At 61.5% G+C, this 55,769-nt stretch carries 56 protein-coding genes, 5 tRNA genes and 1 other RNA gene (2 of these 62 only partly in view); 36 read left to right on the top strand and 26 right to left on the bottom strand.

What is annotated here, in order from left to right; all coding sequences use genetic code 11:
* The 5 genes from LDN82_RS13570 to LDN82_RS13550 all read left to right on the top strand — a co-directional run.
* Positions 1-175, top strand: the end of a protein-coding gene (locus tag LDN82_RS13570) for a YraN family protein (protein ID WP_224164577.1). 191 nt of this gene lie to the left of the window's left edge; the window shows 175 of its 366 coding nt (coding positions 192-366); the start codon falls outside the window, past its left edge; it ends in the stop codon at positions 173-175.
* Positions 175-1,716, top strand: coding sequence for a YifB family Mg chelatase-like AAA ATPase (locus LDN82_RS13565; protein WP_224164576.1), 1,542 nt, complete (start codon positions 175-177; stop codon positions 1,714-1,716). Before LDN82_RS13570 ends, LDN82_RS13565 begins: the two co-directional genes overlap by 1 nt.
* Positions 1,713-2,960, top strand: a complete 1,248-nt coding sequence (dprA, locus tag LDN82_RS13560) for a DNA-processing protein DprA (RefSeq protein WP_224164575.1) — start codon at positions 1,713-1,715, stop codon at positions 2,958-2,960. Before LDN82_RS13565 ends, dprA begins: the two co-directional genes overlap by 4 nt.
* 65 nt (positions 2,961-3,025) lie before the next feature.
* Positions 3,026-3,952 carry a tyrosine recombinase XerC gene (locus LDN82_RS13555; protein ID WP_224164574.1) on the top strand — a complete coding sequence of 309 codons (927 nt, stop codon included), beginning with the start codon at positions 3,026-3,028 and terminating at the stop codon, positions 3,950-3,952.
* 233 nt (positions 3,953-4,185) lie between these two features.
* On the top strand, positions 4,186-4,689 hold the full coding sequence (locus LDN82_RS13550) for a DUF3145 domain-containing protein (RefSeq protein ID WP_224164573.1): 504 nt from the start codon (positions 4,186-4,188) through the stop codon (positions 4,687-4,689).
* 106 nt (positions 4,690-4,795) lie between these two features.
* Here LDN82_RS13550 and LDN82_RS13545 read toward each other — a convergent pair whose 3' ends face one another.
* From LDN82_RS13545 to aceE, 6 genes are all read right to left on the bottom strand, one after another.
* Positions 4,796-6,031 carry a beta-ketoacyl-[acyl-carrier-protein] synthase II gene (locus LDN82_RS13545; protein ID WP_224164572.1) on the bottom strand — a complete coding sequence of 412 codons (1,236 nt, stop codon included), beginning with the start codon at positions 6,029-6,031 and terminating at the stop codon, positions 4,796-4,798.
* 133 nt (positions 6,032-6,164) lie between these two features.
* On the bottom strand, positions 6,165-6,410 hold the full coding sequence (locus tag LDN82_RS13540) for an acyl carrier protein (RefSeq protein ID WP_011692310.1): 246 nt from the start codon (positions 6,408-6,410) through the stop codon (positions 6,165-6,167).
* 114 nt (positions 6,411-6,524) lie between these two features.
* Positions 6,525-7,586, bottom strand: a complete 1,062-nt coding sequence (locus tag LDN82_RS13535; protein ID WP_224164571.1) for a beta-ketoacyl-ACP synthase III — start codon at positions 7,584-7,586, stop codon at positions 6,525-6,527.
* On the bottom strand, positions 7,583-8,512 hold the full coding sequence (locus LDN82_RS13530; protein ID WP_224090757.1) for an ACP S-malonyltransferase: 930 nt from the start codon (positions 8,510-8,512) through the stop codon (positions 7,583-7,585). Before LDN82_RS13530 ends, LDN82_RS13535 begins: the two co-directional genes overlap by 4 nt.
* A gap of 88 nt (positions 8,513-8,600) precedes the next feature.
* Positions 8,601-9,845 carry a PucR family transcriptional regulator gene (locus tag LDN82_RS13525; RefSeq protein WP_224090756.1) on the bottom strand — a complete coding sequence of 415 codons (1,245 nt, stop codon included), beginning with the start codon at positions 9,843-9,845 and terminating at the stop codon, positions 8,601-8,603.
* A gap of 205 nt (positions 9,846-10,050) precedes the next feature.
* The gene (aceE, locus tag LDN82_RS13520) at positions 10,051-12,864 is read right to left on the bottom strand and encodes a pyruvate dehydrogenase (acetyl-transferring), homodimeric type (RefSeq protein ID WP_224164570.1); all 2,814 of its coding nucleotides are present in this window, start codon (positions 12,862-12,864) and stop codon (positions 10,051-10,053) included.
* Between the two features lie 381 nt (positions 12,865-13,245).
* Between aceE and LDN82_RS13515 the strand changes: the two genes are divergently transcribed.
* The 7 genes from LDN82_RS13515 to LDN82_RS13485 all read left to right on the top strand — a co-directional run bounded on the left by LDN82_RS13515 (position 13,246) and on the right by LDN82_RS13485 (position 18,205).
* Positions 13,246-13,665, top strand: a complete 420-nt coding sequence (locus LDN82_RS13515; protein ID WP_216925434.1) for a DUF3052 domain-containing protein — start codon at positions 13,246-13,248, stop codon at positions 13,663-13,665.
* Positions 13,662-14,165, top strand: a complete 504-nt coding sequence (locus LDN82_RS13510) for a peroxiredoxin (protein WP_224090755.1) — start codon at positions 13,662-13,664, stop codon at positions 14,163-14,165. Before LDN82_RS13515 ends, LDN82_RS13510 begins: the two co-directional genes overlap by 4 nt.
* Positions 14,162-15,118, top strand: a complete 957-nt coding sequence (locus LDN82_RS13505) for an NAD-dependent protein deacetylase (RefSeq protein WP_224164569.1) — start codon at positions 14,162-14,164, stop codon at positions 15,116-15,118. Before LDN82_RS13510 ends, LDN82_RS13505 begins: the two co-directional genes overlap by 4 nt.
* A 55-nt stretch (positions 15,119-15,173) precedes the next feature.
* A tRNA-Val gene (locus LDN82_RS13500) sits at positions 15,174-15,249 on the top strand.
* A gap of 80 nt (positions 15,250-15,329) precedes the next feature.
* Positions 15,330-15,644 carry a hypothetical protein gene (locus LDN82_RS13495; RefSeq protein ID WP_224164568.1) on the top strand — a complete coding sequence of 105 codons (315 nt, stop codon included), beginning with the start codon at positions 15,330-15,332 and terminating at the stop codon, positions 15,642-15,644.
* 249 nt (positions 15,645-15,893) lie between these two features.
* Complete coding sequence (locus LDN82_RS13490) at positions 15,894-16,688, top strand: IclR family transcriptional regulator (protein WP_224164567.1); 795 nt, start codon at positions 15,894-15,896, stop codon at positions 16,686-16,688.
* A gap of 158 nt (positions 16,689-16,846) precedes the next feature.
* The gene (locus LDN82_RS13485; protein WP_224164566.1) at positions 16,847-18,205 is read left to right on the top strand and encodes an MFS transporter; all 1,359 of its coding nucleotides are present in this window, start codon (positions 16,847-16,849) and stop codon (positions 18,203-18,205) included.
* Between the two features lie 84 nt (positions 18,206-18,289).
* Here LDN82_RS13485 and LDN82_RS13480 read toward each other — a convergent pair whose 3' ends face one another.
* A complete protein-coding gene (locus LDN82_RS13480; protein ID WP_224164565.1) occupies positions 18,290-19,357 on the bottom strand; it encodes a D-2-hydroxyacid dehydrogenase in 1,068 nt (355 codons plus the stop codon).
* 70 nt (positions 19,358-19,427) lie between these two features.
* On the opposite strand from LDN82_RS13480, the gene LDN82_RS13475 reads away from it, so the two are divergent.
* Genes LDN82_RS13475 through LDN82_RS13465 form a run of 3 tightly spaced genes read left to right on the top strand, consistent with a single transcriptional unit; the run spans position 19,428 to position 22,200 of the window.
* Positions 19,428-20,327 carry an NAD(P)-dependent oxidoreductase gene (locus tag LDN82_RS13475; protein ID WP_224164564.1) on the top strand — a complete coding sequence of 300 codons (900 nt, stop codon included), beginning with the start codon at positions 19,428-19,430 and terminating at the stop codon, positions 20,325-20,327.
* 53 nt (positions 20,328-20,380) lie between these two features.
* Entirely contained in the window at positions 20,381-21,151 is a 771-nt protein-coding gene (locus LDN82_RS13470; RefSeq protein ID WP_224090748.1) for an SDR family oxidoreductase, read from the top strand.
* Positions 21,151-22,200, top strand: coding sequence for an L-idonate 5-dehydrogenase (locus LDN82_RS13465; RefSeq protein ID WP_224090747.1), 1,050 nt, complete (start codon positions 21,151-21,153; stop codon positions 22,198-22,200). Before LDN82_RS13470 ends, LDN82_RS13465 begins: the two co-directional genes overlap by 1 nt.
* Here LDN82_RS13465 and LDN82_RS13460 read toward each other — a convergent pair.
* Entirely contained in the window at positions 22,197-22,925 is a 729-nt protein-coding gene (locus tag LDN82_RS13460; protein ID WP_224090746.1) for an FCD domain-containing protein, read from the bottom strand. The genes LDN82_RS13465 and LDN82_RS13460 overlap by 4 nt on opposite strands.
* Before the next feature lie 229 nt (positions 22,926-23,154).
* On the opposite strand from LDN82_RS13460, the gene gndA reads away from it, so the two are divergent.
* A complete protein-coding gene (gene gndA, locus LDN82_RS13455; RefSeq protein ID WP_224164563.1) occupies positions 23,155-24,591 on the top strand; it encodes an NADP-dependent phosphogluconate dehydrogenase in 1,437 nt (478 codons plus the stop codon).
* Positions 24,592-24,705: 114 nt separating this feature from the next.
* Positions 24,706-25,539 carry an oxidoreductase gene (locus tag LDN82_RS13450; RefSeq protein ID WP_224090744.1) on the top strand — a complete coding sequence of 278 codons (834 nt, stop codon included), beginning with the start codon at positions 24,706-24,708 and terminating at the stop codon, positions 25,537-25,539.
* Positions 25,540-25,545: 6 nt separating this feature from the next.
* Here LDN82_RS13450 and epsC read toward each other — a convergent pair whose 3' ends face one another.
* The 3 genes from epsC to msrA all read right to left on the bottom strand — a co-directional run bounded on the left by epsC (position 25,546) and on the right by msrA (position 27,698).
* Positions 25,546-26,130: a serine O-acetyltransferase EpsC gene (gene epsC / locus LDN82_RS13445; RefSeq protein WP_223933212.1), complete on the bottom strand. Its 585-nt coding sequence runs from the start codon at positions 26,128-26,130 to the stop codon at positions 25,546-25,548.
* Between the two features lie 41 nt (positions 26,131-26,171).
* Positions 26,172-27,107, bottom strand: coding sequence for a cysteine synthase A (cysK, locus tag LDN82_RS13440; protein ID WP_224090742.1), 936 nt, complete (start codon positions 27,105-27,107; stop codon positions 26,172-26,174).
* 66 nt (positions 27,108-27,173) lie between these two features.
* Entirely contained in the window at positions 27,174-27,698 is a 525-nt protein-coding gene (gene msrA / locus LDN82_RS13435; protein ID WP_224090740.1) for a peptide-methionine (S)-S-oxide reductase MsrA, read from the bottom strand.
* Positions 27,699-27,858: 160 nt separating this feature from the next.
* Between msrA and LDN82_RS13430 the strand changes: the two genes are divergently transcribed.
* On the top strand, positions 27,859-28,770 hold the full coding sequence (locus LDN82_RS13430; protein WP_224164562.1) for a Nif3-like dinuclear metal center hexameric protein: 912 nt from the start codon (positions 27,859-27,861) through the stop codon (positions 28,768-28,770).
* 89 nt (positions 28,771-28,859) lie between these two features.
* Positions 28,860-29,597, top strand: a complete 738-nt coding sequence (locus LDN82_RS13425) for a C4-type zinc ribbon domain-containing protein (RefSeq protein ID WP_224164561.1) — start codon at positions 28,860-28,862, stop codon at positions 29,595-29,597.
* 20 nt (positions 29,598-29,617) lie between these two features.
* Here the strand turns inward: LDN82_RS13425 and LDN82_RS13420 are convergent, their stop codons facing one another.
* Positions 29,618-30,382, bottom strand: coding sequence for a peroxide stress protein YaaA (locus LDN82_RS13420; RefSeq protein WP_224164560.1), 765 nt, complete (start codon positions 30,380-30,382; stop codon positions 29,618-29,620).
* Between the two features lie 57 nt (positions 30,383-30,439).
* Between LDN82_RS13420 and rnpB the strand changes: the two genes are divergently transcribed.
* The 4 genes from rnpB to LDN82_RS13400 all read left to right on the top strand — a co-directional run bounded on the left by rnpB (position 30,440) and on the right by LDN82_RS13400 (position 33,809).
* Positions 30,440-30,831: RNase P RNA component class A (gene rnpB / locus LDN82_RS13415), an RNA gene on the top strand.
* Between the two features lie 322 nt (positions 30,832-31,153).
* On the top strand, positions 31,154-32,605 hold the full coding sequence (locus tag LDN82_RS13410) for a glyceraldehyde-3-phosphate dehydrogenase (RefSeq protein ID WP_263422307.1): 1,452 nt from the start codon (positions 31,154-31,156) through the stop codon (positions 32,603-32,605).
* Positions 32,606-32,676: 71 nt separating this feature from the next.
* A complete protein-coding gene (locus LDN82_RS13405) occupies positions 32,677-32,886 on the top strand; it encodes a hypothetical protein (protein WP_224090731.1) in 210 nt (69 codons plus the stop codon).
* Positions 32,887-33,008: 122 nt separating this feature from the next.
* Positions 33,009-33,809, top strand: a complete 801-nt coding sequence (locus LDN82_RS13400) for an HNH endonuclease family protein (RefSeq protein ID WP_224164559.1) — start codon at positions 33,009-33,011, stop codon at positions 33,807-33,809.
* Here LDN82_RS13400 and LDN82_RS13395 read toward each other — a convergent pair.
* The 4 genes from LDN82_RS13395 to orn all read right to left on the bottom strand — a co-directional run bounded on the left by LDN82_RS13395 (position 33,794) and on the right by orn (position 36,200).
* Entirely contained in the window at positions 33,794-34,648 is an 855-nt protein-coding gene (locus tag LDN82_RS13395; protein WP_224164558.1) for an acyltransferase domain-containing protein, read from the bottom strand. The genes LDN82_RS13400 and LDN82_RS13395 overlap by 16 nt on opposite strands.
* Positions 34,649-34,652: 4 nt before the next feature.
* Positions 34,653-35,222, bottom strand: coding sequence for a peptide deformylase (gene def / locus LDN82_RS13390; RefSeq protein ID WP_224164557.1), 570 nt, complete (start codon positions 35,220-35,222; stop codon positions 34,653-34,655).
* Between the two features lie 137 nt (positions 35,223-35,359).
* A tRNA-His gene (locus LDN82_RS13385) sits at positions 35,360-35,432 on the bottom strand.
* A gap of 132 nt (positions 35,433-35,564) precedes the next feature.
* Complete coding sequence (orn, locus tag LDN82_RS13380) at positions 35,565-36,200, bottom strand: oligoribonuclease (protein WP_224090726.1); 636 nt, start codon at positions 36,198-36,200, stop codon at positions 35,565-35,567.
* A 149-nt stretch (positions 36,201-36,349) separates the two neighbouring features.
* Here orn and mptB point away from each other — a divergent pair, with 149 nt between their 5' ends.
* Positions 36,350-37,906: a polyprenol phosphomannose-dependent alpha 1,6 mannosyltransferase MptB gene (gene mptB, locus LDN82_RS13375; protein ID WP_224164556.1), complete on the top strand. Its 1,557-nt coding sequence runs from the start codon at positions 36,350-36,352 to the stop codon at positions 37,904-37,906.
* A 13-nt stretch (positions 37,907-37,919) separates the two neighbouring features.
* On the opposite strand, the gene LDN82_RS13370 is transcribed toward mptB, so the two are convergent.
* Entirely contained in the window at positions 37,920-38,606 is a 687-nt protein-coding gene (locus LDN82_RS13370; protein ID WP_224164555.1) for a DNA alkylation repair protein, read from the bottom strand.
* A gap of 170 nt (positions 38,607-38,776) precedes the next feature.
* Between LDN82_RS13370 and map the strand changes: the two genes are divergently transcribed.
* Positions 38,777-39,544 (top strand): type I methionyl aminopeptidase, encoded by a 768-nt coding sequence (gene map / locus LDN82_RS13365; protein WP_224164554.1) that lies wholly within the window; start codon positions 38,777-38,779, stop codon positions 39,542-39,544.
* A 19-nt stretch (positions 39,545-39,563) separates the two neighbouring features.
* Here the strand turns inward: map and LDN82_RS13360 are convergent, their stop codons facing one another.
* A complete protein-coding gene (locus LDN82_RS13360; RefSeq protein ID WP_224164553.1) occupies positions 39,564-40,163 on the bottom strand; it encodes a GNAT family N-acetyltransferase in 600 nt (199 codons plus the stop codon).
* 66 nt (positions 40,164-40,229) lie between these two features.
* Positions 40,230-40,787, bottom strand: coding sequence for a single-stranded DNA-binding protein (locus LDN82_RS13355; protein ID WP_224164552.1), 558 nt, complete (start codon positions 40,785-40,787; stop codon positions 40,230-40,232).
* Positions 40,788-41,007: 220 nt separating this feature from the next.
* Here LDN82_RS13355 and LDN82_RS13350 point away from each other — a divergent pair.
* Positions 41,008-41,080, top strand: a tRNA-Arg gene (locus LDN82_RS13350).
* Positions 41,081-41,124: 44 nt separating this feature from the next.
* Here the strand turns inward: LDN82_RS13350 and LDN82_RS13345 are convergent.
* Positions 41,125-41,577 carry an SRPBCC domain-containing protein gene (locus tag LDN82_RS13345; RefSeq protein WP_224164551.1) on the bottom strand — a complete coding sequence of 151 codons (453 nt, stop codon included), beginning with the start codon at positions 41,575-41,577 and terminating at the stop codon, positions 41,125-41,127.
* 97 nt (positions 41,578-41,674) lie between these two features.
* On the opposite strand from LDN82_RS13345, the gene LDN82_RS13340 reads away from it, so the two are divergent.
* Positions 41,675-42,172, top strand: coding sequence for a hypothetical protein (locus LDN82_RS13340; RefSeq protein ID WP_224164550.1), 498 nt, complete (start codon positions 41,675-41,677; stop codon positions 42,170-42,172).
* Positions 42,173-42,251: 79 nt separating this feature from the next.
* Positions 42,252-43,934, top strand: a complete 1,683-nt coding sequence (gene ettA, locus LDN82_RS13335) for an energy-dependent translational throttle protein EttA (RefSeq protein ID WP_224164549.1) — start codon at positions 42,252-42,254, stop codon at positions 43,932-43,934.
* 54 nt (positions 43,935-43,988) lie between these two features.
* Here the strand turns inward: ettA and LDN82_RS13330 are convergent, their stop codons facing one another.
* Positions 43,989-44,894 (bottom strand): acyl-CoA thioesterase II, encoded by a 906-nt coding sequence (locus LDN82_RS13330; protein ID WP_224164548.1) that lies wholly within the window; start codon positions 44,892-44,894, stop codon positions 43,989-43,991.
* A gap of 63 nt (positions 44,895-44,957) precedes the next feature.
* Here LDN82_RS13330 and LDN82_RS13325 point away from each other — a divergent pair, with 63 nt between their 5' ends.
* A complete protein-coding gene (locus LDN82_RS13325; protein WP_224164547.1) occupies positions 44,958-45,629 on the top strand; it encodes a hypothetical protein in 672 nt (223 codons plus the stop codon).
* Between the two features lie 12 nt (positions 45,630-45,641).
* Here the strand turns inward: LDN82_RS13325 and LDN82_RS13320 are convergent, their stop codons facing one another.
* Together LDN82_RS13320 and LDN82_RS13315 are read right to left on the bottom strand one after the other, a co-directional pair.
* Positions 45,642-46,055: a globin gene (locus LDN82_RS13320; protein WP_223949302.1), complete on the bottom strand. Its 414-nt coding sequence runs from the start codon at positions 46,053-46,055 to the stop codon at positions 45,642-45,644.
* 34 nt (positions 46,056-46,089) lie between these two features.
* Complete coding sequence (locus tag LDN82_RS13315; RefSeq protein ID WP_224090714.1) at positions 46,090-46,752, bottom strand: mechanosensitive ion channel domain-containing protein; 663 nt, start codon at positions 46,750-46,752, stop codon at positions 46,090-46,092.
* A gap of 87 nt (positions 46,753-46,839) precedes the next feature.
* Between LDN82_RS13315 and LDN82_RS13310 the strand changes: the two genes are divergently transcribed.
* Positions 46,840-47,871 carry an NAD-dependent epimerase/dehydratase family protein gene (locus tag LDN82_RS13310; RefSeq protein WP_224164546.1) on the top strand — a complete coding sequence of 344 codons (1,032 nt, stop codon included), beginning with the start codon at positions 46,840-46,842 and terminating at the stop codon, positions 47,869-47,871.
* 14 nt (positions 47,872-47,885) lie between these two features.
* Here LDN82_RS13310 and LDN82_RS13305 read toward each other — a convergent pair whose 3' ends face one another.
* The gene (locus LDN82_RS13305) at positions 47,886-48,365 is read right to left on the bottom strand and encodes an OsmC family protein (RefSeq protein ID WP_224164545.1); all 480 of its coding nucleotides are present in this window, start codon (positions 48,363-48,365) and stop codon (positions 47,886-47,888) included.
* Positions 48,366-48,419: 54 nt separating this feature from the next.
* A complete protein-coding gene (pepN, locus tag LDN82_RS13300; RefSeq protein WP_224164544.1) occupies positions 48,420-50,993 on the bottom strand; it encodes an aminopeptidase N in 2,574 nt (857 codons plus the stop codon).
* A gap of 132 nt (positions 50,994-51,125) precedes the next feature.
* Here pepN and LDN82_RS13295 point away from each other — a divergent pair, with 132 nt between their 5' ends.
* The 3 genes from LDN82_RS13295 to LDN82_RS13285 all read left to right on the top strand — a co-directional run bounded on the left by LDN82_RS13295 (position 51,126) and on the right by LDN82_RS13285 (position 53,596).
* Positions 51,126-52,136 carry a hypothetical protein gene (locus tag LDN82_RS13295; RefSeq protein ID WP_224164543.1) on the top strand — a complete coding sequence of 337 codons (1,011 nt, stop codon included), beginning with the start codon at positions 51,126-51,128 and terminating at the stop codon, positions 52,134-52,136.
* Between the two features lie 114 nt (positions 52,137-52,250).
* Positions 52,251-52,691 (top strand): ribose-5-phosphate isomerase, encoded by a 441-nt coding sequence (locus tag LDN82_RS13290; RefSeq protein ID WP_263422306.1) that lies wholly within the window; start codon positions 52,251-52,253, stop codon positions 52,689-52,691.
* Positions 52,691-53,596, top strand: a complete 906-nt coding sequence (locus LDN82_RS13285) for a DNA-formamidopyrimidine glycosylase family protein (RefSeq protein WP_224164541.1) — start codon at positions 52,691-52,693, stop codon at positions 53,594-53,596. Before LDN82_RS13290 ends, LDN82_RS13285 begins: the two co-directional genes overlap by 1 nt.
* 79 nt (positions 53,597-53,675) lie before the next feature.
* Here LDN82_RS13285 and LDN82_RS13280 read toward each other — a convergent pair.
* Positions 53,676-53,749, bottom strand: a tRNA-Gly gene (locus LDN82_RS13280).
* 150 nt (positions 53,750-53,899) lie between these two features.
* Between LDN82_RS13280 and LDN82_RS13275 the strand changes: the two genes are divergently transcribed.
* The 3 genes from LDN82_RS13275 to LDN82_RS13265 all read left to right on the top strand — a co-directional run.
* Positions 53,900-53,974: transfer RNA gene (locus LDN82_RS13275), tRNA-Pro, on the top strand.
* Positions 53,975-54,044: 70 nt separating this feature from the next.
* Positions 54,045-55,427: a trigger factor gene (gene tig / locus LDN82_RS13270; RefSeq protein WP_224090703.1), complete on the top strand. Its 1,383-nt coding sequence runs from the start codon at positions 54,045-54,047 to the stop codon at positions 55,425-55,427.
* A 254-nt stretch (positions 55,428-55,681) separates the two neighbouring features.
* Positions 55,682-55,769, top strand: the 5' end (the start) of a protein-coding gene (locus tag LDN82_RS13265; RefSeq protein ID WP_275964122.1) for an ATP-dependent Clp protease proteolytic subunit. It continues 536 nt past the right edge of the window; 88 of the gene's 624 nt are visible here — the first part of the coding sequence; it begins with the start codon at positions 55,682-55,684; its stop codon lies off the right edge, out of view.

Below are 55,769 nucleotides of genomic sequence, written 5' to 3'. Positions count from 1 at the left end.
CGGACATCCGTTTGAAGCCGTGGGTCCAGCCAAGCTGGCACGCCTGCACCGGCTCGCGTCATCGTGGTGTCGGGAACATGAACTGAATGCTCCGCAAAGACGTGTGGACGTGGTGTCGGTCATCCATGACGGCATTGGAGACCCCCAGGTGGAACACCTGAGGGGTGTTGGCTGATGGGGGTCGGACGCAGCTACTGCATTGCCCTGGTTGGCCTCAACGGCTACATCGTCGAGGTAGAAGCCGACATCGGCCAGACGCTTCCCGCTTTCGTGATCCTGGGCCTCCCGGATGCCGCATTAAACGAAGCCAAAGAACGAATACGCTCCGCGGCACAGAACTCGGGAATTCCTCTGAGCCGGAGGAAGATCACCGCCAATCTCATTCCAGCATCCTTGCCCAAACGTGGTTCGGGCTTTGACCTTGCCATCACCATGGCTGTTCTCCGTGCTGCGGAGGACATTCGTTCGATCGATGGAACAGTCTTCATTGCCGAGCTCGGTTTGGACGGCCGGCTTCGGCCGGTGAGGGGCATCCTCCCGGCCGTGATGGCTGCCGTCCAGGCGGGGTATCCGGAGATTGTCGTAGCAGAAGCAAACGTCGCGGAGGCAACATTGGTGCCGGGGGCTCGCGTCAGGGGATACCGGACTCTTGCCCGGCTGGCCTACGACTTCGGTGCGGACCCCAAAGAACTCGCCCTGGACTACGACCCGCCCGGTGCTGATCCCGGGGATGAAAATGATGACGCAGAGGGCATCGTGCCCGATCTTTCCGACGTTTCGGGGCAATCTGAGGCCCGGCGCGCCCTGGAAGTCGCAGCGGCAGGTAGCCACCATATGCTCCTGACCGGTCCACCGGGTGCCGGTAAAACGATGCTCGCAGAGCGTTTGCCAGGACTCTTGCCGGACCTGGCGGACAAGGCGGCAATGGAGGTTACTGCCATCCACTCCCTGGCGGCGGTCCGCTCATCAACCGGAACATTGCTCCGGAGGCCGCCGTTTGAGAATCCCCACCATAGTGCTACTTCAGCTGCCATCATCGGCGGAGGCTCGGGGCTTCCCCGTCCGGGCGCTGCCTCGAGGGCACACCGTGGGGTCCTCTTCCTGGACGAGGCTCCCGAGTATGAACGACGCGTCCTGGATGCCCTGCGGCAACCCTTGGAGAGCGGCGAGCTGGTCATTCACCGTTCGGCGGGAACGGCAGCTTACCCCGCTCGGTTTCAACTGGTACTGGCAGCCAATCCTTGCCCATGCGGCAAAGCCTCGGGCAAGGGGATGGACTGTACCTGCACCGCAATAATGCGGCGGCGGTACTTCGGCCGAATATCTGGTCCTCTCCTGGACCGCGTCGACATACAACTCCAAGTGGAACGTGTGTCCCTTGCCGATTTTGGACAAGCAGGTACCGAAGAGCGAACGGACGCCGTTGCAGGACGGGTACTGGCTGCGAGGCTGAGGCAGGCCGAGCGCCTGGGGGCGTTCGGCATTGAGACCAATTCCCAAGTGCCGGGACGCACCCTTCGTGGGGAACTGAGGCTGGCACAGGGCACCACCCGCATCCTGGACACGGCCTTGGAGCGAGGCATTCTCACTGCCCGGGGATACGACCGCGTCCTTCGCTTGGCGTGGACGCTGGCAGACCTGGACCATAGCAGGGTTCCCACTGCAGACCACATCGGACAAGCTCTCGGCCTCCGGCAAGCAACGGCGACGACATGAAGGACAACGTGACGAAGGACGAAGTGACAACGGAAGGCACAAGCGCAGCCGTGTTGGGGAAACAGGAAAAGGAAAGGCTTGCACGGGCAGCACTGGCGCGTCTGATGGAACCACAGGATTCCGTGGGGCTCGCCTTGGTTCATGCTGTTGGAGCTGTTGACGCACTGGGTATCGCGACCGGAGAACTTGCTGTCGGCCCACGCCTGGAACAGGAAATTTCCACCCTACTGACCGAAAGCGGAGGCCCGGCTTCCTGGCCGGGGCTCACGGCCAGCAAGCGACGGTGGGCTCCACGTGTTCCGGACCTCGCACCGGACCGCGACCTGGAGACGATGAAGAGGCTCGGTGGCCGCCTGATCGTTCCCGGCGACGAGCTATGGCCAGGGCAATTGTCTGACCTCGGCCTCCAGGAGCCTTTGTGCCTGTGGTGGCGTGGACACGAGCAGCCCCTTCCCTCAACGCGTCAGACCATCGCGCTGGTGGGGTCCAGGGACAGCACGAGCTACGGAGCATCTGTGACGGGGGACCTTGCCTACGGCTTGGCCCAACGTGGATACTGCGTAGTTTCCGGTGGAGCCTATGGCATTGACGCCCACGCCCACCGTGGGGCCCTTCGTGGCGGGGTGTCGAACGTACCGACCATTGCAGTCATGGCTGGGGGAGTGGACCGCTTCTATCCCTCCGGGAACGAGGATCTGCTTCGTGCTGTGGCCAACCAAGGAGCGGTGATTTCCGAGGTGCCACCCGGATCTGCCCCTACAAGGTACCGGTTCCTGCAGCGAAACCGCCTCATCGCTGCGCTGGCGGCTGTCACGGTGGTAGTGGAAGCACGATGGCGCTCAGGCGCACTGAACACGGCCCATCACGCCGAGAGCATAGGGCGGGTAGTGGCAACTGTCCCGGGATCCATTCACAGCGCGAATTCGGCTGGGTGCCACAGGCTGCTCCGCGATGGCGGGGCGATCTGTGTGACGGACGTCGGAGAAATTGCTGAGTTGGCCGGTCGAAATGGCGAGGTGATCGGCTCCGAGAAGGACTCGCCGGCCGCGCCTCATGATGGCCTGTCCTTGGAAGACCTGATTCTCCTGGACGCCTTACCGCTTCGATCGGCAAGTTCCGTGGAGAAACTCACAGTAGTTGCCGGCCTCAGCCCGGACACTGTTCGCGCGGGCTTGGGGCGATTGGGACTGCTGGGACTCGCGTCCTCGGAACGGGGGGCCTGGAAGCGCACCAAGAATGCGTAGGGCGGACAAGTAGCGAAGCATGTTGATACGCAGCGACGGTCCAAGTTGCTGGCAAACTTGGAAGGGTGGACGCAGAATTATTGCCAGCATCGCTCAAGAGCGCAGCGGAGGGATTCGAACGCTACCTACGCGGTGAACGCGCGAGGTCGGCACATACTGTCCGCGCCTATCTGGCAGATGTGCACAGCCTTCTCGGATTCGCGGTCCAGGAGGGAATACGCGATCTCGACGAATTGGAATTGGGTTCTCTGCGCCGGTGGTTGGGCGCACAAAGCGAAGCCGGCATGGCCCGGTCCACCCTCGCCCGCCGGGCTGCCACGGCGAGGTCGTTCACTAAGTGGGCTTTGAGGGAGGAACTCATCGCCACGGATCCAGCCATTCGGCTGCAGGCTCCTAAACGCGTGAAATCGTTGCCTGGAGTCCTGCAGCAGCAGCAAATTCTCAGGGTCGTGGATAGCCTTGACGCTGCCGCGGCGGATGGAAGTCCTCTGGCCATCCGGGATCGAGCGATGGTGGAGTTGCTGTACGCAACTGGCGTGCGGGTTGGGGAGCTTGCCGGGCTGGACATCGATGACATGGATCCGGATAGACGGACCCTCCGCGTCATTGGCAAGGGAAACAAGGAGCGTACCGTTCCTTTCGGAGTTCCAGCTGCCCTTGCCATCGACGACTGGCTTCGCCGTGGACGCCCGGCGCTGGTAACTGCCACGAGCGGGCCGGCTCTGTTCCTGGGCGTGAGAGGAAACCGCGTTGACCCACGCCAGGTCCGTGCGGTTGTAGCCGTCCTGCTGGAGGCACTTGGCGACACGGCTGCAACGGGGCCCCACGCCTTGAGGCATAGTGCCGCGACCCATCTGCTGGATGGTGGGGCGGATCTTCGCGCCGTGCAGGAAATTCTTGGTCACAGTAGCCTCGCCACTACCCAGATATACACCCACGTTTCCGTGGACAGGCTTCGGAAGAGCTACCAGCAGGCACATCCCCGGGCCTGAACATAACGCCCAAAGAGTCGCACTGGCGGAAAAGCGAAGGGTACGGCAAAATGAAAGCACCACCGCCGAACCTTCAATTTAGGGTTGAGGGTTCGTTTCGTGTCACAATCTAAGAGTCTTAGCTAATTGAATAGCCTGCAGGGTCCATAAGAATGACAGGGCCGGGCAGCAACAGAAAGACATCCGCTGCAGAGGTCGTTGGGGAAGACGTACCTACAGCTATGGAGGATGGAATGTCTGTTGCAACAACCCGCGGTGTCCTTTTCGTGCACTCGGCCCCTACGGCGTTGTGCCCGCACGTTGAGTGGGCCATCGGATCGGTCGTGGACAAGCGGACCGATCTTGAGTGGACCCCTCAGCCAGCTGCGCCCGGGATGTTCCGTGCCGAACTGTCCTGGACAGGTGCGCCCGGCACGGGCGCCCAGTTGGCGTCTGCTCTTCGGGGCTGGGCACATCTGCGGTACGAGGTGACTGAAGAACCGAGCCAAGGCGTGGACGGGGCCCGCTGGTCGCACACTCCGGAATTGGGGATCTTCCATGCTGTCACGGATGTGCACGGCAACATCATGGTCAGTGAGGATCGCATCCGCTATGCCTATGAGTCAGGAGCGGGAGACCCGTCGGCCGTTTACCATGAGTTGTCGTTGGCCCTCGGCGAAGCCTGGGACGAGGAACTGGAGCCCTTCCGCCACGCCGCTGAGGGCGCCCCGGTCCGGTGGCTGCACCTGGTCGGGTAGCAGCGACGCCTGACCGCCACAACATTCCCATAGCAACAGAGAAGGGCCCACCTGATGGTGGGCCCTTCTCGTTAATTCACCTCACGGCATCCGGCGGACGCAGCTCCTAGACGTTGCGGACGGCGATGACAGCGTTGTGTCCGCCAAATCCGAACGAGTTGCTCAGCGCGACGATGTCGCCCGAAGGCAGGTCACGGGCGGAGGTTACGACGTCGAGGGGGATCTCGGGATCCTGGTTCTCAAGGTTGATGGTGACAGGTGCCTTGCGCTCATAGACGGCCAGCACAGTGAGGACAGCCTCCACAGCCCCGGAGGCGCCCAGGAGGTGCCCCATCTGGGATTTGGTGGCAGAGACCGCCACGTTGTCCACGTGGGTCCCCAAGGCGGCACGGAGGGCCGTGTACTCGGGCTTGTCGCCAACCGGTGTGGAGGTGGCGTGGGCATTGACGTGGACTACGTCTTCAGCCTGGATCCTGCCGTCAAACATTGCGGCCTTGAGTGCGCGGGTGGCGCCGAGACCTTCGGGGTCAGGAGCTGTGATGTGGTAGGCGTCAGCTGTGACCGAGGTTCCGGCAAGCTCAGCATAGATGCGGGCGCCGCGGGCGATCGCGTGCTCTTCTGCTTCAAGTACCAGGGCACCGGCACCCTCACCCATGACAAAGCCGTCACGGTCGACGTCGTACGGACGGGAGGCGCGCTCGGGATCGTCATTGCGGCGTGAGAGTGCCTGCATGGACGAGAAAGCCGCCAAGGGCATGGGGTGAATGGCGGCTTCCGCCCCACCGCACATGACCACATCGGCCTTGCCCGAGCGGATCAGGTCCAAGCCAAGGTGCAGGGCCTCGGTACCGGATGCGCAAGCCGAAACTGGAGTGTGGGCTCCGGCGCGGGCGCCGAGGTCAAGGCTGACGGCAGCGGCTACGCCGTTGGGCATAAGCATGGGAACGGTCATTGGCAGGACCCTACGGGGGCCCTTGTCCCTGAGGGTGTCCCATGCATCAAGGAGCGTCCATACGCCGCCGATACCCGTGGCAAAGGCCACCGCCAGGCGGTCGTGGTCGATGTCTTCGATGCCAGCGTCAGCCCATGCCTCCCGGGCAGCGATGACACCAAACTGCGTGGATGGGTCCATGCGCTTGGCTTCCACCCGGCTCAGGACTTCCAGGGCCGGCGTCGAGCACCGGGCAGCAAAGTGGACGGGGAGGTCGTACTTGGCCACCCACTCGTCTTCGAGCGTGCGGGCACCTGAGACCCCTTTCAGCGCGTTCTGCCACATTGTGGGGACGTCGCCGCCGATGGGAGTGGTGGCCCCCAGACCGGTTATGACTACTTTGCGTGCCATGCGATCACTCTCTGTCGGATCAGCCATCCCGTCTGCGGTTTTTGCAGGGGACGGCAGGAAAAACTTTGGGCGTTACTGCGGCTGTGCCGGGCACAGGGTCAACCACCCCGGCCCGGCACAGCAGGTACCAGGCTTAGGCCTGGGCGTTTGCGATGAAGCTGACGGCGTCGCCGACGGTCTTGAGGTTCTTGACCTCTTCGTCCGGGATGCGTACGCCGAACTTCTCTTCGGCGTTCACGACGATGGTCATCATGGAGATGGAGTCGATGTCCAGGTCCTCGGTGAAGGACTTGTCCAGCTCGACGGCTTCGGTAGCCAGGCCCGTTTCTTCGTTGACGATTTCAGCCAGGCCGGCCAGGATTTCTTCGTTGCTAGCCATTGTTGGCTCCTTTTCTTGTTGTGCCGGCTATGCCGGAAAGGGGGCAAACCGCGGTTACGGTTTGGGTTTGTAAGTCATATTCAGTTGGCTGGAGGCCGCGGGGCCTGTCCAGGTCTATGGCAGGACGACTACCTGGGCACCGAATACCAATCCAGCGCCGAAGCCGATCTGCAATGCCAATCCACCGCTGAGTCCAGGGTTCTCCTGAAGCAGGCGGTGCGTGGCCAGCGGGATGGAAGCGGCTGACGTATTGCCGGCTTGGGCGATGTCGCGGCCAATGAGGACTGTCTCGGGAAGCTTCAGCTTCTTCACCATCTCATCGATGATGCGCATGTTCGCCTGGTGGGGAACAAACGCGGCGAGGTCGCTGGCTTCGATCCCGGCAGCGTCCAACGCTTGCTGGGCCACCTTGGCCATCTCCCACACGGCCCAACGGAAAACAGTCTGGCCGTCCTGACGCAGCGTAGGCCAAACATCCTGCGTTGCAGAGATGATTGCGAGGTCATCTGTTTCGTCCGAGTGGCGGGCGGATTCACCCAGCTTCTTGACGTCTTCCAAAGAGTGGGTCATTCCGATCGCGTCCCACTTGCTGCCATCCGAGCCCCATACTGAAGGCCCGATGCCGGTAGTGTCGGAGGGGCCCACCACTACTGCGCCGGCACCGTCGCCGAGCAGGAATGAGATGGTGCGTTCGTGGTTGTCGATGACGTCAGAGAGTTTCTCGGCGCCAACCACCAGAACATATTCGGCAGAACCGGAGCGCACCAGCGCGTCCGCCTGGGCAACGCCGTAGCAGTACCCTGCACAGGCGGCGGAGATGTCGAAGGCGGGTGCCGGCGTCGCGCCCAAACGCTCCGTAAGGGCAGCAGCGGCTGACGGTGTTGCGTAAGGATGCGTCACGGTGGAGACGATGACTGCACCCAGCTGGGATGGTTCGATCCCGGCCTGTTTTATGGCCTCGCGGGCGGCACCTTCGGCCATGTCGATGACGCTGACATCGGCAGCTGCGCGGTGGCGGGTGATGATGCCGGTGCGCTGACGGATCCATTCATCCGAGGAATCGATCCACTGGCAGACGTCGTCGTTGGTGACGATGACATCGGGACGGTATGCGCCGATGCCCAGGATGCGGGCGTTCTCGTTGACCGTAGCTTTCTTGAGTACGGGAGTGCTCACGCCTGTCCCTCCAGTTCAGCGAAAAGTGCCAGCGCCGCAGACAAATCGTCCGGGGTTTTGACAGCAACTGTCTTGACTCCGGGCATTCCACGCTTGGCCAAACCAGCAAGGGTCCCGGCGGGAGCGAGTTCGATCACACCGGTGACTCCGCGGGCGGAGAGGTTCTCCATGCACTGGTCCCATCGGACGGGCCGGGACACTTGTGCAATCATGCTGTCGACGGCGGCAGTACCCGCCGTTACTTCCTTGCCGTCGTAGTTGGACAGAAGGGGGACCGTCGGATCCTGCGGGGACAAGGAAGGCTTGAGGGCTTCCAGCGCGCTGACGGCGGGAGCCATGTGCGAGGTGTGGAAGGCGCCGGCAACCTTCAGGGGAATGACGCGTGCCTTGGCCGGCGGGTTGTCAGCCAAAGCCTTGAGCTGCTCGAAAGTTCCTGCGGCCACTGTCTGGCCGGCTCCGTTCACATTGGCGGGAGTGGCGCCCGACGCCTCGATGGCGGCGAGGACCTCCGCGGGGTCACCACCGACCACTGCACTCATGCCCGTGGGGGTTACCGCTGCTGCGGCAGCCATACTGTTGGCCCGCTCGCGGACGAAAGTCATGGCTTCCTTCTCAGTGAGGACGCCGGCAAGGGCTGAAGCCGTGATTTCACCGACGGAGTGCCCTGCAAGCACAACGGGAAGTGTGTTGAGTTCGACGTCGAACAAAGACCTGGCTGCCACCAAGCCCGCGGCCACGATCAGGGGTTGGGCCACTGCGGTGTCTTTGATGGTTTCTTCATCGGACGTCGTTCCGTGGGCCTTGAGGTCGATGCCTGCGATCTCGCTCAGGGTGGCCAATTGGCCTTCGACGGAGGGGAGTTCCAGCCAAGGGGCCAAAAATCCAGGGGTCTGGGAGCCCTGTCCAGGGCAGACGATTGCAAGCACGTATCCAGCTTTCCAAATTGCCACGTGATCCACTGGTGTTTTCGTACACCAAGCTCACTGGGTCAGTTTGTAGGAAGTCTACAACGGTTCAGTTCTGTGAACGCGATGCGTGACGCTCGGGGGCGGCTTTGGGCTGGGCCGAAAGCCGGCCCACCACCAGGGCAGTTTGAAGTACGAAAGCTTCCCTTGGGAGGAGCGGATCCCAGCCTGTCACATCGCAGACACGCTTCAAACGGTAGCGCACAGTGTTGGCATGGACGAACAATTCACGCGCTGTGGCCTCCAATGAATGTCCCAGCTCGAGGTAGGTTCCCAAGGTTTCCACCAAGCCGTTCGAGGCTGCCAGCAGCGGGCGGTAAATATTCTTGATGAGGGACCGCCGGGCCGCATCATCCCCGGAAACAACGCGTTCCGGGAGGAGATCGTCCGCTGCGACAGGTCGAGGCGCCGAGGGCCAGGCGCGGGCTGCGGTAAGGCCGGCGAAGGCGGCCTGGGCGGACGTGCTAGCCTCCAGCAACGAGCCGGCCTCGGGCCCGTACACAACGGCGCCCGGCGCAAACAGTTCACTTAGCTTCAAGTACGCCGTATCGCGGTCCTGGACCCCGCCGAGGATGAGGATGAGGCGGTCACCCTGGATTCCTACGAGCGCGTCTTCTGCGAAACGGCCGGCAGTCCGGCGTAAATCGCTGACGTAGCTGGCGCTGGGCTCCGATGGCGAGTTGCCCACCATGACGGTGAAGCGCTCCTGCGCCTTCCAACCCAGGGCGGCGATCCTTGACCGCAATGCATCTGTGTTCTCGCCCCGCAGGATTGCGTCCACAATCAGCGCCTCAAGCCGGGTATCCCAGGATCCCCGTGATTCCGCCGCGCGGGCGTAGACATCCGCGGCCGCGAACGCCACTTCCCGGGAGTAGCGGAGCACCGCCTCGCGGAGCGAAGGCTGGTCCGATTCAGGAGCGATCACAGGAACCTGGTCCTCGACGACCTCCACTACGATCCGGATCAACTGCAGGGCCTTCTGCAGGCTGATGGAGCGGGTCAGTTCCGTGGGTGCATTGCCGAAGACGTCGGTCAGGATCCACGACGGCGAACTGGGGCGCTCGTACCAGGTCACGAAAGCGGCAATGCCATTTTGGGCCACGAGCCCCAAAGCGGAGCGTTCATCAGAGCTCAGCCGACTGTACCAAGGCAGTGATTTCTCAAGCTGCCGCATGGTGCTGGTGGACAATTGCCCCACATTTGCACGGAGCTGCCGCAGGGTCTCCGCCTTTTCCGGCGACAATGCCTGGGTTGCTGCTTTGCGCTTTGTAGTGATTTTGCTGGGCTCTGCCATGGAACGAGCATACGGTGCATCTCAGGCAAGCTCCATTTGTGCGAAGGCTACAACTTATGTTGTCGCTGGTCACGTCATGTTGAGCGCTGAAAAGCCTTTGTTAAACGCCCGACGGCGGCCCCCACCTTCCGATGGAAGCCGCCGTCGCGGTTACTGCCTGAGTTCGTACAACCTGGACTGGTGCCCTGGTTTTCCGGGTTCCTTCTTAGGCGTCGCCGCCTGCTCCGCCGGTGGTGCCGGCGTTCACATCCAGGAGCCGGTACTTATCGATCGCCTTTTCCAGGGCACCTTCTTCGACTTCTCCCTTGGCGGCGAGGAGTTGGAGGGTTTTGGCGACGATGGAGTGGGTGTCGTTTTTGAAGTAGCGGCGGGCGGCTTGGCGGGTGTCGGAGAAGCCGAAGCCGTCTGCTCCGAGGGAGGCGAAGTCGTTGGGGATGAATTGGCGGATTTGGTCGGGGACGGCTTTCATGTAGTCGGACACGGCGATGACGGGTCCGGTGGTGCCGGCGAGTTGTTCGGTGATGAAGGGGGTGCGGGCGGGTTGGCCGGGGTTGAGGAAGGCGTGTTCTTCGGCGGCGAGTCCGTCGCGTCGGAGTTCGTTCCAGGATGTCACGGACCAGACTTCGGCGGCGACGCCCCAGTCCTGGGCGAGGATCCGGGCGGCTTCCAGGGCCCAGGGTACGGACACGCCGGAGGCGAGGATGTTCGCGGTGGGCCGGTTGGTGTTCCCGGTGGTGTTTTCCGGGGCGGGGGCGAGGCGGTAGATGCCCTTGATCAGCCCGTTGATGTCCAGGTTTTCCGGTTCGGCGGGTTGGGTGATGGGTTCGTTGTAGACGGTGAGGTAGTACATCACGTTTTTGTCGGATGCTGTGCCGGTGCCGGTGCGGTCTGTACTGTCCTCGCCGTACATTTCTTCGAGGCCGTGGCGGATGATGTGGCCGATTTCGTAGCCGTAGGCGGGGTCGTAGGTTTTCACGGCGGGGTTGGTGGAGGCCAGGAGGGGGGAGTGCCCGTCGGCGTGTTGGAGTCCTTCGCCGGTGAGGGTGGTTCGTCCTGCGGTGGCGCCGATGATGAAGCCGCGGGTCATTTGGTCCGCGGCGGCCCAGAAGGAATCTCCGGTGCGTTGGAAGCCGAACATGGAGTAGAAGACGTAGATCGGGACCAGGGGTTCGCCGTGGGTGGCGTACGCGGTGCCGGCGGCGGTGAACGCTGCGACGGCGCCGGCTTCGTTGATGCCGGGGTGGATCAGTTGCCCGGCGGGGGATTCCTTGTAGGCCAGGACGAGGTCCCGGTCCACGGAGAGGTAGTTCTGGCCCTTGGGGTTGTAGATTTTCGCGGTCGGGAAGAACGCGTCCATGCCGAAGGTGCGTGATTCGTCCGGGACGACGGGCACGAACCGGGCACCGAAGTTCTTGTCCCGCATGAGGTCTTTCAGGAGCCGGACGAAGGCCATGGTGGTCGCGGCTTGTTGTTTGCCGGAGCCGCGTTTGGCGACCTCGTAGGATTTGGCTTCGGGCAGGGTCACGGGGGTGTGGGTGCGGCGGCGTTCGGGGACGAAGCCGCCCAGTTCTGCCCGGCGTTCCATGAGGTATTTGATTTCCGGGGCGTCCATGCCGGGGTGGTAGTACGGGGGCCGGTAGAGGTCCGCGTCGAGCTGGTCATCGCTGATGGGGATGCGCAGGTGGTCACGGAAGGCCTTGAGGTCTTCCATGGTCAGCTTTTTCATCTGGTGGGTGGCGTTGCGGCCTTCGAAGTGCGGGCCCAGGCCGTAGCCCTTGACGGTTTTGGCCAGGATCACGGTGGGTTTGCCCTTGAATTCGGTCGCTGCCTTATAGGCGGCGTAGACCTTGCGGTAATCGTGCCCGCCGCGTTTGAGGCCCCAGATCTGGTCATCGGTCAGGTCAGCGACCAGGTCCTTGGTCTGCGGGGACTTGCCGAAGAAGTGGTCCCGGACGAACCCGCCGGACTCGGCCTTGTAGGTCTGGTAGTCACCATCGGGGGTTTCGTTCATGATTTTCACCAACGCCCCGTCCTGGTCCGCTTCCAGCAGCGAGTCCCATTCCCGGCCCCAGACGACCTTGATCACGTTCCAGCCCGCACCGCGGAAGAACGCCTCCAACTCCTGCATGATCTTCCCGTTGCCGCGGACGGGGCCGTCCAGGCGCTGGAGGTTGCAGTTGATCACGAAGTTCAGGTTGTCCAGGTTCTCGTTCGCCGCGAGCTGGAGCAGGCCGCGGGATTCGGGCTCGTCCATTTCCCCGTCGCCCAGGAACGCCCAGACCTGCTGATCACTGGTGTCCTTGATGCCGCGGTTGTGCAGGTACCGGTTGGACTGGGCCTGGTAGATCGCGTTCATCGGACCGATACCCATCGACACGGTCGGGAATTCCCAGAAGTCCGGCATCAGGCGCGGGTGCGGGTACGAGGACAGGGCATGGCCCTCCCGGGACTTTTCCTGGCGGAACCCGTCCAGGTCCTCCTCCGAGAGCCGGCCTTCCATGAACGCCCTGGCGTACATGCCCGGGGACGCGTGTCCCTGGAAGAACACCTGGTCCCCGCCCGAGGGGTGGTCCTTGCCGCGGAAGAAATGGTTGAACCCGACCTCGTACAGGGTCGCCGCGCCGGCATAGGTGGAAATATGCCCGCCCACCCCGATATCGGCCCGCTGCGCACGATGGACCATGACCGCGGCGTTCCAGCGCATGTACGCACGGTACCGGCGCTCGAACTCCTCGTTCCCCGGGAATTCTGCTTCCTGGTCCACCGGGATCGTGTTCACATAATCAGTGGTCGTCACCATCGGCACACCCACCGACCGGGCACCGGCACGCTGCAACAACGAACGCATAATGTACTGGGCACGCTCCGTGCCCTGCTCCGCGATCAACGCATCAAGGGACTCAATCCACTCCGCGGTCTCTTCCGGATCACGATCAGGCAGCTGGGCAGTCAACCCGCTGAGGATGTGTGAGGTCTCTTCTCCTGCAGCCACGTCCAACCTTCCTTTAGGCGCATGCATCGGCGCCTCAGGTCTGGCAGGGTAACTGCCCGTCATGAACGCGTCGTGTGCGACATCTCGGTTTCAACAGCCCGGTCGGATGCGCCGGGCAGGTCTTGTGAGCGCATGGCTGCCCAGTAGAATTCCTCGGGGCGATCGCCCTGCAGCCAAAGCGCTCATGGCCACTCTAGCTTTGACAGCGCTGGGATGCGTAGCCGTGGGGCCTCAGGGGCGTTGTATGTCACATCCTGGTGCTCTCCGTGACGGATGCCACGTGATTGTCACAGCTTCGAAACACCCCAGGTAGTGCGGAATATGCGTCATCGCAGGGACAATGGCTTGAAGCACACGCCCAAAGGGTGTTGGCTGTTAGTAATGGAAGTCACTTCAAAAGGAGGAAACGTGAGCGAGGCCGACGCCGCCACATCGGTAAATGTGGCGGAAAGATTGGGTTTCAAAGACGGGGATCTGATTCAGGAACGCGGCTACGACGACGACGTCGATTTCGACTTGCGTGACGACATTGAAGATGTCACGGGCTCTGAGCTGTTGGATGAAGATGATCATGACGTCGTAGACGCTGTTATTTGCTGGTGGCGGGACGGCGATGGTGACCTGGTCGATGCTCTGATGGATTCGCTCACCACCTTGAAAGAGGGCGGCGTGGTGTGGGTTCTGACCCCCAAATCCGGCCGCGACAACTACGTCTCTCCCGCGGACATCCAGGACGCAGCGCCCACTTCGGGGCTGCACCTGACCACTTCTGCCGGGGTATCCAAGGACTGGAGCGCCACCCGTTTGGTGCCGAAGAAGAACAAGTGACGGAAGTCCAGCAAGCGCCGGCCCCCGCACTTGTTCCCGGGATCGGAGAGGTGGCGCCGGACTTTGAACTGCTGAATCAATATGGCGAGCCGGTCCGTTTGTCGGATTTCAGGGGTCGCAACGTTGTGGTGGTGTTCTATCCGTTCGCTTTCTCTGGCATCTGCACGGGAGAACTGTGTGAGATTCGCGACAATATCGCTGCTTTCGAAGACTCGAACGCCACGGTCCTTGCGATCTCCGTAGACAGCAAATTTGCTTTGCGCGCATATGCGGAGCAGGAACGCTATGAGTTCGATCTTTTGGCTGATTTCTGGCCACATGGAGCTGTTGCGCAGGCTTACGGTGTCTTTGATACCCGCAGCGGGATGGCCCTTAGGGGAACGTTCATCATTGATGCCGAAGGATTGATCCGGTACGTGGTGGTCAATCCGCGGGGACAGGCCAGGGACCTCGCAGGCTACCGCCAGGCGCTCTCTGAATTGAGAGTGCAGCAGGGGTGAACCACGTGCGGCTCGGTGTTGGTATGACCGGCTTCGCCAGCATGGAACCGGCTACCGCTGCCACCTTGGGGGCCGGGGAAGAGGCGGCGTTGAAGGAGGTCCTGGACATTCTTGGGGGCAGGCGGCTGGCCATGCTCACCGGCGCCGGACTCAGCACCGATTCGGGTATTCCGGACTACCGGGGACCTGGATCAGCGCCACGGAGCCCCATGACGTATCAGGAATTCATCGGCAGTGCTGCCAATCGACGGCGGTATTGGGCCCGGAACCATATCGGCTGGTCCCACTTGCGGCATGCTGATCCAAATGCCGGCCACGCCGCCGTCGCCCTCATGGAACGGCGGGGCCTGCTGACCGGCCTCATCACCCAAAATGTCGACCGGCTCCACGAGGACGCCGGAAGCACCAACGTTGTGGATCTGCATGGGCGGTTCGATCAGGTGATCTGCCTTGAGAACGGACACGTTTTTTCCAGAAAGCTGCTCGCCGCAATTCTTGAGGAGCTGAATCCGGGGTTCGTAGAAGCCGCGCTCGAGGCAGGCGTGGTGGAGATGGCCCCGGACGCTGATGCCACCGTGGAAGATCCCGGGCTCATTAAGTCATTCGTGGTGGCAGTTTGTCCTGTCTGCGGCGGAACGCTGAAGCCTGACTTCGTCTACTTTGGCGAAAATGTTCCCAAAACCCGGGTCGAACGGGCGTATTCCATGGTGGACGCCGGCGAAGCTCTCCTGGTCGCCGGCTCCTCGCTCACCGTGATGAGTGGGTTGAGGTTCGTTCGCCATGCTGCGAAGGCAGGCAAACCTGTGGTCATCATCAACAGGGGATCCACGCGAGGTGACGAATTTGCCGCCCTGAAACTTGAGGTAGGAGTGAGCGGAGCATTGGATTATCTTGCGCGGAATTTGCCCGACATTTCTGCAGCGAGGGACTCGATTGGTGTTTCGCCCGAATGATCATGTAGAGTCATTGTTCGTTGGTTGAAGCGCTAAGGCACTGAAACTGAACTTTGGGTCTTTAGCTCAGCTGGTAGAGCGCCACGTTTACACCGTGGATGTCATCGGTTCGATCCCGGTAGGACCCACCAAACAGCCCCGCCATCCTGGACCGCAACGGTCGGGATGGCGGGGTTTTTCTTTCCCCAAAAGCAGCTCACGAAAAAAGTCAGTGCCCACGCCTACTGTCTGGCTTATGGAACAGGTATACATCCGCACTGCAGGGGGCGGCGAGGCAACTACGGTAGTCCGGGGCGGCCGGGAGTGGCAGATTGCGGAAGAACCATTCCGATGGTTCGAGAGGGTGCCGTGGTGGGAGAGCTCCAAGCGAATGCCCCGGGGGCAGGGCCGCGTGGATGTTGAGGTGTTGCAAGTCCAAGTGCGGCTGGGAAGCAACGCGATGTCCAGCCTGGCAACCTGGGAACTGGTGCGGGACGGAAGTGGTGGCGGCTGGTACCTGCGTGGCGAAGAACGCGTGGCTGCCTAGGATTCCCACCGGGAAATGGATGAGCTCTCCACCACGACTATTGGGGGATGCCGCGGTGGAGAGCTCGAAAATGAATATACAGCGAACTTTTCCGTTTGAAAAGTAAAGCCCTCGTTAAGGCCTTGTGTGTCGATAAAGCCCCCATTGCTCCCGACAGGACCGCAAGCAATCACACTATGATGGGTAGTGTTCAGCTGATTGAACACCCGGTTGGACGAGATGTCCGGTTTGAGATGACGAAGGAGAATCATGGCCGATTCCCGCATTACCCGCTCCGAAGGACTGGGCGCATCATCGCCAGCTCCCGCGGTGACCCGCGCAGCGGCCGTTCTGGAAGCATTGGCAGAATCGCCATCGGGCCGCCTCACCCTGAGTGATCTGTCCAGGGAGTTGGGAATCCCTAAATCTTCCACGTCCAATCTGCTGCTGGCACTGGAAGAAGCACGGCTTATTACCAGGCAGGGCGCGGACTTTGGCTTGGGGCGAAAGCTCGTGGAGCTGGGCGCAGCCTACTTGAGCCGTTTGGATGAAGTGCAGGAGTTCTACAAGTACTGTGAACAAGCACCTACCCTGTCTGGAGAAACTGTCCGCATCGCCATGTTGGACGGGGACCACGTCATATACCTGGCGCGCTATGAGGGTCATCCTGCAGTTCGGCTGACCTCGAACATCGGCGACAAAATGCCGGTCTCCCTTTGCAGCGTAGGAAAGGCGCTCCTGGCGCAATTGCATGACCACGACATCGATGCCATGTTCCCGGATGGCATGGAACTTCCGGTCATGACGCCGAACTCGCTGCGCACGGCCGAGGAACTGAAGGCTCAAATCACCACGATCCGCAAGCAGGGTTTTGCCTTCGAGGACGAAGAATCCACGGTAGGCGTGGTGTGCCTTGCCGTTCCCGTGCCCACCCATGGGGCGCATGGTCCCAGCCTGGGGCTTTCTGTTACTGCGCTGAAGGCTACTTATTCAGAGGAGCAGGGTGCGCTCATGGTCAAGGAACTCAAGGAGCTGGCCCGCTCCCTGGGGAATCCGATGGGTTGATGCAGTGCCGCACGTCACAATCATCGGATTTTGAATAAATCTTATTTTAATCTTGGCACTCAGTTCAACAAGCTGTACGCTGTTCACCATAGTGATCTTGGCGGTGATGCCATCACTATCTCGTCGGGCCAACGGGGGCCTGGTGTGATTTTGAGGGAGTGCTTGTGACAACTCGTACTGATGCAAAGCTCGCAGCTAAGGCTGACGATGCAGTGGTTGAGCCGGAACAGCTTCGCAGGGCGACGCTGGCCAGCTCCGTGGGTTCTGCCCTGGAGTACTACGATTTCTACATTTATGGCCTGGCCTCGGCCTTGATCTTTGGGCCTTTGTTCTTCAAGCCTTTGGGTGAGAGCGGGGCTTTGATCGCATCCTTTGCCACCTATGGCGTGGGATTTGCGGCCAGACCGTTCGGCGGTATTTTCTTCGGATTCATCGGAGACAGGTTTGGCCGCAAAATGGTCCTCTTGCTGACAATCGGCATGATGGGACTCGCAAGCTTTGCCATCGGCCTGCTCCCCACCTTCGAGCAGGCCGGAATGCTCGGTGCTGTACTCCTGGTGACATTGCGAATCATCCAGGGTTTGGGGGCCGGAGCGGAACAGGCCGGAGCCACAACCCTGATATCGGAAGTGGCGCCGCCGAAGCGCCGGGGGTACTTCGCGTCGCTGCCGTTCGTTGGCATTCAGCTCGGCACGCTCCTGGGCGCCGGAACTTTCGCGCTGTTGCAGTTGGCGGACAAGGCTGCTTTCGAGTCGTGGCTCTGGAGGGTGCCATTTCTTGCCAGCTTTGTCCTGATCATTGTTGCTGTCTTCATTCGCCTGAGGTTGAAGGAAACTCCGGTATTTCAGGAACTGGAGAAGCACAAGAATGTGGTCAAGAACCCTGTGGGTCAACTTTGGAAGCATTCCAGAAGGAACGTGCTGGTGGGTATAGGCCTCCGTATGGGAGAGAACGGCAATTCATCCATCTATTCGGCCCTGCTGATCTCCTTCATGTCGGTCAAGGAAGGTGTCTTCCCTGGGGACAAATTCATTGGCCCTGTGGGGCTTCTGATTGCCGCTGGATTCGCAGCCGTCATGGTGGTGACGTTCGGAGCACTGTCTGACCGCTTTGGCCGCGTCCGGGTTTACCGTTATGGTGCGTTGTTCCAGGCGATATTTGCCATCCCGGCCTTCTATCTGGTGACTCTCGGAAACGTGACCCTCGTGTGGGCAGTCATGGTGGTTGGTATAGCGCTGGGTGTCCAGTCCATGCTGGGCCCGCAGTGCCCGCTGCTACCTGAACTGTTTGGTTCCCAGTACCGCTTCACCGGAGTTGCGCTCAGCCGGGAAATTTCTGCAGTGCTGGCAGGCGGCCTTGTGCCCCTGCTCGGCGCCATTCTCCTGGCGGCCACCCATAACTCCTGGGTTGTTCTCGCGGTCTACTCGCTCGTTTTGGCCTTGATTTCGTTCATCACGACATTCTTTACGCCTGAAACAGCAGGACGGGACCTTCTTGCCCTTGAGGACGCGAAGTAGCGGACCGTCACTTGCCAGGCATTGGCGCAAAAAAGGCTCCGACCCCCTTGGGGTCGGAGCCTTTCGCGTCGGAGCTTGCCGGGTTTAGTAGAAGTGGACCGGATCCACCAGGTGGGGAAGGTCGCCACCGTCCAGGAATGTACGGAGGTTGCTGCAAAAACGCTCTGCGATAAGGCGGTTTTCGGCAGAGCTCAGTGCAGACGTGTGCGGTGATACCAGCACCTTGGGGTGGTTCCACAGGGGGCTGTCCTGCGGTAGCGGCTCGACGGCAAAGACGTCCAGGCAGGCATAGGCAACCTGACCACTGTTGAGGGCCTCAAGAAGGGCGTCCTCGTCCACGACTGTGCCGCGGCCGACGTTCACGAACACGCTGCCCGGCTTCATTGCGGAGAAGATGTCAGTGCTGAACAGCTTCTCTGTGTAGGGAGTGCCGGGAAGTGTGTTCACTACGGCGTCGGCGTCGGCAACGAGGCCCGCGAGGCCGTCATTGTTGGTGACTTCGTCGATGCCCTCAATGGCCTCCACGTTGCGTTTGGTGCCGCTGACCTTCATGCCCAGAGCGCGGGCGATACGTGCCGTTTCCATGCCGATCTCGCCAAGCCCTGCAATGACTACCTTGGATCCGTTGACCAACTTGGTGGGTGTCCGCAACTGGGGCCAAGCCTTGGCCGCTTGGTCCTGGGCCATTTCGGCGCTGCGCTTGAAGCCGTTGAGGATGCCAAAGGCGGAGAATTCCGCGAGTGGCAACGCGTGGACTCCGGCTGAAGTAGTGACGCGGAATTTTCGAAGCGTCTCGGTATCCAGTCCGGAAGCCTTGACGGCTCCGCCGGCCCCGGCGGCCATGGCGTGAATCCATTGAAGGTGGGGATTGCTTCGGGCAATCCGGGCAAGGCCGGCCGGGCTTTCGTTGGGGAAGCCGTACAGGACCTGGGCCCGGTTGAGCATGGCCCAGTAGCGTTCTTCCTGCTCCGGCGTCCGCTTGAAGTCCGGGTCGCCGCTGTGGTCGGCAGGGTAGCGCTCGGGTGGAAGAAGGTCGGGTTCGTACAGAACAGTTACGGAAGGATCTACGGCGCGGATACGCTCCACATGCTCAGCTTCGAGCGGTACAGCGATCGCGATGGTAAGTTCATCAGTCGTCATAGTGTTCATCATACTGAATGGAGGCTAGGATATTGAACAGATTGCGTTTTGATGCACACATAGAAGTGAGGTTCTTCACGACATGACCGGCAAACGTGTGGGTTTCGTAGGCTTGGGGCTCATGGGGGCTCCCATGGCTGCCAACATCGCTAAAGCAGGATGGCTTGTCAGGGCATGGAACCGTTCCGACACTGTCTTCCAAGGCCTCGCGGGCATTAGCCGCGTAGACACCCTTGCCGAACTCCGTGACGAACCAACAATCATTTTCATGCTTCCCGATTTGCCTTTGATCGAGGCCGCGGCAGAAGGCTTGCTTGATGCATGGCGCACCGAAGCGCCCCAGCCGGGCACCGCCGTCGTCGTGATGAGCAGTGTGTCGCCGACGGCGGTCCAGGAGTTCGGCGAAACCGTGCGCGAGGCCACCGGCGGAAACGCGGTGGTGGTTGACGCGCCTGTCAGCGGCGGCACTACCGGCGCCGGGAACGGAACCCTGGCCATTATGGCAGGGGCGTCCGAAACAGACTTTGAACGGCTTCAGCCACTCTTTGAAACCATGGGGACAACAGTCCGCCGGATGGGTCCACTGGGATCAGGCTCGCTCGCCAAGGCCTGCAACCAGCTGATCGTCGGGACTACGACGGCGGCACTTGCCGAGGCTGCTGAACTTGCCGAGCGCTCCGGAATGGATGTGGCTGCCCTGTATGAGGTCCTCGCGGGAGGCTTGGCGGCAAGCCGGGTGTTGGAGATCGTCGGGCCACGTTTGGCGGCGAAGGACTACACGCCCACGGGACCCGCCAAGTTCATGCACAAGGATTTGGCCTTCGTGGTCCAAAGCGCCGGGAGTGTGGGCTCCCCGGTACCCATGGCCTCTGCGGCAATCCAGCTCTACGGGGAACTCAAGCGCCAAGGACTTGGCGATCAGGACCTCGCCGTTGTTCGCCAAGCAATAGCGAATCTTGCCATGTCTTCGGCTGCCAACTAAATGCCGGCCCCAAACAAGAAACCTGTCCAGACAAGAAGGAATGCAACAGAAACATGAGTGGACTATTTGACCTGAGCGGGCGAATCGCCTTGGTCACCGGATCCAGCCGGGGGATCGGCAATGCCCTTGCCCGCGGCCTGGCTGATGCTGGTGCGACGGTGGTGCTGAACGGCATCAATCCGGAACGGCTGGCCAAGGCGCACGATGCCATGGCTGCAGACTATCCCGACGGACGGGTCTTCAGCCGGGCGTTCGATGTCACAGATGCCGCCTCGGCCGCTGAAGGCGTGCAATGGATCGAGGCCAATGTTGGCCCGTTGGAGATCCTGGTGAACAACGCCGGCATCCAGCACCGCGTTCCCATGCTTGACCTCGATGTCAAGGACTGGGACCGGGTCATCACCACGGACCTGACCAGCGCCTTCCTGGTGGGCCGGGAGGCTGCGCGGCACATGATCCCGCGGGGCCAAGGAAAGATCATCAATATCTGCTCAGTTCAAACAGACCTTGCCCGTCCCACGATCGCCCCCTACGTCGCCGCCAAGGGCGGGCTGCGTAACCTGACGCGTGCGATGACTGCTGAGTGGGCCGCTTCGGGGCTGCAGATCAACGGCATCGCCCCCGGCTACATCCACACTGAGATGACACAGAACCTGGTGGATGATGAGGCGTTTAATTCCTGGATCCTGGGCCGGACACCGGCCAACCGGTGGGGAACCGTGGCCGACCTCGCCGGACCTGTTGTGTGGCTTGCGTCGCAAGCGTCCAACTTTGTTAACGGCCAGACGATCTTCGTCGATGGTGGAATGACGGTGGTGGTCTGATGGGCAGCACACTCCCGGCCTCCGGCCCTGCCGTCGTAGCCCACGGCAAGGGTGACCTACGGATCGAAGATATCCCGCTGGCCAGGCCCGCGGCCAACGAATCGCTCGTCGAAATTGCGTACGGCGGCATCTGCGGTTCGGACCTGCACTACTGGCTCCACGGCGCGGCGGGGGAATCGATTCTGAAGGCCCCGATGGTCCTGGGCCATGAAATCGTTGGCGTCGTCATCGAGCAGGCAGCCGATGGCAGCGGCCCTGGCCCAGGAACGCCCGTGGCGGTGCATCCGGCAACCCCGGCCCCGGGCGAGGTCCGCTATCCGCAGGACCGGCCCAACCTTTCCCCGGGTTGCACGTACCTGGGCAGCGCGGCACGCTACCCGCACACCGACGGGGCCTTCAGCCGCTACGCCACCCTTCCCTCGCGGATGCTGCGTGCCCTGCCGGACACCCTGGATCTGAGGACCGCGGCGTTGGTGGAGCCTGCCAGCGTGGCCTGGCATGCCGTCGCCCGGGCCGGTGACGTCGCGGGGAAGACGGCCCTCGTGATCGGCAGTGGTCCCATCGGCGCCTTGACGGTCGCCGTCCTGAAGCGGGCCGGCGCGGCCAGGATTGTCGCCGTCGACATGCATGACAAGCCGCTGGAGATCGCCAAAGCCGTCGGTGCCGATGCGGTCCTGAGGGGTGACGAAGCGGACGCCATCGCGGCGGTGGACGCCGACGTCGTCATTGAGTCCTCAGGCAGCCACCACGGCCTGGCCTCGGCCATCAAGGGAGCAACCCGCGGCGGGAAAGTGGTCATGGTGGGGCTGCTGCCCTCGGGCCCGCAACCGGTCTTCATCTCCCTGGCCATCACCCGCGAACTGGAACTGCTGGGATCCTTCCGCTTCAACAACGAAATCGATGACGTCATTGCGGCGTTGGCGGACGGCTCGCTGTTTGTGGACCCCGTGATTACGCACGAGTTCGACCTCGCACACGGACTTGAGGCATTCGAAGTAGCCAGGAACTCAGCCCGGTCAGGCAAGGTCCTGCTGAACTTCCAGGATTAGTTTTTCGCCACGGGTACGAAGACGCGGGGCTGGTCGTTCCAGCTGGGGGCCAGCTCCGCGATCGTTTGGCGCATTATTTTTCCGGCCGCATCCCTGGCCTGCTGTCCGTCGCCGGCGTCGATGGCGTGTGCGACGTCAATATGCCACTGCAGCGCCTGCTTCTGGGGGTGTTCCGGCATGAGGCCGTGCACTGTGCGTCCCGTCAGGGTCTCTGTCACCTGGCCAATCAGGTTGGCAAACATCTCGTTTCCCGAGCCGGAGAGGACCAGTGCATGGAACCGGATATCGAGGTCAAGGAACCGTGCCATGTCTCCGGCGTCGCCGGCTTCCTTCATGGCCAGCGAAATATCCACGAGTTCCCGGCGAAGGGTTTCCGGAGCGTTTCCGGCTGCGAGTTCCGCAGCAACAGGCTCGACGGCGGAACGCAGCTCAGCGAGCGACCTCAGTTGGGCGCCACGGCCCTCCCCGGCCAAGCGCCAGCGAATGACCAACGGATCAAAGGGATTCCAGCGATGGGCCGGGAGGACGCGGATTCCGACACGCTTGATGGTTTCCACCAGGCCCAGCGACTGCAGGACGCGGACGGCCTCCCGGACCACCGAGCGCGAAACGTTGAGCTCGTCTTCCAAATGTTCGGCCAGCATGACGTGGCCAGTGGGAAGGGCGCCGCCCACAATCCGGGTTCCCAGATGCTCTACGGCGCGGTGGTGGAGGCTGGTTGACATAGACGTAAGCATAGTGCGGGGAACGCATTCCGCGTGCCGTCCGATGCCGCTTGGCGCCGCTCGGAAGTCCCGCACATCATAGACTGTTTATGACGCGGCGCCGTTCCAAAACGTGGGCGCCGCTTTCCTGCTCATGGCTTAAATACGTATGGTTTATTACAGCCCCTGGTTATGAAATCGCTTCCTGCTGTCCGCAGGACTGTTTGTACACGATCGAATTGGAGTTTTGATGTCAGCACACATCGGTGTCACCGGCCTCGCGGTGATGGGCGCCAACCTGGCCCGCAACCTGGCCCGCAACGGCTTCACTGTGGCTCTCCACAACCGCTCCGTGGAAAAGACCGACGCCCTGCTGGAAAAGCACGGCACGGACGGCGACTTCATCCGCACTGAAACGCTGCAGGAACTCGTCGACTCCCTCGAAAAGCCCCGCCGTGTCCTGATCATGGTCAAGGCGGGCGCTCCCGTGGACAACGTCATCGAGCAGCTGGAACCGCTGCTCGAGGCCGGCGACATCATCATCGATGCCGGTAACTCGCACTACGAGGACACCCGCCGCCGCGAAGCCGCGCTGGCCAAGAAGGACCTGCACTTCGTTGGCGTCGGTGTTTCCGGTGGCGAAGAGGGCGCATTGAACGGTCCCTCCATCATGCCCGGTGGCTCCAGGGAGTCCTATGACGCCCTCGGCCCGCTGCTGGAGAAGATTGCCGCAAAGGTCGACGGCGAGCCGTGCTGCGCTTGGATCGGCACCGACGGTGCCGGCCACTTCGTCAAGATGGTCCACAACGGCATCGAATACGCCGACATGCAGGTCATCGGTGAAGCATTCGATCTCCTCCGCTCCGGCGCCGGCATTGAGCCCGCCGAGCAGGCCAGGATCTTCGCTGACTGGAACAAGGGCGATCTGTCCTCCTTCTTGATCGAAATCTCGGCCGAGGTTCTGGGCCACGTCGACGCCAAGACCGGCAAGCCGTTCGTTGATGTCGTCGTGGATGCTGCAGGCCAGAAGGGAACCGGACGCTGGACGGTCATCTCCGCACTGGAACTCGGCTCCCCGGTCTCCGGCATTGCCGAGTCCGTTTTCGCCCGCGCATTGTCCTCGCAGGCCGAGCAGCGCAAGCTCGGCCAGGAACTGCTGGCCGGCGAAGAGGCTTCCGTGGAGATCCCCGCGACGTTCGTTGAGGACGTCCGTCAGGCGCTGTACGCCTCCAAGCTGGTTTCCTACGCCCAGGGCCTGGACATGCTGACCTCCGCCGCGAAGGAGTACGGCTGGGACCTCAAGCTGGACGAAATCGCCTCGCTCTGGCGCGCAGGCTGCATCATCCGCGCAGAACTCCTCAAGGACATCACCAAGGCCTACGCTGCCGAGGAGAAGCCTGCCAACCTCCTGTTCGCGCCGGCTTTCACCAAGGCCATCGCTGAGGCCCTCCCGGCCTGGCGCCGCGTTGTAGCCACCGCTGTCCAGCTGGGCATTCCGGTTCCGGTCTTCTCCTCCTCGCTGGCCTACTACGACGGCCTGCGCCGCAAGCGCGTTGCTGCTGCCCTGATCCAGGGCCAGCGCGACCTCTTCGGTGCGCACACCTATGGCCGCGTTGATGCCGAAGGTACGTTCCACACCCTGTGGGGCGAAGACAAGTCCGAAATCTCGGCCGTCGACACCCACTAAGGTTCCGCAGCAAGGCCGGTTCTTCCCCGATACGCTGGGAGGAGCCGGCCTTTGCCATGCCGGAAGAGGTACTGGGCCATCGTGGCGAGTGCCACGAGCCAAGGAGCCAGAGCCATGACCGAGCGCATCGCTTTTGTCACAGGGGCATCTACCGGCATTGGTTTTGAGACGGCGCGCGCCCTGAGGTCCGAAGGGTTCATTGTCTACGCCGGTGCGCGCAGGGTGGAGAAGATGCATCCCCTTCAGGCGCAGGGAATCACCGTCATGCACCTGGACGTCACAGTAGAAGAGTCCATGGCCTCAGCTGTGGCGCTTGTTGAAGCTGCACACGGGCACATAGATGTCCTGGTGAACAACGCAGGGTACGGCTCCTACGGCTCCCTCGAGGAGGTTCCCCTGGCAGAAGGCAGACGCCAGTTCGAGGTGAACGTGATGGGTTTGGCGAGGATGACGCAACTCGTTATTCCCAGGATGCGGCATGCGGGTTCTGGCCGGATCATCAACGTCTCGTCCATCGGCGGAAAGATTTATGAGCCCCTGGGCGCTTGGTACCACGGGACCAAGTTCGCAGTGGAGGGGATGAGTGATTCTTTGCGGCTCGAGTTGAAACCGCACGGCATCGACGTCGTACTCATCGAGCCCGCCGGAACGGACACCGAATGGGGCACCATTGCCGGGGAAGGCCTCTTATCCGCATCCGGCAAGGGTCCATACAAGGGGCAGGCCCACGTCATGGCAGCAGCCTTGGCCTCAACATCCGGACAGCTGATATCCACGCCTCCGAGGGTAGTGGCCAAGGCAATAGTTCGCGCGTCAACGGCAAAACGCCCCAAGACCCGCTACCCGGTGGGTAGGGGAGCCTGGAGCGTCCTGGCCTTGCGCAGGGTTCTTCCTGACCGCGTGTTTGACGCCGTGCTGTGGAACTCCTACAAGAGGTTTACCGGCTAGCTCAAACTAGATCCGGTATTCGATGTAGTACTCAGCCGGGTCAACCGCCGGTTTGGTTTCGGATTTCGCGTCGCGGTGCCGCCACGTCGCTGGAATGCCGGTGATGATCGACTCCGGGGGAGCGTTCTTCACCACGACGGCGTTCGCACCAATTGCGCTGTCTGCGCCGATGGTGATGGGTCCCAGGACCTTGGCGCCGGCGCCGATGGTCACCCGATCCCCGATGGTGGGGTGGCGCTTGACCTTGGCAAGGGATCGGCCACCCAGCGTCACACCGTGATAGATCATCACGTCTTCGCCGATTTCGGCCGTTTCGCCGATGACGACACCCATACCGTGGTCGATGAAGAAGCGCCGGCCGATGGTTGCGCCGGGATGGATTTCGATGCCCGTCAGGAACCTCGCCAACTGTGAAATCAGTCGGGCAGGAAAGCGAAGGGCCGGGTTTTGCCAGAGCTTGTGGGTCACGCGGTGTGCCCAGATGGCATGCAGGCCGGAGTAGGCGAAAAAGTTCTCAAAAGAACCTCGAGCCGCCGGGTCATGCGACCGGGCGGCGTCGAGGTCTTCCTTAAGCCTTGCGAAGAAGCTCACAAAGACCTTTCTACAGGAAATGAATGCTTGCGGGCGAAGTGTTAGCCGCGGATGTCGTCAAAGAGGACAGTGGAGATGTAACGCTCCCCGAAGTCCGGCACGATCACGACGATCAGCTTGCCCTTGTTCTCCGGACGCTTGGCGACTTCCAGTGCACCCCATACCGCGGCACCGCCGGAAATACCGGCCAGGACGCCTTCCTTGGAACCAAGGGCGCGGGCGGTGGCAACGGAGTCTTCAAGGGTCGCATCGAGAACTTCGTCGTAGACGTTGGTGTCCAGGACCTCCGGGACGAAGTTGGCGCCCAGACCCTGGATCTTGTGGGGACCCGGGCTGCCGCCATTAAGGATGGGGGAGTCCTTGGGCTCGACTGCAATGATCTGGACTTCGGGCTTGCGCTCCTTGAGGACCTGTCCGACGCCGGTCACGGTACCGCCGGTACCGACGCCGCCAACAAAGATGTCTACTTCGCCGTCGGTGTCCGCCCAGATTTCCTCGGCAGTGGTGTTGCGGTGGATCTCCGGGTTGGCCGGGTTGGCGAACTGCTGCGCCCAGATGGAATTCTCCGTGTTGGCAACAATCTCCTGGGCCTTTTCAACAGCGCCGCGCATGCCTTCGGAACCGGGAGTCAGTACGATCTCTGCACCGTAAGCGCGAAGCATGACACGACGTTCGGTGGACATGGTCTCAGGCATGGTCAGGATGACCTTGTAGCCGCGTGCGGCACCAACAAGGGCCAGAGCGATTCCGGTGTTGCCGGAGGTGCCCTCGACAATTGTTCCGCCCGGCTTCAGGGCACCGGACTTTTCGGCGGCGTCAATGATGGCCACACCGATGCGGTCCTTCACGCTGTTGGCCGGGTTGTAGAACTCAAGCTTGACCGCAACGGTGGCCTCAAGGCCTTCGGTCAGCCGGTTCAAACGGACCAGCGGAGTGCGGCCGACCAGCTGGGTGACGTCGTCGTAGATCCTTGCCATGAAGATTATGCCTATCTCTGAAGAGGGAATGCTGAGGTCAGCCTAACCAGCAGGATCGAAACCCTGCTAAGCAGTTAGCCATGCAGAGTAATATTTCCGCGCTTTGGCCAGTTTTGGATTGATGATGACCTGGCAGTAACCCTGGTACGGGAATTTGGCGTAGTAGTTCTGATGGACTTCCTCTGCCTCATAGAACTCGGGTAGCCGGCTCACTTCCGTCACAATCGGATCGGCCCAAAGTGCTTGCGCGCGCTCGATGGCTTCTTCGAAGAGGATCTTTTCCTCCGTCGTGGTGTAGAACATCGACGAACGGTATTGGGTACCTGTGTCGTAGCCCTGCCGGTTCAACGTGGTGGGGTCATGCAGCGCGAAGAACATGTCAAGAATGACCTCCTCCGGCACCACGGTCTCGTCGAATGTCACCGCAACTACCTCTGCATGACCGGTCATTCCCGAGCAGACGTCGTAGTAGTCAGGGTTTCGGACATGGCCACCCGTATAGCCCGAGACCACGGAACTGACGCCGCGGGTTTTCTGGTACACGGCATCAAGGCACCAGAAGCATCCACCACCAAGTACAAAAGTTTTCATGATCTCTTCAATGGATTGGAGGGGCTGATGATTCCCGCAATACCTTACGGGACAATAACGCCACCGGGAACGCCACCGGGAACGCCACTGGGTACGTCACTGGGCAGGCGCGGCAGCAACCAAGACTGCCCTATCGGGCCCAGTAGGTAAGAATAAGAGTATGGAAGCAGTAGACACCGCCATTTCCGATGCGGATTCCGGCGACGACGCCGGGACAGTGGAAGCAAGCGGGGACCCGACCCTTGGCCAGGTGTTGCTTGCTGTTGAGGAACTCTGGCCGGAATCCTTGGCTGAGGATTGGGATGAGGTAGGCCTCGTGGTGGGGCGCCCCACCGCGCCGATCACCAAAATCCTGTTTGCCGTGGATCCCACCCTGGCCGTCATCGACGAGGCCATTGAGTGGGGTGCAGGACTCCTCATTACGCATCATCCGTTGTTGCTCAAAGGCGTGAACTCCGTCGCGGCCACGTCCGCGAAGGGATTGGCCGTGCACCGTCTTATCGAGGCGGGCACCGGACTCCTGACCGTCCACACGAACGGTGACTCCGCCGTCGGGGGCGTATCGGACGTGTTGGCGGACGCCTTTGGCCTGGAAAATGTTGCCCCACTGACCCCTGCCGCCAATGGCTTGCCCGAGGAAGGCATTGGCCGGGTTGGAGATCTTCCTGAGCTCATGACCTTGGGTGATTTCGCTGCCCGCGTCTTTGGGATGCTCCCCGCAGTGGCCGGAGGGGTCCGCGTGGCTGGCGACAAGGACGGTCTGCTGCGGCGCGTCGCCGTCTGCGGTGGCGCCGGGGACAGCTTGTTCGATGCCGTCAGGGCCAGCAACGCAGATGTGTATGTGACAGCAGACATGCGGCACCATCCGGCGTCGGAGGCGCGGGAAGGTACCGTCAACGGCCGTCCGTACCTCATTGACGTATCGCACTTTGCCAGTGAATGGCTGTGGCTGCCCGTAGCCGCGGAAGCGCTCGGCAACGTACTGGCTGATCAGGGCTACGACGTCGAGATCCGTGTGAGCAGCACCAACAGCGATCCCTGGGACTTCATACTCACTCCCGGCGGGGACTAGAGTCTAGAAGATACGGACAGTCCCAATAAAAAGGGGCCCGTCCATCCGGAACTGATCCCCAGGCCCGGAAGTAACAAGCGGAGGTAAGCGTGGCGAAAGCAGCACCGGCAGAACAATTGAAATTGCTTGAACTGCAGGGACTGGACGCCAGGCTCAAGTCGTTGGCAGGCCGCCGGAAGGTGCTGGAAACAGATCCCCGGATAGCTGACCTGCAGGATGCACTCAACGTTGCCAATGGTGAGTTGGGCGCGGCCAAGATGGCCGTACACGACGCCGAAGCCGAACTGCGTCGTTCGGAAGCTGACGTGGAACAGGTCGCATCCCGCATCGAACGGGACGAAGCCAGGCTCAATAGCGGAACCGGCCTCTCCAAGGACCTCGTAGCGCTCCAAAGTGATATTGCGTCCCTTAATAAGCGCCGCTCCGACCTTGAAGATGTTGAGCTTGAAATCCTGGAACGTTTGGACACCCTGCGGGAGCGCCAGGCCGCGCAACAGGCCATCGTGGACGACATCCAGGGTTCATTTGCCGGCATCCGCGCCGAACTGGATGAGGCGATTGCTGAGATCGCGGCCGAGGAAACCGTGGTCCGTGGGCAGCGTGCCGCTTTCGCGGAGGCCCTCGACGCCGGAATGCTTGCAGTCTATGAGAAGACCATAGCCAAGCGCGGCGTCGGTGCCGCCAGGCTCTTCCACGGTAAATCGGAAGGTTCAGGGATGATGCTCAGCCCCGGCGACCTCGCTGAAGTCAAGGCTGCGGCTGACGACGACATCGTCTTTTGCCCTGATTCCGGATGCATCCTGGTCCGTTCGGCCGAGTGGAACTGACCTAGCCGAGCGGAACTGACCTAACTGCCCAGAATGATATTGAGGGCATGCGGCTTGCGGGCCGTCCCGGGAACAAGTTCCGCTGCCCAGACTTCCTTGGCGGCCTTCAGCAGTTGATCGGGCGTGGCAGCGGCCTTGCCGCGCCTGGTCAGCAGATGCCTGGCAAACTCGCCACGGGTGTGTTTGGCGAAGTGGCTGACCACCGTGCGCTTGCCGTTTGCCTCGTTGAATACATTCACCGTGACGGTCTGCGCTGCCGGGGGAGCCCACGCAGCTGCATACGTGCTGGAACGGCAATCAACCAGCAGCTCTCCTTCAGCCCGTTTGGCGAGGGCCGCATTCAGGTTCGGCTTCCAGAAGGAGGCGAGGCGTCCGACGTCGGGCAGTGCGGTTCCCATGGACAGCCGGTAAGCCGGCACCTGGTCACCAAAACCGATAACGCCCCACAGTGCCGAAACCACCAAAATCGTTTCGGTTGCCTTGCGTCGTTGGGCCGGCGTCATGGACTTGAAGCCGAGCGCGTCATACAGGACTCCTGAGTAGACCTGATGGGCCGGGGCCGCCGGTTCCGCGTGCAGCCGGGTATTACGTTCGACGTCGTCCTTCAGCGAGGCACCTACGCCCAGCAGTGCCAGCGCGTCCTCGTGGGCGCTGACGGTGCCCAACGATTCCAGGACCTTCGCGCGGTACGGGTTCAGCTCCGGAAAGCTGAGCGACTCCCATTCGACGGCGGGACCTTTGACGGCGGGGGTCTTGCCTTCGGAAGGCGGCAGCAGAATCAGCACCAGACGATATTACCGGGGACCGGGGCAACCCTCGACGCCGGTAGACTGTACGGCGGATGGGTTGACCAGGCGGTCGCGCGTCACGCAAGTGGCTCGAGGAACGTCCGGGCTCCGCAGAGCAGGGTGGTGGGTAACGCCCACTCGGGGTAACCCGCAGGCCAGTGCCACAGAAAACAGACCGCCTGCGCGTGCTGATGCTTGCATCAACATGCGGCAGGTAAGGGTGAAACGGTGGTGTAAGAGACCACCAGCTCCCTGGGTGACCGGGGAGGCTAGGTAAACCCCACCCGGAGCAAGGCCAGACAGGGCACGTTTGAGGGCTGCTCGCCCGAGTGTCCGGGTAGGCTGCTGGAGGGCGCCGGCAACGGCGTTCGTAGATGGATGGCCGCCACTCCTTTGCCGGCAACGGCAAGGGATGACAGAACCCGGCGTATCGGTCAACCCATCCACATATTTGCCACTGAGGTCCCAGGCATGTGATGTCCATTGTGACTGCCATGTGAGTGATTTCACGCCCCCGGGCGCCCAAGAGGGCGCCCTTCCGCCTTAGACTTGTTATGAACGTAGATGTTCTGCCGCCGGGACTGCGTTCGCAGCCGGCGGTCTTTTCTTTGCAATCGTTCAAGGCGCTGTGGGTGGACCGAAGCCCGTCCAGTGCTCGTGCCGCAGGATTACTCCGGGCGGCCGCCATCTGCATACGAGGACGTATGTGGTTGACCCAAGGAAGGTAGTTCTGTGAGCCAGACGTCAGATTCTTGTCTTGATAAGTGGATGGGCCGGGAGGCTCTCGCCGAGGCCATGATTCCGGTGATCGGCCGGTTGTACCGGGAAAACAACGTGGTCACGAGCATCCACGGCCGGAGCCTGATCAACAAGTCGACCATGAACATCCTGAAGGCCCACCGCTTTGCGCGCCGGATGAGCAACACCGAGCTCCTGCTCGAAGAAACCGCACCCCTGTTGAACGCTCTTGCCGAGCTGGAACTCGGTGCGGCTGCAATCGACATTGCCCGTCTCACGGAGAAGTTCCGCGTCGAGGGCCACGGCACCTCGTTGGATGACTTCCTGCGGGCCGAGCTCGCGGAAATCGTCGGAAAGCGTGGCGCTGATGACCGCACCAGCACCGACGTCGTGCTGTACGGCTTTGGGCGCATCGGCCGCCTCCTGGCCCGCATCCTGATTGAAAAGGCCGGTGGCGGGCATGGCCTGCGGCTGCGTGCCATCGTTGTCCGCAAGGGCGCCGAGAACGACCTCGTCAAGCGTGCCAGCCTCCTGCGCCGCGACTCCGTACATGGTTCCTTTGAGGGAACTATCCGCGTGGACGAAGAAGCAAACACCATCACCGCCAACGGCGTTCAGGTCCAGGTCATCTACTCCGACAACCCCGCAACCGTGGACTACACCGCCTACGGCATCAAGGATGCCCTCGTAGTGGACAACACCGGGCGTTGGCGCGATGCGGAAGGCCTGTCCCAGCACCTGCAAAGCAAGGGTGTTTCGCGCGTCCTGCTGACGGCTCCGGGCAAGGGCGACCTGAAGAACATCGTCCACGGAATCAACCAGTCCGACATTTCCGATGACGACAAGATCGTCACGGCCGCGTCGTGCACGACCAACGCCATTACCCCGGTACTGAAGGCCATCAACGACAAATTCGGTATCATCCACGGCCACGTTGAGACGGTGCACTCGTTCACGAACGACCAAAACCTGATCGACAACTTCCACAAGGGAGATCGCCGCGGCCGCTCGGCAGCACTGAACATGGTCATCACGGAGACAGGGGCAGCCAAGGCTGTTGCCAAGGCGCTTCCGGAACTTCAGGGCAAGCTCACCGGTAACGCCATCCGCGTACCTACCCCGGATGTTTCCATGGCGATCCTGAACCTCAACCTCGCCAAGGGCACCACACGCGATGAGGTCAACGACTACCTCCGCGAAATGTCGCTGCACTCACCGTTGCGCAAGCAGATCGACTACATCGACTCCCCGGACGTTGTCTCCACCGACTTCGTTGGGTCCCGCCGCGCAGGCATCGTTGATGGTCTGGCCACTATTTCCAATGACAAGAACCTCGTGCTCTACGTTTGGTACGACAACGAATTCGGCTACTCCTGCCAGGTTGTCCGTGTCATGGAGGAAATGGCCGGCGTCAACCCGCCGTCCTTCCCTGCCCGCGACATCGTGGCGCCTATTGCAGTGCTTGAGGCAGCGAACGCCTAAGCCGGGAAGTATTCACGGGTTTCCCGGCTGTGTTACTGGTATCAGCCGGGAAACCTGACCAAAATGGGTTTATGGAAAATGAATCGACTTTGGAACACGAGACAACGCTGGAACATGCGCTGGATGTAGCACGGGCCAACCACAAGCAGGCACAGAAACTGCTGGACCAGGCCATCGCAGCAAACGCGGCGGGGGACGTCAGCGACGAACGCGTCCAGCAATTGCGTACGCTGCTGGAGGTGGCTGCCGAAGACCTCCAACGCGTTATGCGTGAGCAGTAACCCGGGGAAGTTCCCCATCACTGCAGTGTGACTTCTCCTACACACTGTGGATATCGGCTCTGACTGTCGGTGCCGTGTCCTACGCTCATAGGACACGACCCACCCCGACTGGACGGAGCCCCTTGAGTATCACCTGGTCTGCCTACAAACGCGCGCGCAGACGATCACGCCAGGCGTGGGCCATTCTAGGATTGGCAGCCGTAACCCTCGCGGCAGGACTGTCCTGGTTCTTCACCACCGGCCAGTTCGATGCAGCCGGGCCATGGGTGTCCGGTCCCAGTGAAGCGCCGGTATTTAATCCCGCATGGATGAAACCCATTACCGGCATCGAGGCCGTTCCCGCGGAGAAGGCAAGCGCGGCACTCGCACAGCTGGAAGTTAAAGGACGCGCATCCCAGGAAGACTATGAGCGAACCGCATTCGGCCAGGCGTGGCTGGACGCCGATCGAAACGGATGCGATACCAGGAACGACATCCTGCGCAGGGACCTGTCGTCCGTGGAGTTCACCAGTGGTTCCTCATGCAGGGTTGCCACCGGAGAGTTTCAGGAACCCTACACGGGCGCCCACGTAACCTTCCGTCGGGGCCAGGACACCAGCGCTGAAGTTCAGATTGATCACATTGTCGCCCTGGCCGACGCATGGCAGAAGGGTGCCAAGCAGTTAACGCTGCAGCAACGCCAAAGGCTGGCAAATGATCCGTTGAACCTGATTGCGGCTGATGGGCCGGAGAACGTGAAGAAGGGCGCCGGCGACGCGGCCACGTGGCTCCCTCCGAACAAGAACTTCCGGTGTCACTACGTAGCGCGCCAGATCTCCGTCAAGGCAGCGTACAAGCTGTGGGTCACGCAGTCGGAGAAGGATGCCATGATGCGCGTCCTGTCTTCTTGCCCGGATCAGCAGACCATCTACAGCGCCAGGTGACCGTGCCCCAGTTGCCAGGTACCGCCGTCGTCGATTCTCTCCAGGACTATGCGCTGGAGCGAAGTCTCCCGGGGTAGTTTGTCCAGGTTCCCGAGCCCCCGCTGCCTAAACGTGAAGTACACGGCATCAGTGGGGGCATCGGTGCACCGATCCAGGGTGAAGCGGCGGGCGAAGGATGCGATGTTGCTGTCAGGAAGCCGCGCAACCAGATAAGGATCCAGCATCCAGGACTCGCACGTGGCCACAGTGGCCGGTTTGTCCGGGAAATAGTGGGGAAAGAACCAGCGAGCCTCGTTAAAGCTGGCGTCGACCAGCGCAGGGGAGAGGCCGCCGTCTTCGGGAATATGGACACCCAGGATCCAATCGGATGCGTACGCCACGTTGCCCCCTGGGCCGTCGTCACGCCGGCTCCGGATCAAATGGAATTGCAACCGGCCGAGGCGGAACAGATTCCCTGCCATGTGCAACGTCAGCCAGCTCCAGGTGTCCAGGCCGAAATGTCCATGGACGCGGCGGTTGATGCGCAGCTGGAGCCCTACGTCGGCCAACGTGGCTGCTGAGACGTCAGTGCTGATACCCAGTTCCAGATGGTATGCGTGGACTCTGGGTGCGAAGCGGAGCAGTGCCTCGATCCAGACGCTCTCGACGGGCTGGCCGGGCCAAATCCGGTCGGGAGAAATACTGTCGGCCGGAAAAGTGCCAAGCCGCTCCTGCAGAAGCTCCAATGCTTCCAGGACGTGGCCACTGGGGGCTCTGTCCAGGAGCGAGGCGCATTCCACGGCGTCCTCGCCGGCAATGTCCAAGAGCTCGAACAATGCTGCATGGGGTGCCTGGCTCATCGAATCAGTGTCCGAACGGGTCAGGGTCGACGCCAGGCATCCATGTCAATCCGGGAACGCCCCAACCGTTCTTCTTGGCCTGCTTCATTGCCTTCCTGGCATATCGGTCCACAAGGCGGTTGACGTAAAGCTTGCCGTCCAAATGGTCGTACTCGTGCTGCATGACTCGAGCGAACCAGCCCGTGGCTTCGAAGTCCACAGGATTCCCGTCACCATCAAAGCCTTGGACGCGGGCCCATTCGGCACGCTGCAGAGGGTAGTGCTCTCCGGGGAAGGACAGGCAGCCCTCAATGTGCTCTTCCGGGTCCGGGAGGGCGCCTGAGACCTTTGAGAGGGTCAACACGGGATTGACCAGAACGCCTTGATCAGGGGCGTCGTCGTTCGCGTACTTATACACAAAGATGCGCTTCCCGACTCCTACCTGGGGTGCGGCGAGGCCTACTCCGTTCGCGGCTTCATTGGTTTCAAACATGTCCGCGATGAGTTTCCGGAGATCGTCATCGAATACTTCGACTTCACTTGCCCGACGATGCAAAACGGGTTCGCCCCAAATGGTCACAGGGAGGACGGTCATCTCAGCTCTTCCTTGGTTGATCGCTGTGTTCCGGAAGCAACCCATGCGACTGCAGCCGGGCCAAAACAAAACAAAGGCCGCACCGGATAACCGGTGCGGCCTTTGTGGAAACCGGCTTTTTGAGCCAATCTCGGCGGGGTGAGCGACGGGGGTTGAACCCGCGACCTCCTGGACCACAACCAGGCGCTCTGCCAACTGAGCTACGCCCACCATGTGCCTTTTTCGGTAACTCCGTATGACCGGCATTCCGTGAAGGCAACGACAAATAGCTTACCTGCTGTTTTGGGGTGAAAAGTCCACTTTTGCCGGTTTCGACGAAAAAACCTTCAAAAATGGCGCAGATCACATAGTTTCCGTTGAGCCCAGAGTCTCGGCAGTAGCCGTGATGTCCTTGGAGATGCGCTGCGCGGTAGCCGTGTCAGGCCCAGGGGCGGGCACAAAAACGGCCTGCCTGTAGTAACGGAGCTCGTCGATGGAATCCTTGATGTCCCCCAGTGCGCGATGTCCGCCATGCTTGGCCGGCGACTGGAAGTAGGCCCGCGGGAACCAGCGGCGCGAGAGTTCCTTGATGGTGCTGACATCGATGACGCGGTAGTGGAGGTGCTCCACAATGTTCGGCATGTCCCTGGCCAGGAACATCCTGTCCGTGCCCACGGAGTTGCCTCCGAGTGGGGCCTTGCGGGGGTCCGGAACCCACTTCTCGATGTACTCAAGCACCTGCGCCTCGGCCTCGGCCATCGTCTTGCCGTGGGGGAGTTCGTCAAGGAGCTTGGAGCGGGTGTGCATGTCTCGAACGAAGTCGTTCATTTGCTCCAGCGCTGCGTCGTCGGGCTTGATGACGACGTCCACGCCATCGCCCAGGATGTTGAGCTCGGAGTCCGTCACGAGCGCCGCAACCTCGATCAGGGCGTCGTTCTTGAGGTCCAGGCCGGTCATTTCGCAGTCAATCCAGACGATGCGTTCATTAGTAATAGGCACGCGCCTAGCCTATCCTTCAGGCGGTTCCAAGTGCTCCGATGGTAGGATTTTTGAGCACGGCAGTGTCCTTTCTTCCTGTCGTGGACAGCCCCCAGAGATTCAGATTTCTGTCCCGGAACGCAACGGGCAAACGATTGGATGAAGACCACATGACGGTGCCTGTACCCGCCGCCCAGAAGGCAGGGAAAGAAGCGCCGCCTGCGGTTGCTGCTGCCATCGAAGTGGATAACGCCAGGTCCCCGCTGATCGCCGGTTTCATTGGCTCGATGTTCCTTGTCTTCGGCTCGCTGGGCGTTGGCTGGCTCGCACCAGTGTCTGAACTTCGACGGCTTCCGCTTTTCATCTGGATGCGTACCGAAGGTGTTGGTGTCGCGCTTTCCATCGTCCTGCTGGCTGTCGGTGGCATGCTGCTTGTCCGGGCTTGGCTGCGCCTGGGGCAGCGTGTCCGGGTCTGGGGACTCCAAGCCCGCAAGGCCACTTTGCAGGCCGTGGTGGCCTGGGGACTGCCCATGATGTTCACTGTCCCGCTTTTCAGCAGGGACGTCTACGCTTACATCGGCCAAGGCAGACTCATGGTTGAGGGAATGAATCCCTACGAGAATGGGATTTCCGCCCTCCCGAACTACTTCCAATTGGGTGCGGACAAGATGTGGACGGAAGCTCCCGTTCCGTACGGTCAGTTCTTCCTTTGGATCGAACAATTTGTTGTTTGGGTGACCAATGTCCAACCTGAGGCCTGCATCATGCTGTTCAGGTTGGTGGCAGTTGCGGGCGTCATACTTTGCATCATCTACGTGCCCAAGCTGGCAGAGCTCCACGGCGTCAATCCACACCGTGCACTATGGTTGACAGCCGCCAACCCTCTCTTTCTCACCAACTTCATTGCCAGTGTCCACAACGACGCTCTCATGATTGGGCTGGCCCTGGCTGGTCTGTACTACTGCGCCACCCGCCGGGTGGTGCTGGGCTTGGTGCTGGTGACACTCTCCATTTCGGTCAAGCCAATTACGGTGGTCTTCCTGCCATTTATCGGCTTGCTCTGGGCGGGTAAGGGTGCGTCATGGCCGCGCAAGATCCTTTTCTGGTTCCTGACAGCCGTCCTGACCTTTGGCCTCCTGTACGCCATGAGCCTGGTCAACGGGTTTGGGTTTGGATGGGTGAAGGGCCTCTCTGCCCCCGGGAGCGTCTGGATCTGGTATGCACCCATCGGTTTGATCGGCCTGGTTGTCGCCTCGATCTTCAACGTTTTTGGCCTCGATGGCTGGGGCATGGCCAAGTGGGTCTACGACGCCGGCAAGGTGCTCATGGTGGGGGCCATCGCCTGGCAGGTGTTCCGGGGAGAGCACGACCGCCTGATGCGCCGGCTCACGTTGGCCTTTGCGGCGATTGTCCTGCTGGCACCCATGATCCAGTCATGGTATGTGGTGTGGCTGATTCCGCTGTTTGCTGTAACCGGCATCCGCAACGACTGGCAGGTGAAGGCTGTCTACTTCGTGGTGTCGTTCTTCATGGTCTATGCCATCTCGGACCAACTGGATGTGTTCCCCTATCTTCAGAGCGAGGATCTCGGCCTCGCCCTGACCCTGGCGCGGAACGCGGCGGCCATCATCGCTCTTCTGTTTGCCGTTTACCTGATCTTCGTGGATCCGAAGACAAAGAGCCTTTTCCGCAAACGCGACGAACCAGGCCTGCGTCCGATCATCTAAGATTGCGCGGCGCTCAAGGAGAGGGTAGAAGCCGTACTGCCTCGCGTGTGGAGAGCGGGCTGAGGGCCGGGGCATTCTCTGCGGCGAATGCCCTGACCCACTCGGGGTTCGTCTTGCTGTACTCCCGCAAGGCCCAGCCGATGGCCTTGCGGATGAAGAACTCTTTGTCGGCAAGGTTGGGCTTAATAACAGCCGCCAGCAGTCCAGGGTCCGTCCGCGTCTTGGCCGCCAATTGAGCAGTGATGGACGCCCTCCGGATCCACATATCCTCGTCCGTGGACCACTGCAGCAAAAGCGGCGTCATGGTGGACCTATGGGCAAGGAGGAGGGCACAGAGACGATGGGCCACTCCGTCGACAAGGTCCCACCAGGCGCCGGTGCGGATTATTTCCTCATAGACGGGAAGCATGGCAAGGTCTTCCTTGACCATCGGCAAGCCTGTCAATTCAATGGCTGCATACCGTTCTTCGCGGGCTTGGGCATTCCGCCACAAATCACGGACGGCCTCGCGCAGGCTGACGGGTGAAGAGATGGGAAACTGCTTGGCGGCAGCCTTGGCGATCCTGCGCACCTCAGGCACCCGGATACCCCACGACGGCATGTCCGACTTCATATACGCCTGGGCTCCCCGGGCACGCTCAGCATCCCCGGCGGTTCGAAGCTTTGAGCGGATGGCCTCAAGCAGGTCCTTGTTCTCCATTCCTCAACTGTATGACCGCGCGTTCTGGGAAGTATCCAACCCGGAAGTCCACTTTGCTCTCCACCCTATGCAGACGAGCTGCCCCACGTAGAGTGGGACCAAGAGCCAGCCGGCCCCACGATGACCCCCCAGCAGTGAACCATCCCGCCCGGCATTAGTGGAGGAAACCCATGTCCATGGTGAAGACACCGGATCAGGTCTCGATGATGCGCGAGGCCGGGAGGGTGGTGGCCAACGCCTTGGCGGCGGTCAAGGAGCATGCTGACGTAGGTGTTTCCCTCAAGGAATTGGATGAGGTTGCCAGCAGCCTGATTTCCGACGCCGGGGCCAAGCCGGCCTTCCTTGATTACCACCCCCGGTGGGCAGCTGTCCCGTTTCCCGGGGTGATCTGTGCCAGTGTCAATGACGCGGTGGTGCATGGAATCCCAAATGGCTACGTCCTCCAGGACGGGGACCTCCTCAGTGTGGATTGCGGTGCCTTCCTTGAAGGCTGGTGTGGAGATGCTGCCATCAGCTTCATCGTGGGGACGGCAGATCCGGTGGACCAGGCGCTGATCGATGCAACGGACGCTGCACTCGCCCGGGGTATCGAAGCTGCCCGTGGGGGCAACAAGATGGGCGACCTCGCCTATGCGATAGGCGGCGAGGCCAAGCGTGCTGGATACGGATTATTGGCCGATCATGGCGGCCACGGTATCGGCCGGACAATGCACGCCGAGCCGCCCGTCCCCAACATCGGCAGACCGGGCAGGGGTATCAAACTTCAAGAGGGGTTGGTCATTGCCATCGAACCAATGCTCATCCTGGGCGGCAAGGATGACTACTATCATGATGAAGACGAGTGGACTCTGCGTTCAGCCAGCGGAAACAAGGCCGCCCATAGTGAGCACACCGTCGCTGTCACAGCTGATGGACCAATGATCCTCACGCTGCCGTAGCTGCCGCGATGACAGCTGGCTAAGCGGGCTGCCCGTGGAGGCGAACCACGGCGCGCCCGGGAAGGGGAGTTGAAACCACCGAGAACCCGCCTTCAATGAACAGCGAAACTGTGCCGTGATACAAGTCGGACGGCCCGGCCTTTGGACGAAGGCTGGTATCGACGGGGTATGCTTCAAGGGTCGTAGCCCCGTTATTGAATGCGTGGTCAACGGCTGCCCGGAGTAACGTCGCTGCAACACCTGAGCGCCGATGGCTCGGTGAAACCACAAAGCAGCTCACCGACCAAAGGGTCCCAACGTCAACGGGCGGGAGGTCTGCCGCCCGAAGAAGCTGCGACCGTTCTATGCGGGGATAGTTTGCCCGCGGTTCCACAGCGCACCAGCCCACCGCCTGACCACCCCGGAATGCCAGCACCCCCGGCTCAGGATCCTCGTTGAAACGTGCCCGCAGGAGTTCCTTGAGTTCGCTGGGTGCCGCAGACCTGAACTCCTTGCCGGGGAGCGCGAACCAGCGGCACCAGCACCGGGACGGCTCGCCCTTGACCCCGAACAATTCCTCCACGGCCTCCCAGGATGCCGGAGCTGTCTCCAACCGGGGAGCTGCTGCGTCGAATGCCATGGACCCAGAATATTCTCCAGTGCGGGGCTGGTCCCACCAGTTTCATCGCGTTCCCCGATGCGAAGTTCAAGCCCCGGCACCCACCAACTCACCTGTAGTGGTGTTTACCACCATCGGACCGGCACCGTCAGGATCATCGACGTCGACGGTTTCCGTCTCGTCCTCCGGGGGCGCTTGTTCGTTGTCGCCGGCCTCCCACTCAATCCCCGGATCTCCAGGCTTCCCGGCTGCCTCGCCGGACGGGTTCGAGTCAGCGGAAGCCGACGTCCCGTTCATCCGGGTGAAGTTCGCAGAACCCCACATGAGATCGTGCCCGACCGATTCTGCGTCGATTTCTGCCACGTGGTAGATCCTGCCCTCGTGTTCCCACTGCCTCAGGCGTAGCTTTCCGATGACGATGACGCGTTGCCCCTTCTTCACACTGCAGCCGACGTGCCCGGCCAAGTAGCGAAAGGATTGCACCGTGTACCAGTTGGTGTTGCCGTCCACCCATGTATTGCTGGTGCGGTCGTAGCGCCGTTCAGTTGTCCCAAGGCGAAATGAAGCAGTGGACGTTCCGCGTGTAGTGGTGGAGCTCTTGACTTCCGAGGCTACAAAGCCGCGAAGAGTAATGGTGTCGTTCATGGTGGTCCTTCTCGATATAGGAAAGTGCCCGTCCGGCCCTCTTAGCCTCATCCATGCAAACCAGGCAGGGGAGTACGGTCTTGGCCTATGTGAATAAGTCCGGCTCGTAAGGTTGTTGTGGAGGAAAAGTGTCGGTGGGCGTGGGCTGGCAGGCCGCGGTCCGAATGCACTGTAAACTCTTTGTGGCGCCAGCGGCTTAGGCTTGTATTGGCGCTTGTGCGCCCCAGTAGCTCAGGGGATAGAGCAGCGGCCTTCTAATCCGCCGGTCGGGGGTTCGATTCCCTCCTGGGGCACAAGAAATCCCCCGGAACCTGCAGGGTTCCGGGGGATTGATTCTTTAACTGCGTGGCTCGTTGGGCTGTGACTCGAGAAATTCCTTGAGATTCTGAAGAACAATGCGCCACGTCGCTGCGGAATGCTCCACTTCTTCTTCGCTCTTGTTGTTGCCTTGCGTAATGGTTACGGATGTTCCTTCGTCCGCATCGGCCAGGCGATATTCCACCGTGTGGTAGTTTTCGGGGGAATCGGGAAGTCCCGATGAAGGACTGTAGTGCGTGGTTTTCAGGAGCTGCAAGGGTTCGAAGGCCAGGATGGTGCCCTTGTCCTCGTATGCCTTGCCGTTGTACTCGCCGGAGTAGGTGATGGGATCCTCTACCCGCCAGGTCGTTTCGACATTGGTTCCGAGGAAGTATTCCTTGATGAGGCCAGGATCCGTCAGGGCCTCCCATACCTGCTCGCGCGGGACCGCTACGGTGATCGACGCCTCGGCGTTGGGGATATTTGCTTCCATGGGCTTCTCCTTCCCGCGGCCGCCGATTCCGGCGCGCCACCACCTGGCCCACGCTACGCCCGCGGGACGTCCATGGGAATGGCAGAATGGCTATGTGATGAGCAGGGGAACAAGGGTGGAGCAGCCGGGCCGTGAAAGCAACTTTCAGCTGAACGGTAAGGCTGTCGGGACCTTTCTGGTCATTATTGCTGCGCTGGCACTGTCAGCATGTACCGCGCCGTCGCCCGAAAGGCCCATGGCCGGCATCACCTCTTCAAGTCCGGCCGCGCAACAGCCCGGTAGCGGAACGAGTATGGACCCTGCTGTAGTGGCCACGAGCACGACTGTGGAGGCAACGCTGAAAAAGATCGTGGCCGCCAGCCCCAAGCCGGATACGGAATCCGTTCGGGCAGCCTTGGTTTCGGCAGGCATTCCCAAAGCCAACGTGGAAGTGTCCGTCAGCCGGACGCCCACAGGTCTTGATGTCGATGCGTTGGAAGCTGCGGCGCTGGCAGGCGATAGTTGTGTCATGGGCCAGATCCGGGACGGAGGCGTCGTGATGAGCGTGCTGCCAGTACTTGCCACGGGGAAATGCTTCGTGGGCAGCGTTCGCTAGCAGCACTGCCTGGAGCTGAGGGCAGTGTTCGACAACACCGAATGTGAGATCTGTCCGCCTACCCACTAGATTTAAGGGCATGGCGGAATTCATTTACACGATGACCAAGGCTCGCAAGGCCGTTGGCGACAAACTTATTTTGGACGATGTCAGCATGTCGTTCTACCCTGGCGCAAAGATTGGCGTCGTGGGCCCGAACGGTGCTGGCAAGTCCACCATCCTGAAGATCATGGCCGGGCTGGACACCCCTTCAAACGGCGAGGCCCGCCTGAGCCCCGGTTACACCGTGGGCATCCTCTTGCAGGAACCGCCGCTGAATGAGGAAAAGACCGTCCTTGGCAACGTCCAGGAAGGCGTTGGCGAGATCTACGGCAAGATCCAGCGTTTCAACGAGATCTCCGAAGAGATGGCGAACCCGGATGCGGACTACGACACTCTCCTGGATGAGATGGGAAAGCTGCAGGAAGCCATTGACGCTGCCGATGCCTGGGATATCGATTCCCAGCTCGAGCAGGCCATGGACGCATTGCGCTGCCCGCCCGCTGATTCCGATGTCACGGTCCTCTCTGGTGGTGAACGCCGCCGCGTAGCGCTGTGCAAGCTTCTCCTCCAGAAGCCGGACCTCCTGCTCCTTGACGAGCCCACCAACCACTTGGACGCCGAGAGCGTCCTTTGGCTCGAGCAGCACCTCTCCCAGTACCCCGGTGCGGTCCTTGCCGTGACCCACGACCGCTACTTCCTGGACCACGTGGCTGAGTGGATCGCAGAAGTCGACCGCGGCCACCTCTACCCGTACGAGGGTAACTACTCCACCTACCTGGAGAAGAAGAAGGCCCGCCTTGAGGTCCAGGGCAAGAAGGACGCAAAGCTGTCCAAGCGCCTCACCGAAGAACTTGAATGGGTGCGCTCCAATGCCAAGGGCCGCCAGACCAAGTCCAAGGCCCGTTTGGCCCGCTATGAAGAAATGGCTGCGGAGGCCGAGCGCACCCGCAAGTTGGACTTCGAAGAGATCCAGATTCCGCCGGGTCCGCGCCTGGGCTCGGTAGTGATCGAGGCCAAGAACCTGAAGAAGGGGTTCGACGACCGCGTCCTGATCGAAGACCTCTCCTTCTCGTTGCCCCGCAACGGCATCGTTGGCGTTATTGGACCCAACGGTGTGGGTAAGTCCACCTTGTTCAAGACCATCGTCGGCATGGAGCCCCTGGATGACGGTGAGCTCAAGATCGGCGAGTCCGTAAAGATCTCCTACGTGGACCAGTCCCGTGGCGGCATCGATCCCAATAAGTCTCTCTGGGAAGTTGTTTCCGAAGGCCATGACTACATCCAGGTCGGCCAGGTGGAAATGCCTTCGCGTGCCTACGTTTCGGCCTTCGGCTTCAAGGGCCCGGACCAGCAAAAGAAGGCTGGCGTCCTCTCCGGTGGTGAGCGTAACCGTCTTAACCTTGCGTTGACGCTTAAGCAGGGTGGCAACCTTTTGCTCCTCGACGAGCCAACCAACGACCTCGACGTCGAAACCCTGAGCAGCCTGGAAAATGCCCTGCTCGAGTTCCCGGGCTGTGCCGTGGTGGTCTCCCACGACCGTTGGTTCCTGGACAGGGTAGCAACCCACATCCTCGCCTATGAAGGTGACGACGAGAACCCGTCCAAGTGGTACTGGTTCGAAGGTAACTTCGACTCCTATGAGGAGAACAAGGTGGAGCGCCTCGGCGCTGATGCGGCCAAGCCGCACCGTGTGACGCACCGCCGTCTGACCCGCGACTAACGGGTCGTCACAGGCAGAAAATGAGGCCGGTCCCAACAGGGACCGGCCTCATTGCTATGGAATCCTGACCATGCCCTCCTGTGCCACGGTCGCAACGTGCAGGCCTTCGCGGTTGAATATCCGCCCGGTAGCCAAGCCGCGGGCCCCTTGCGCGCTGGGGGACTCCTGAACGTACAGCATCCACTCGTCCACCCGGACCGGCCGGTGCCACCACATGGCGTGATCGAGGCTGGCGACGCTCATGCCCGGTATCATCCAAGCGAGGCCGTGTTTGCGGAGGATGGGTTCCAACAGGGTGTAGTCGCTGGCGTACGCCAAGGCGGCCAGGTGTAGTTTGGGGTCGTCGGGCAAGGGGCCCATCGTCTTCATCCAGACGGCGTTGGTGGCCACGTGCTCGCTTGGCGGTGACACGTAAAGTGCGGGGTCGATGTGACGGACGTCGAACGGCCGCTCCGAGGACATATGCCGTGCCAAAGGGTGGTCGAATTGAGCCAGCAACTCGGCCGTACTGGGCAACGACTCGGGGTCCGGCATGCCTTCGGGCATTGTCGCTTGATGATCCAGGCCTTCATCTTCAACCTGGAACGAGGCAATCATGGAAAGGATCGGCACACCGTCCTGATAAGCATGAACGCGCCGTGCCGAGAAGGACCGACCGTCACGCAGCCGTTCCACACCGAACGTGATGGGCTTATTGGCGTCGCCGGGCCGCAGGAAATAGCCGTGCATGGAGTGCGCCACCCGGTCAGGTTCCACGGTTCGCATGCCAGCCATCATGGATTGGGCCAGGACCTGGCCGCCGAAGACACGATGCCGGGGCTGTTTTTGGGAAGGTCCAAGGAAAATGTCCTCATTGGTCCGGGCTCCGTCGAAGTCACCAAGGTCCAACAGGCCAATGAGGACTTCCGTCGGATCTTCTGCGGGTGCCTCAACCTTGAGGCCGGCGTTCGTGTCTGTCATGGTTCGACTCTAGACGGCGCCCGGACCCCTCTCAACCGCGGACATGCCGGTAGAGTCGATGCTGTGACAGACCTCTTGACTCAGTCCTTCCGCTTTGCCGATCCCCGCGACCTCGTTGACCTGCGGACCTACGTCACGCGTGCCAAGAGCATCGATGACGGCGCCATCCGCCTGCAGGCCGCAGGCCAGGTATTGGCCGCGTACGTGTGTGTACTCAGGCCACGCATTCTGGGTGAATCAACTCCCACAATCCTTGGGTTACGGACCATGGCGCTTGCAGAACCTGCCCAAGCCGATGTCACTGTGACGCTCTCCTCCGTCATGGACCGTCTTGCCCGCTCGGGTGCCGACGACGTCGAGTTGCCCATTCCGCCGTCGACGGTTTCGGAGTCATGGGCCGGCGTCGGCGCGCCCAGGAGCGGTTGGGCAGTCCTGGGGACGGTGCTCGACGCCGATCTGAAGTCAGCCGCGGAAGCCGGCATTGCCGAGGTGGCTGGCGTTGTGCCCACTGCCGCTGGCGCTGCCGTTGTGAATACGGCCCGGGCCGCCGTGTGGGGAAGGGAACTCCCCGGACTCAGTGACCTGCCTGCGGGTGCAGCCTTTGCTGCCTTCGCCCTGGGATTCCTGGGCGGGGGCGAGCAGCAGTTGTTCCGCAATGGACGCTGGTTCCGCTTAAGTGGTCCTCGTGGCCATGTACTGGTTCGTACGGGCGCAGGCTTGGGTCCGGGGTTCTAGGCCCAGCCGAACTCAGACGGCCGAGGGGCTGTTCACCATGGTCAGGGCAGCGCGTTCCATGTAGTCCCAAAGGGTTCCCTCGTGAAGAGGCGACAACCCCAGCGAGTCCACTGCTGTCCGCATATGGAAGAGCCAGCGGTCCTTCGCTTCGGGCGTGACGCGGAACGGCATGTGGCGCATCCGCAGGCGCGGATGGCCGCGCTCCTCGCTGTAAGTAGTGGGACCGCCCCAATACTGCTCCAGGAACATGAGGAAGCGCCGTTTGGCCGGTTCCAAGTCCTCTTCGGGGTACATGGGCCGCAGGAGCGGATCCTGCGCAACGCCGTCGTAGAAGACGTCGATCAGCTTCACGAAAGTATCGTGCCCGCCCACGGCTGCATAAAAGCTGTCCGTGTAGGCAGGCTGGCTGAAGGGATCGTTCTGCATCAGCTGGCGTCGCTGACCAGCCTGGGTGTTCGTTTCACTCACTGGCCTTCTCCTCAGCCTTCTGGGCAGCATCATTGTCGTCGGTTTCCGGCGACTCCAGCGGAACGTAGTCTCCCTGCGAGCGGTTGCCCACGCGCAGGATTTCGCCGTTTCGCAGATACCAGATGGCTCCGTCCTCAGCGCGGACCCGCGTAATGCGCAGGCCCACTGATTCAACGGTACCAATCACTTCGCTGGTAACGATCACATCGCCTATTCCGTACTGGTCTTCGATGGTGATGAAGATCCCGGCGAGGAAGTCACGGATCAGCTGCTGTGCACCGAAACCGATAGCGACACCCAGTATTCCCACGCTTGTCAGCAGGGGCGCGACGTCCACGTTCATGAACTTGAGGACGTAGATGATCACGATCACCACAACCACGACGCTCACGAGGCTTGTCAGCAAAGTGCCGATGGTTTCGGCGCGCTGTGACCGGCGTTCGTGATCCAGTGCGCGGATTGCCGGTTGCACCCATTTGAAGTGGGGCTTCTTGAAGAAGGAGCTGCCGGCGGATACCCGCCGTGTGATGCGCAGGATGATGAACCGCGCCACGATCCACACCAGCAGGCCCACGCCTAAAGTGATGAGGATCGAAACGAAGTCTATTTTCTCCGGTTCAATGGTGATGGTTTCCGCCAAGGGGATGGAGGTCAAGGTGGAATAACTCCTTGTCGTCGGCCCGTGTTCGCCGGGCGCGGAACACTCTGTCCACTTCCAACCCTATCGCCGTAGCGTGACGGTATGCGCATCCTGGTCCTTGGCGGTACCGCCTTCCTGTCAGCTGAAATCGCAAAGCAGGCGCTTGCCTTGGGGCACGACGTCACGTGTCTGGCCCGTGGTACCCAGGCGAACCCGCCCGACGGCGTGGCCTGGGTCCGTGGCGACCGCGCCTTGGGTAGTGCCGCCTATGGGGACGTGAACAGCAGCTGGGATGCGGTTGTCGAGGTTTCCAGGGATCCTGTTCAAGCGCGGGATGCCCTTGAAGCGTTGGGACCGCATGCGGGCCATTGGACCTTCGTGTCCAGTTGCTCGGTGTATGCGGATCATTCGGTTCCTGGCGCTGACGAGAACGCGGCGCTTCTTGAACCGTTGCCTGAAGGACAATCAGGCACTCCGGAAACCTATGGTGAATCGAAGTCTGCGATCGAGCACATGACGCTCGCTTTGGTTGGGCACAAAGCCCACATTGTGCGGGCCGGGCTGATCGGAGGGCCAGGGGACGGCTCCGACCGCTACGGTTATTGGCCTGCGCGCTTTGCAGCCAATACCGAGCCGGTTCTCGTGCCGGACATTCCCGATGACGCCACCCAGATCATCGACGTCCGTGACCTCGCCGGATGGATCATCCAAGGTGCTGGGATGGGCCTGACGGGCACTTACAACGCGTTGGGAGATGTAGTTCCGTTCAGTGAGTACATTTCGGAATCCAGCCGCGCGGCGGTGGGCCAGGAGAGTCAGCCCGGCACGGAGCCGAGGCTGCCATCGAGCGAAACTGTCCAGGCCGACGAAGACTGGCTGGTCGGGCAAGGCGTCGAGTACTGGTCCGGGCCGGACTCACTTCCTCTCTGGTTGCCAGCGGACCACGACGGTTTTCAATCGCGAAGCAATCAAGCAGCGAAGGCGCTCGGGATGACGTTGCGCCCGTGGCAGGAGACCCTCCGGGACGCTCTGGACTATGAGCGAAGCCTGGGCTTGGAAAGGGAGCGCAAGGCAGGCTTAAGCCGTGAAACCGAACGCAGGCTGGTAGGACTCCTGCGGAAGCAACAGAGCTAAGGGGGCTTACAGCGTCAGGCCGCTGCCGCCGTCGTGATTGGCTCGTGCAACACCGGGAAATTGACGCTGCGGGCTATGAAACAGACCTGATTGGCTTCGTGGTGAAGTTGCGCCGTCAAGGCCGAATGAGCCGGATCCGCGATAGTGACGTGCGGCTTCAGAGTCACGCTCTCGAATTGGCCGCTGCCGTCACGATTTAGCTTCATGGTGCCCTCGGCGTTGTCCTCGTAGCCGGTTACAACAACCCCATGTTTTACCGCCACGTGCAGGAAGGAGAGCATGTGGCATTGCGACAGGGCAGCAAGCAGGAGTTGCTCGGGGTTGTAGCGCGTGCGGTCGCCGTGGAACGTTGGATCTGCGGAACCTTTGAGGATGGGCAGCCCGGGAATTTCTATGTCATGATCCCGCGAGTACCCTCTGTAGCTTTCTGTACCCACGCCCAGATTTCCAGTCCAGCGGACGGTCAATGCATAGTGGTGTTCGTTGAGGCCCATGCGGACAGTTTAGCCATCTGCCAAACAGCGCCGGCACAGGCCCCAACGGACTGCTTAGGCGTCCACGTCCACGTCCGCTGCCCGGGCACGGAGCGCCCGCGCCACGGCGTCCCGGTTTTCCAGCATCATGCGGCGCAGGGCGGCACTCTCCTCTGGAAGAGCTGCAAGGAATTCGTCCGTCCGGTCCACCGTGGCCTGGGTTGTGAGCTGCGCCGGGTACAGGCCCACGACAATCTGCTGGGCCAACGCGTGCGTGCGTTCTTTGACAATCCCGGGGACCGCTTCAAAATATTTCTCAGCGTAGGGCTCCAGCAGGGTGGTGTCCGGCACCCGCATGAAGCCGGCCACTGCCGAGGCTTGCAGGGCGTTGGAGAGTTCGCCCTTGACCACGATGGAATCCCACGCTGCAGCTTTGGCCTCCGCCGTGGGAATAGCGGCCTTGGCCTGTGCCGCTGCATTTTGGCCGGTGGAGGTGTTGTCGCGGGCGAGTTCGTGGTCGATGCGCTCCTGGCCCTGCCTGCCGCCGGCCACCAAAGCGGTTAGCAGTTCCCAGCGCATGTCCTGGTCAACGGTTAGGCCCTCAAGAGTGTCGGTCCCGTCCAGCAGTGCCTGGATGCGGTCCAGCTGATCTGCGCTGCGTGCAAGTTGCGCGTAGGACTTCACGAACTGCAACTGCGCATCCGAGCCGGCTTCCACCGCTGACGCGAGCTCCCACAGCTTATCGGCGGCAGCGATCGTTGCCTCCAGTTTGTGCCCGGCCGCCACATAGTAGGTCAGCGTCGTGGCAAGTTGCCGCAGCTGAACGAGGATCACAGAGGAATCTGTTTCCTCCGCGATGTTCGCCAGTATCAGTTCGACGTAGCCGCGCGCAGGAGTTTCTCCGTCCCGTGCCGCATCCCATGCGGAGCCCCAGACCAGTGTGCGGGGCAAGCTGGCGGCAAAATCCTTGAGATGCGCTTTCGCTGTGGCCAGCGAGTGGGCGTCCAGCCGTACTTTGGCGTAGGCGAGATCATCATCATTAAGCAGGATGAGGTCCGGGCGTGTGAGGCCTGCCAAGGCGGGGACTTCCGTCCGGGGACCCTCGACGTCGAGCTCCTCGCGGTGCGTCCGCTCCAGCTTGCCCTCTTCGGTGAGGTTGTAGAAGCCCACCGCAAGGCGATGGGGACGAAGCGTTGGTTGTTCATCGATCGCGGATTGCAGGATGTTGAACGCGGTGATGGTGCCGTCCTGCTCCACGTCCACCTCGGGAGCCAGGGTGTTCACGCCGGCGGTTTCGAGCCAGAGCTTGCCCCATACGTCCAGGTCACGGCCGCTTGCGGCTTCGAGTTCCACCATGAGGTCAGCCAGTTCGGTGTTCTTCCAAGCGTGCTTGGCGAAGTACGTGCGCACCCCTGACATGAACTGTTCCGGTCCAACCCAGGCAACCAACTGCCGCAGCACGGAGGCGCCCTTGGCGTAGGTGATGCCGTCGAAATTGACCTCAACGTCTTCCAGGTTGTTGATTTCCGCGAAGATCGGGTGCGTGGTGGGCAGTTGATCCTGGCGGTATGCCCACGATTTCTCAACGGAGGCGAAGGTTGTCCAAGCCCTGTCGAAGGCCGTGTTTTCCACAGCGGCCAGGTGGGACATGTACTCGGCGAACGACTCGTTGAGCCAGAGGTCGTTCCACCAGCGCATGGTCACCAGGTCCCCGAACCACATGTGCGCGAGTTCGTGCAGGACCGTGATGGCCCGGCGCTCGATCTGTGCGCCGGCGACCTTGCCGCGGAAGATGTAGCCTTCCAGGATTGTCACCGCGCCGGCGTTTTCCATTGCACCGGCATTGAATTCGGGGACGAACAGCTGATCGTACTTTTCAAACGGGTACGGGCAGCCAAACTGTGCCTCGAAGAATTCAAAGCCCTGGCGGGTAAGTTCGAAGATGTTGTCCGCATCCAGGTACTGCATCAAGGATTTGCGCGCGAAGACGCCCAGCGGTATGACCCTGCCGTCCGAACTTGCCACCTCGGAACGGACGGACTGGTACGGTCCGGCTATCAGGGCGGTGACATACGAGGACAGACGCGGAGTGGGAGCGAATTCCCACACGGACCTGGCTCCACCGTCCTCGCCTGCATCAGTTTCAACCGGAACCGGGGTGGGGGAGTTGGAGACGACGTCCCAGTGTGAGGGAGCAGTGACGCGGAACGTGAAGCTGGCCTTCAGGTCCGGCTGCTCGAAGACAGCGAACATCCGCCGGGAATCCGGAACCTCGAACTGGGTGTAGAGGTAGACCTCCCCATCCACCGGATCCACGAAACGATGGAGGCCCTCACCTGTGTTCATGTAGCGCGCATCGGCGACGACTATGAGTTCATTCTCGTCGGCAAGGTTTGGAAGTTGGATGCGGACGCCATCGGATACCTCGGCGGGATCCAGTTCGGTGCCGTTCAGGGTAACGCTGTAAACGCTCTCGGTCACGGCGTCGATAAACGTCGAGGCTCCAGCCTTTGCCGAGAACTTCACCACGGTGGTGGATCCGAACACCGTGGCGCCCTTGGTCAGATCCAGGGTGACGTTGTAGGACTCGACATTGAGTATTTCAGCGCGCTGCGCGGCTTCGTTGCGCGTCAGGTTAAGGCCTGGCAAGTGGTGCCTCCAGAGGTTGGGGTGTCCGGCCGGGGCAGGTCCGGTCGATGGTGTGAAGCCATTCTTTCACTCCAAGCGCCGATGGCAAGGAGGTGCCCCCACAGTGTCGCCGGCACGGAGTAGCGTTGGAGCATGGGAACGTTCAGGGAGTCTCTTGATATCCGCGCACTCAGGTTTGCACTAGCCTTTCCGCTGCTGCTGGCCATAGGTTTCGTTGTGTGCGCACAGATGGTGCGAAACGATCTTCCCGATCCGGTAGCAGTGATGTGGAACGCCGACGGCGGCAGTGCCTTTGCTCCTTTCGGCGCCTATGTAACCGGCGGCGCAGCCCTGATCACCTTTTTCGGCTGGGTCGCGTTCCTCCAGGCCGTGCCGCTGTCCCGGCCGGTGGTCATGCGCAGGGTCATGATGGGCCTTGGCCTCATGGTGAGCCTCTTCGTGACAACAGTGCTGGCTGCCGGATTGGTAGGGCAATCGGGGCTGGGGGACGCCCGCGCTTCCCACGTTGATCCGATCGTCCTCGCCATGGGCAGTGGAGCGGCGGTGTCGTTGGGAGTCGTCCTCATGTTCGCCTTCAAACCCGATCCCCGGTGGACGCGGGAGGACGACGAAGCCCTTGAAGCCGCACGCCTGTACGTCACAGACCCGGACCTCGCGCGGGATACGCTGCGCATGTGGGTCCATGCCCGCAGTTCAGTTTTCATCATGATCATCGTGTCCACGCTGTTTCCAGCCGCGCTGATCGCGATAGCCGTCCCATGGCTGGGAGCCTTGTTGGCCGCGGCGGCGTTGGTTGGTGCCGGCTTCCTCTTCGCCCGCGTCCGGGCGGACAGGGGAGGGCTGCAGGTCTTCGCAGGCGGCATCGTGCCGGTCCTGACCGTTCCCGCCGTCGACATCGCGGCAGCAGCTCCGGCTGAAGTGAAAGCCGCAGACTTTGGCGGATGGGGTTGGCGGCATCATGACGATGCAACGGCGATGCTGGTCAGCAGCGGACCGGCCGTCGTCGTAAGGAAACTTAATGGAGGCAGGGTTGCGCTCAGTGCAGGGACTCCGGCAACAGCGGACGAACTCGCGGGCATCCTGAACCGGGCTGCCGAGCGGGCCCACCACGGCGGGCAGCCCCAGCAACCCGGGGCGCGGTAACCTAGGTAGCGCATCCCACACCGCCGCGCCCGGCAAGTGCCGTACCGGCGCGCCAGAAAGAATGGACTTCCTGTGACTACACCCCGCGTCCACATCGCCACCGACCACGCCGGCATGGAACTCAGCGCCCACCTGGTCAGCCACCTCACCGCAAAGGGTTATGAGGTTGTGGACCACGGACCCAGGGAATATGACGCTCTGGATGACTACCCGTCCTTCTGCATCAACGCAGGAGTTGCAGTGGTGGCTGATCAGCAAGCAGGCGTGCATGCGCTGGGCATCGTCCTGGGTGGTTCGGGCAATGGTGAACAAATTGCCGCCAACAAGGTCAAGGGTGTGCGTGCCGCGCTGGCCTGGAACCTCTCTACGGCCAAGCTCGCCCGCGAGCACAACGACGCCAACGTAGTGGCCGTTGGTGGCCGCCAGCATACGGTGGAAGAAGCAACCGAACTCATTGAGGCCTTCCTCCAGGAACCTTTCAGCAATGACGAGCGCCACATCCGCCGTATCGGCAAGATTGCGGCTTACGAGACCACCGGCGAGATCGTCGAGTAGTGCCTGAGGGGCACTCCGTCCATAGGCTGGCCCGCCAATTCCAGGACGTGTTTGGCGGCCGGCGCTTGGAGGTTTCGAGTCCGCAGGGCCGATTCACGGCCGGTGCGGAGCTTCTGAGCGGACATGTGATGGTTGAATCTGTTGCGCACGGAAAGCAGCTGTTCCTGAGGTTCGACCACGATCTTTTCCTCCACGTTCACCTTGGTCTTTATGGTGCCTGGAGCTTTGGCGGCGATAGCTCCTTCTCGGGAGCCTCCAGCATTGGCGCGCCTCGCCGGATCGGTGAGCGCGAGACTGCCTCATCCGGTGCAGAGGGGGAGTCCGGTGCCGGGGTGGACTACGCAGGGCCTCCCGCCCCGGTGGGTGCCGTCCGCGCGCGCCTGGTGTCGGACAACGGCTGGGCCGATCTTCGTGGAGCCACCACTTGCGCCGCTGTTACGTCCCATGAAGCAGAAGCTGTACTGGGCCGCCTGGGCCCTGATCCGCTGCGTAACCGGCCGGGGGACCGGGACGAGTTCATCCGCCGGTTGCGATGCCGCAAGACGGCCGTGGCCATGCTGTTGATGGATCAATCGGTGCTGGCGGGGGTTGGAAATATTTACCGCGCAGAGGTCCTCTTTCGTCAGTCGGTGGATCCATGGACTCCTGGGAACAAGATTGACGCTGCGACGGCCGGCAGGTTGTGGGATGACGCCGTCCTTGCCATGTCCGACGGCGTACGCGACGGCCGGATTGTCACCACGCCGCCGGCGCTATGGAGCGGTAACGGCACCTCAGCGCCCGACGCCGATGCGCACTTTGTCTATAAGCGCGAAGGGCAGCCCTGCCGCGCTTGCGGGACGCTGGTAGGCATGGTCGAAATCGGCGCCCGCAAATTGTATTGGTGCCCTGGCTGCCAGTTGTAACAGCGCTGGCCTGTTGTAACAACGATTGCGGGTTCGTAACAACAAAAAAGCCCCAATCCGAAGATTGGGGCTTTTTTACTGGAGGGGACGACGGGAATCGAACCCGCGTAATCAGTTTGGAAGACTGAGGCTTTACCATTAAGCTACGTCCCCGGGTGGGTCTCCTGCTGGATCCTTGTATGGATCTCATGCTCAGGACATCTTCCCGGTGGCTGTTGAAGCCGGGTACAACTAAACCTAATTCCGGCGGCGGTGTCAAATGTGCATTCCGGGCCCGCTTGCCCGTAGACTGTCCTGTGCATTCGGGGTGTAGCTCAGCTTGGCTAGAGCGCCTGCTTTGGGAGCAGGAAGTCGCAGGTTCAAATCCTGTCACCCCGACTCTGTGTTTCGTGTCCGCCTCAGGGATGCGGCAGAACCCCATACCCACAAATTCAGGAGTACTTAGACTGTGAAGAGCGCTGTCGAGAACCTCACCCCCACGCGGGTCAAGCTCAACGTTGAGGTTCCCTTTGAGGAACTGAAGCCGAGCATCGATGCCGCTTACAAGACTGTTGCTTCGCAGATCCAGGTCCCCGGATTCCGCAAGGGCAAGGTTCCTTCCAAGCTGATCGACCAGCGCGTTGGCCGTGGCTATGTCCTGGAAACCGCCATCAACGATGGCCTCAACGGCTGGTACCAGGCTGCTGTCCAGGAAACGGGTGTTCGTCCCCTGAGCCGTCCTGAAGTTGAGATCACCGAGGTTCCGGACCCGTCCGCAACCGATGGCGAGCTTAAGTTCCAGGTGGAGATTGATGTTCGGCCCGAGATCGAGCTGCCGGACTATGCAGGCATCAAGGTTGAGGTTGCTGCGGCTGAATCCTCCGCTGAAGACGTCGACAAGGCCTTGGATGAACTGCGTGGCCGCTTCGGCACGCTGAAGTCCGTGGAGCGTCCCGCCCGGAACGAGGACTTCCTCACGATCGACATCACCGCCACGATCGATGGCGAAGAAATCGACTCGGCGTCCGGCTTGTCCTACCAGGTTGGTGCAGGCACCATGCTTGAGGGCCTGGACGAGGCCGTGACCGGTCTGTCCGCAGACGAAGAAGCAATCTTCGACACCACGCTCGTTGGCGGCGACCACGCCGGCGAGGCAGCCCAGGTGAAGGTTGTTGTCAAGGCCGTCAAGGAGCGCGAGCTTCCTGAAGCCAACGACGACTTCGCACAGCTGGCTTCGGAATTCGACACCCTTGCTGAGCTCCGCGAGGACCTCGCCAAGCAGGCTGCCGATTCCAAGGTTGTCGGACAGGGCGTTGAGGCCCGCGACAAGGTCCTGGACAAGCTCGTAGAGCTCGTCGAGGTCCCCGTTCCGGCTTCGGTTGTCGAAGAGCAGATTGAGGCTCACTTCAACCCGGAGAACGCCCACGGCGAAGGTGACCACGACACCGAGGAGCACCGCGCCGAGGTCAAGGCAAACACTGAGCGCGCCTTCCAGAACGAGGTCATCCTTGACGCCATTGCGGACAAGGAAGAAGTTGACGTCAGCCAGAACGAGCTGATCGACTACATCGTCAGCACCGCAAGCCAGTACGGTATGGATCCCAACCAGTTCGCCCAGATCATCGATCAGAGCGGCCAGGTCCCCATGATGGTTTCCGAAGTACGCCGCCGCAAGGCACTGGCCGTTGTGCTGGGCCAGGCCGAGGTCGTTGACTCCGAAGGCAACAAGGTTGACCTGAGCGATTTTGTCCGCCCTGCGGGCGAAGTTGCTGCTGATGAGGCAGCAACCGCCGAAGCCGGCGAGGAAGCGGATGTTGTCGCCAGCGATGACCCCGCAGCCGTGAAGTTCTAGTCAATAGCGCATCAACCGACCCCGGATCAGTGATCCGGGGTCGGTTTGTTTTAAGCCCTGAACGGACAAGCCCGCATACAATCAGCGTGCTGGATCTGCGGGCCCGCTCCAATCGTGCGCCGTCAGCGAACAGCGCGATTCCGGCGAACAAATCGTCCCTGAAAACGGTTAGTGTCCAAGTAGTGAAGTTCAGTGAGGTCACTGGCACCAGCGAGAGGTAAGTACTTATGTCACAGCAATCAGAGGCTCCCCGGATGGCAACTGTCGATCCCGCAGCCCAGGACAACTACATCTACAACCGCCTGCTGAAAGAGCGCATCATCTGGCTTGGCTCTGAAGTCC

Source organism: Arthrobacter sp. StoSoilA2, from assembly GCF_019977195.1.
Taxonomy (GTDB): Bacteria; Actinomycetota; Actinomycetes; order Actinomycetales; family Micrococcaceae; genus Arthrobacter.
Note: the sequence above shows the minus strand (reverse complement) of the source record. Positions and strands in the feature narration are given on the sequence as shown.

Bases quoted from the DNA above. Each gene is read 5' to 3' on its own strand.
- LDN82_RS13550 (WP_224164573.1), top strand. From the start codon at position 4,186: ATGTCTGTTGCAACAACCCGCGGTGTCCTTTTCGTGCACTCGGCCCCT.
- gndA (WP_224164563.1), top strand. From the start codon at position 23,155: ATGTCAGCACACATCGGTGTCACCGGCCTCGCGGTGATGGGCGCCAAC.
- LDN82_RS13490 (WP_224164567.1), top strand. From the start codon at position 15,894: ATGGCCGATTCCCGCATTACCCGCTCCGAAGGACTGGGCGCATCATCG.
- LDN82_RS13540 (WP_011692310.1), bottom strand. From the start codon at position 6,410: ATGGCTAGCAACGAAGAAATCCTGGCCGGCCTGGCTGAAATCGTCAAC.
- LDN82_RS13545 (WP_224164572.1), bottom strand. From the start codon at position 6,031: ATGGCACGCAAAGTAGTCATAACCGGTCTGGGGGCCACCACTCCCATC.
- LDN82_RS13370 (WP_224164555.1), bottom strand. From the start codon at position 38,606: ATGGAGAACAAGGACCTGCTTGAGGCCATCCGCTCAAAGCTTCGAACC.
- LDN82_RS13395 (WP_224164558.1), bottom strand. From the start codon at position 34,648: ATGAGCCAGGCACCCCATGCAGCATTGTTCGAGCTCTTGGACATTGCC.
- LDN82_RS13290 (WP_263422306.1), top strand. From the start codon at position 52,251: ATGGAACTCAGCGCCCACCTGGTCAGCCACCTCACCGCAAAGGGTTAT.
- LDN82_RS13360 (WP_224164553.1), bottom strand. From the start codon at position 40,163: ATGGCATTCGACGCAGCAGCTCCCCGGTTGGAGACAGCTCCGGCATCC.
- LDN82_RS13410 (WP_263422307.1), top strand. From the start codon at position 31,154: ATGGGCCGGGAGGCTCTCGCCGAGGCCATGATTCCGGTGATCGGCCGG.
- LDN82_RS13345 (WP_224164551.1), bottom strand. From the start codon at position 41,577: ATGGAAGCAAATATCCCCAACGCCGAGGCGTCGATCACCGTAGCGGTC.
- LDN82_RS13430 (WP_224164562.1), top strand. From the start codon at position 27,859: ATGGAAGCAGTAGACACCGCCATTTCCGATGCGGATTCCGGCGACGAC.
- dprA (WP_224164575.1), top strand. From the start codon at position 1,713: ATGAAGGACAACGTGACGAAGGACGAAGTGACAACGGAAGGCACAAGC.
- LDN82_RS13470 (WP_224090748.1), top strand. From the start codon at position 20,381: ATGAGTGGACTATTTGACCTGAGCGGGCGAATCGCCTTGGTCACCGGA.
- LDN82_RS13450 (WP_224090744.1), top strand. From the start codon at position 24,706: ATGACCGAGCGCATCGCTTTTGTCACAGGGGCATCTACCGGCATTGGT.
- LDN82_RS13475 (WP_224164564.1), top strand. From the start codon at position 19,428: ATGACCGGCAAACGTGTGGGTTTCGTAGGCTTGGGGCTCATGGGGGCT.
- map (WP_224164554.1), top strand. From the start codon at position 38,777: ATGTCCATGGTGAAGACACCGGATCAGGTCTCGATGATGCGCGAGGCC.
- LDN82_RS13310 (WP_224164546.1), top strand. From the start codon at position 46,840: ATGCGCATCCTGGTCCTTGGCGGTACCGCCTTCCTGTCAGCTGAAATC.
- mptB (WP_224164556.1), top strand. From the start codon at position 36,350: ATGACGGTGCCTGTACCCGCCGCCCAGAAGGCAGGGAAAGAAGCGCCG.
- cysK (WP_224090742.1), bottom strand. From the start codon at position 27,107: ATGGCAAGGATCTACGACGACGTCACCCAGCTGGTCGGCCGCACTCCG.
- LDN82_RS13525 (WP_224090756.1), bottom strand. From the start codon at position 9,845: ATGGCAGAGCCCAGCAAAATCACTACAAAGCGCAAAGCAGCAACCCAG.
- LDN82_RS13355 (WP_224164552.1), bottom strand. From the start codon at position 40,787: ATGAACGACACCATTACTCTTCGCGGCTTTGTAGCCTCGGAAGTCAAG.
- aceE (WP_224164570.1), bottom strand. From the start codon at position 12,864: ATGCATGCGCCTAAAGGAAGGTTGGACGTGGCTGCAGGAGAAGAGACC.
- LDN82_RS13340 (WP_224164550.1), top strand. From the start codon at position 41,675: ATGAGCAGGGGAACAAGGGTGGAGCAGCCGGGCCGTGAAAGCAACTTT.
- LDN82_RS13465 (WP_224090747.1), top strand. From the start codon at position 21,151: ATGGGCAGCACACTCCCGGCCTCCGGCCCTGCCGTCGTAGCCCACGGC.
- def (WP_224164557.1), bottom strand. From the start codon at position 35,222: ATGACCGTCCTCCCTGTGACCATTTGGGGCGAACCCGTTTTGCATCGT.
- LDN82_RS13460 (WP_224090746.1), bottom strand. From the start codon at position 22,925: ATGTCAACCAGCCTCCACCACCGCGCCGTAGAGCATCTGGGAACCCGG.
- LDN82_RS13320 (WP_223949302.1), bottom strand. From the start codon at position 46,055: ATGCAGAACGATCCCTTCAGCCAGCCTGCCTACACGGACAGCTTTTAT.
- LDN82_RS13330 (WP_224164548.1), bottom strand. From the start codon at position 44,894: ATGACAGACACGAACGCCGGCCTCAAGGTTGAGGCACCCGCAGAAGAT.
- LDN82_RS13565 (WP_224164576.1), top strand. From the start codon at position 175: ATGGGGGTCGGACGCAGCTACTGCATTGCCCTGGTTGGCCTCAACGGC.
- ettA (WP_224164549.1), top strand. From the start codon at position 42,252: ATGGCGGAATTCATTTACACGATGACCAAGGCTCGCAAGGCCGTTGGC.
- LDN82_RS13305 (WP_224164545.1), bottom strand. From the start codon at position 48,365: ATGGGCCTCAACGAACACCACTATGCATTGACCGTCCGCTGGACTGGA.
- LDN82_RS13405 (WP_224090731.1), top strand. From the start codon at position 32,677: ATGGAAAATGAATCGACTTTGGAACACGAGACAACGCTGGAACATGCG.
- msrA (WP_224090740.1), bottom strand. From the start codon at position 27,698: ATGAAAACTTTTGTACTTGGTGGTGGATGCTTCTGGTGCCTTGATGCC.
- LDN82_RS13480 (WP_224164565.1), bottom strand. From the start codon at position 19,357: ATGATGAACACTATGACGACTGATGAACTTACCATCGCGATCGCTGTA.
- LDN82_RS13295 (WP_224164543.1), top strand. From the start codon at position 51,126: ATGGGAACGTTCAGGGAGTCTCTTGATATCCGCGCACTCAGGTTTGCA.